At 73.8% G+C, this 41837-nt stretch carries 33 protein-coding genes and 1 tRNA gene (1 of these 34 only partly in view); 11 read left to right on the top strand and 23 right to left on the bottom strand.

What is annotated here, in order from left to right; all coding sequences use genetic code 11:
* Nucleotides 1–538 carry the end of a type III PLP-dependent enzyme domain-containing protein gene (locus tag POF43_RS21365; RefSeq protein ID WP_271323756.1) on the top strand. 833 nt of this gene lie to the left of the window's left edge, so the window shows 538 of its 1371 coding nt (coding positions 834–1371); its start codon lies off the left edge, out of view; its stop codon occupies nucleotides 536–538.
* Between the two features lie 61 nt (nucleotides 539–599).
* Here the strand turns inward: POF43_RS21365 and POF43_RS21370 are convergent, their stop codons facing one another.
* The 3 genes from POF43_RS21370 to POF43_RS21380 form a co-directional block, all read right to left on the bottom strand.
* Nucleotides 600–1172 (bottom strand): hypothetical protein, encoded by a 573-nt coding sequence (locus tag POF43_RS21370; protein WP_271323757.1) that lies wholly within the window; start codon nucleotides 1170–1172, stop codon nucleotides 600–602.
* Between the two features lie 276 nt (nucleotides 1173–1448).
* Nucleotides 1449–1994: a hypothetical protein gene (locus tag POF43_RS21375; RefSeq protein ID WP_271323884.1), complete on the bottom strand. Its 546-nt coding sequence runs from the start codon at nucleotides 1992–1994 to the stop codon at nucleotides 1449–1451.
* A 265-nt stretch (nucleotides 1995–2259) separates the two neighbouring features.
* Nucleotides 2260–2904: a MarR family winged helix-turn-helix transcriptional regulator gene (locus tag POF43_RS21380; protein ID WP_271323885.1), complete on the bottom strand. Its 645-nt coding sequence runs from the start codon at nucleotides 2902–2904 to the stop codon at nucleotides 2260–2262.
* A gap of 120 nt (nucleotides 2905–3024) precedes the next feature.
* Here POF43_RS21380 and POF43_RS21385 point away from each other — a divergent pair, with 120 nt between their 5' ends.
* Nucleotides 3025–6297 (top strand): carboxypeptidase regulatory-like domain-containing protein, encoded by a 3273-nt coding sequence (locus POF43_RS21385; RefSeq protein ID WP_271323886.1) that lies wholly within the window; start codon nucleotides 3025–3027, stop codon nucleotides 6295–6297.
* A 305-nt stretch (nucleotides 6298–6602) separates the two neighbouring features.
* Here POF43_RS21385 and POF43_RS21390 read toward each other — a convergent pair whose 3' ends face one another.
* The 3 genes from POF43_RS21390 to POF43_RS21400 form a co-directional block, all read right to left on the bottom strand.
* The gene (locus tag POF43_RS21390; protein ID WP_271315345.1) at nucleotides 6603–7448 is read right to left on the bottom strand and encodes a MurR/RpiR family transcriptional regulator; all 846 of its coding nucleotides are present in this window, start codon (nucleotides 7446–7448) and stop codon (nucleotides 6603–6605) included.
* A 245-nt stretch (nucleotides 7449–7693) separates the two neighbouring features.
* A complete protein-coding gene (locus tag POF43_RS21395) occupies nucleotides 7694–9838 on the bottom strand; it encodes an MMPL family transporter (protein WP_271323887.1) in 2145 nt (714 codons plus the stop codon).
* Nucleotides 9839–10046: 208 nt separating this feature from the next.
* A complete protein-coding gene (locus tag POF43_RS21400) occupies nucleotides 10047–11489 on the bottom strand; it encodes an acyl-CoA synthetase (RefSeq protein ID WP_271323888.1) in 1443 nt (480 codons plus the stop codon).
* Between the two features lie 272 nt (nucleotides 11490–11761).
* Between POF43_RS21400 and POF43_RS21405 the strand changes: the two genes are divergently transcribed.
* Both POF43_RS21405 and POF43_RS21410 read left to right on the top strand, forming a co-directional pair.
* A complete protein-coding gene (locus tag POF43_RS21405; protein ID WP_271317804.1) occupies nucleotides 11762–12220 on the top strand; it encodes a hypothetical protein in 459 nt (152 codons plus the stop codon).
* Nucleotides 12221–13103: 883 nt separating this feature from the next.
* Complete coding sequence (locus POF43_RS21410; protein WP_271317803.1) at nucleotides 13104–13886, top strand: G1 family glutamic endopeptidase; 783 nt, start codon at nucleotides 13104–13106, stop codon at nucleotides 13884–13886.
* 210 nt (nucleotides 13887–14096) lie between these two features.
* Here POF43_RS21410 and POF43_RS21415 read toward each other — a convergent pair whose 3' ends face one another.
* Nucleotides 14097–15482: a cystathionine beta-synthase gene (locus POF43_RS21415; RefSeq protein WP_271317802.1), complete on the bottom strand. Its 1386-nt coding sequence runs from the start codon at nucleotides 15480–15482 to the stop codon at nucleotides 14097–14099.
* Nucleotides 15483–15895: 413 nt separating this feature from the next.
* Between POF43_RS21415 and POF43_RS21420 the strand changes: the two genes are divergently transcribed.
* The 4 genes from POF43_RS21420 to POF43_RS21435 all read left to right on the top strand — a co-directional run bounded on the left by POF43_RS21420 (nucleotide 15896) and on the right by POF43_RS21435 (nucleotide 20168).
* Nucleotides 15896–16093, top strand: a complete 198-nt coding sequence (locus tag POF43_RS21420) for a hypothetical protein (RefSeq protein ID WP_271322425.1) — start codon at nucleotides 15896–15898, stop codon at nucleotides 16091–16093.
* 149 nt (nucleotides 16094–16242) lie between these two features.
* Nucleotides 16243–17349 carry an SGNH/GDSL hydrolase family protein gene (locus POF43_RS21425; RefSeq protein WP_271322424.1) on the top strand — a complete coding sequence of 369 codons (1107 nt, stop codon included), beginning with the start codon at nucleotides 16243–16245 and terminating at the stop codon, nucleotides 17347–17349.
* A gap of 469 nt (nucleotides 17350–17818) precedes the next feature.
* Nucleotides 17819–19039 carry an acetyl-CoA C-acetyltransferase gene (locus POF43_RS21430; protein WP_271312757.1) on the top strand — a complete coding sequence of 407 codons (1221 nt, stop codon included), beginning with the start codon at nucleotides 17819–17821 and terminating at the stop codon, nucleotides 19037–19039.
* Nucleotides 19040–19313: 274 nt separating this feature from the next.
* Nucleotides 19314–20168 (top strand): hypothetical protein, encoded by an 855-nt coding sequence (locus POF43_RS21435; RefSeq protein ID WP_271312766.1) that lies wholly within the window; start codon nucleotides 19314–19316, stop codon nucleotides 20166–20168.
* A gap of 101 nt (nucleotides 20169–20269) precedes the next feature.
* Here POF43_RS21435 and POF43_RS21440 read toward each other — a convergent pair whose 3' ends face one another.
* Nucleotides 20270–20584 (bottom strand): hypothetical protein, encoded by a 315-nt coding sequence (locus POF43_RS21440; protein WP_271312756.1) that lies wholly within the window; start codon nucleotides 20582–20584, stop codon nucleotides 20270–20272.
* Between the two features lie 109 nt (nucleotides 20585–20693).
* Between POF43_RS21440 and POF43_RS21445 the strand changes: the two genes are divergently transcribed.
* A complete protein-coding gene (locus tag POF43_RS21445) occupies nucleotides 20694–20930 on the top strand; it encodes a DUF4287 domain-containing protein (RefSeq protein WP_271312755.1) in 237 nt (78 codons plus the stop codon).
* Nucleotides 20931–21155: 225 nt separating this feature from the next.
* Here POF43_RS21445 and POF43_RS21450 read toward each other — a convergent pair.
* From POF43_RS21450 to POF43_RS21495, 10 genes are all read right to left on the bottom strand, one after another.
* Nucleotides 21156–21237, bottom strand: a tRNA-Leu gene (locus POF43_RS21450).
* A gap of 314 nt (nucleotides 21238–21551) precedes the next feature.
* Nucleotides 21552–22916 (bottom strand): class I SAM-dependent methyltransferase, encoded by a 1365-nt coding sequence (locus POF43_RS21455; RefSeq protein ID WP_271322423.1) that lies wholly within the window; start codon nucleotides 22914–22916, stop codon nucleotides 21552–21554.
* A gap of 236 nt (nucleotides 22917–23152) precedes the next feature.
* Nucleotides 23153–24550: an NAD(P)/FAD-dependent oxidoreductase gene (locus tag POF43_RS21460; RefSeq protein WP_271312753.1), complete on the bottom strand. Its 1398-nt coding sequence runs from the start codon at nucleotides 24548–24550 to the stop codon at nucleotides 23153–23155.
* A gap of 534 nt (nucleotides 24551–25084) precedes the next feature.
* Entirely contained in the window at nucleotides 25085–26038 is a 954-nt protein-coding gene (locus POF43_RS21465; RefSeq protein WP_271312752.1) for a Ppx/GppA phosphatase family protein, read from the bottom strand.
* Nucleotides 26035–26583, bottom strand: a complete 549-nt coding sequence (locus tag POF43_RS21470) for a DUF501 domain-containing protein (protein WP_271322422.1) — start codon at nucleotides 26581–26583, stop codon at nucleotides 26035–26037. Before POF43_RS21470 ends, POF43_RS21465 begins: the two co-directional genes overlap by 4 nt.
* A 74-nt stretch (nucleotides 26584–26657) precedes the next feature.
* Nucleotides 26658–27125 (bottom strand): FtsB family cell division protein, encoded by a 468-nt coding sequence (locus POF43_RS21475; RefSeq protein ID WP_271312750.1) that lies wholly within the window; start codon nucleotides 27123–27125, stop codon nucleotides 26658–26660.
* A gap of 131 nt (nucleotides 27126–27256) precedes the next feature.
* Entirely contained in the window at nucleotides 27257–28537 is a 1281-nt protein-coding gene (gene eno / locus POF43_RS21480) for a phosphopyruvate hydratase (protein WP_271322421.1), read from the bottom strand.
* Between the two features lie 210 nt (nucleotides 28538–28747).
* A complete protein-coding gene (locus POF43_RS21485) occupies nucleotides 28748–29404 on the bottom strand; it encodes a transglycosylase family protein (protein ID WP_271312749.1) in 657 nt (218 codons plus the stop codon).
* 459 nt (nucleotides 29405–29863) lie between these two features.
* Nucleotides 29864–31045, bottom strand: coding sequence for a transglycosylase family protein (locus POF43_RS21490; RefSeq protein ID WP_271322420.1), 1182 nt, complete (start codon nucleotides 31043–31045; stop codon nucleotides 29864–29866).
* Between the two features lie 135 nt (nucleotides 31046–31180).
* The gene (locus tag POF43_RS21495; RefSeq protein ID WP_271312764.1) at nucleotides 31181–32386 is read right to left on the bottom strand and encodes a cytochrome P450 family protein; all 1206 of its coding nucleotides are present in this window, start codon (nucleotides 32384–32386) and stop codon (nucleotides 31181–31183) included.
* 203 nt (nucleotides 32387–32589) lie between these two features.
* Between POF43_RS21495 and POF43_RS21500 the strand changes: the two genes are divergently transcribed.
* Complete coding sequence (locus POF43_RS21500; RefSeq protein WP_271322419.1) at nucleotides 32590–32817, top strand: hypothetical protein; 228 nt, start codon at nucleotides 32590–32592, stop codon at nucleotides 32815–32817.
* A 191-nt stretch (nucleotides 32818–33008) separates the two neighbouring features.
* On the opposite strand, the gene POF43_RS21505 is transcribed toward POF43_RS21500, so the two are convergent.
* From POF43_RS21505 to POF43_RS21520, 4 genes are all read right to left on the bottom strand, one after another.
* A complete protein-coding gene (locus POF43_RS21505; RefSeq protein WP_271322418.1) occupies nucleotides 33009–33707 on the bottom strand; it encodes an endonuclease V in 699 nt (232 codons plus the stop codon).
* A 438-nt stretch (nucleotides 33708–34145) separates the two neighbouring features.
* Nucleotides 34146–34682 carry a hypothetical protein gene (locus POF43_RS21510; protein ID WP_271312745.1) on the bottom strand — a complete coding sequence of 179 codons (537 nt, stop codon included), beginning with the start codon at nucleotides 34680–34682 and terminating at the stop codon, nucleotides 34146–34148.
* A gap of 182 nt (nucleotides 34683–34864) precedes the next feature.
* Nucleotides 34865–35860: a nucleoside triphosphate pyrophosphohydrolase gene (locus tag POF43_RS21515; RefSeq protein ID WP_271322417.1), complete on the bottom strand. Its 996-nt coding sequence runs from the start codon at nucleotides 35858–35860 to the stop codon at nucleotides 34865–34867.
* Nucleotides 35861–35987: 127 nt separating this feature from the next.
* Nucleotides 35988–36647 carry a SurA N-terminal domain-containing protein gene (locus POF43_RS21520; RefSeq protein ID WP_271322416.1) on the bottom strand — a complete coding sequence of 220 codons (660 nt, stop codon included), beginning with the start codon at nucleotides 36645–36647 and terminating at the stop codon, nucleotides 35988–35990.
* 648 nt (nucleotides 36648–37295) lie between these two features.
* Here POF43_RS21520 and POF43_RS21525 point away from each other — a divergent pair.
* Complete coding sequence (locus POF43_RS21525; RefSeq protein ID WP_271322415.1) at nucleotides 37296–38147, top strand: transglycosylase SLT domain-containing protein; 852 nt, start codon at nucleotides 37296–37298, stop codon at nucleotides 38145–38147.
* A 29-nt stretch (nucleotides 38148–38176) separates the two neighbouring features.
* Here POF43_RS21525 and mfd read toward each other — a convergent pair whose 3' ends face one another.
* Complete coding sequence (mfd, locus tag POF43_RS21530; protein WP_271322414.1) at nucleotides 38177–41710, bottom strand: transcription-repair coupling factor; 3534 nt, start codon at nucleotides 41708–41710, stop codon at nucleotides 38177–38179.
* Nucleotides 41711–41837 lie beyond the last annotated feature (127 nt).

Consider the following 41837-nt stretch of genomic DNA (forward strand, 5'->3'; position numbering starts at 1 on the left):
GCACGTGCCGGGACTGTTCGACGGGCGGTACGGCATCGTCACCGAGTTCGGCCGGTCGCTGCTGGCGAAGAACGGCAGCCTGCTCGCCCGGGTGGAGTACGCCAAGTCGGCCGGCGGCCGGCGGATCGCGGTCACCCACGCGGGCGCCCAGGTGGCCACCCGGACCGTCTTCGCGCCGGACGCCTGGCCGCTGCGGGTCGTCGCGCTGGACGGCACCGGGCACCCGAAGGACGGCGACCCGGTCGAGCAGGACGTCGCCGGCCCGTGCTGCTTCGCCGGCGACGTCGTCGCCCACGCCCGCCCGCTGCCGCCACTGGACCGCGGCGACCTGGTCGCCCTGCTGGACACCGGCGCGTACTACTTCTCCACGCACTTCTCCTACAACGCGCTGCCGCGCCCCGGCGTCCACGGCTACACCGTCGACCCGGACGGGGCGGTCCGCTTCGCCACCGTCCGCGCCCCGCAGACCCCGCGCGAGCTGACCGCCGAGTGCGGGGGCGGCTGGGCGGACTCCCTCAGCGCGCTGACCGGCGGCTGACCGGCGTACGGGGACGCGGCCGGGCCGGACGGCCGCGGCGCCCCGGGCCCGGCCGCTTGGGTCAGACGCGGGCCAGGGCCCGGCGGCGCGCTCCGCCCGGGCGGGCGTCACCGGCGGCGGGACCGGTCGTCAGCCAGCCGGGGACGGCGGCGGCGGCCGGTGAGCGGCGGGCGAACTCGGGGCGCACCCACAGCAGGACACCGTGGGCGCGTTCCCAGCGGCCCAGGCCGACCGCCTTCAGCCACAGCCCGGCGCCGACACCGGCCAGCAGCAGGCCCGCGGTGGCGGGCGCGCCGGCCGACGAGCCGATCGCCAGCACCAGCGCCACCGGGAACCACCAGCGCCGGTCGCGCCGCCAGACCCGCACGGTGACGGCCCGGTCCTGGAGGATCACCGACTTCCCGGCCCGGGAGGCGGCCGCGGCCAGCCGCCCGTAACGCTTGCGGCGGACGAGGAAGGCCACCGCCGCCGCGACCAGGAAGGCCGCCGCGCCGGCCAGCAGCCCGATCCGGCGCCCGGTGAATCCGGGCACGAAGACCCCCACCGCCGCCGACAGCACCCCCAGCCACCACCAGACGCGTCCGGCGGCCCGTACCGGCACAGCCACCCTGACCAGTGCGAACGACCTTGCCACGGCAGTCCTCCTCAGGTCGGCGCCGGCCACCGGGACCAACGCGATTCGCGAGGGAGGGTACGACCCCAGTCTCAGAATTGCCTGAGCGCCGCATGAGAGCGACGAACAACGCTCCGGTCACCCGTTCGGCGTAACCGGTGCGGTGCAGGCGACGGGGCGGTGTCGGGGGCGCCGGAGGTGGGGGCCGCGGCTTCAGCGGGGCGGCGTCGGCGTGGACAGCGGGGCAGCGGCTTCAGCGGCGGCGGCGCGGGCAGCGCGGGACGCGGGCCGGACGCCTCAGCGCGGCGGCGTCGGGCGGCGGCGGGTGAGGAGCACGGCCGCGCCGCCGAGCAGTACGGCGCCGCCGGCCAGCGAGAGCGGGCCGGCGTCCGGGCCGGCGCCGGTGTCGGCGAGGGCGGGGGCGGCGGACCCGGTGACGTGGACGGTGCACAGCTGGCCGGCGGTGGCGATGGTGGCGGTCGGGGCGTCGGTGCCGGGGGTGGCGTTGACGTAGAGGTAGTACTGGCCGTCCGGCAGCCATTCGACGTGGAAGGTGTGGACCGTGCCGGGCGCGGTGCCGGGCGGGAAGCGGTACGCGCCCAGCCGCGGGCCGGGCATGCCGGTGGCGAACCGCACGGTGAGCACGACGGCGTCCGGTGTGCCGCCGGCGCCGGTGTCGGTCACGGTGATGCGCGCGGTCCCGGTGGCGGCGTCACACGCGGCGGTCGGGGTGGCGGTCACGCTGCCGTCGCCGCGTTCGGCGGCCGACGCGCCGCCTGCCGCGAGCAGGGCGCCGGCGGCACCGAACGCGGCGGCCGTGGCCAGCCGGTGCTTGCACAACACGCAGTCTCCTCCAAGGTCGAGCCGGGGCGGCGGTCCCCACGCCCCGGGCCGGTGCCGCCCTGCGGTTCCACGTGCGACGGGGGAGGGACCCGGCACGGCGAAGATCACGGGGCAGCGGCGGACACAGCGTCATCATCCGACTTGATCATGTCAACTTCACCGGAGGTTTACGGAGTGCGACCCGCCAGTAACAACTGGCGACCGGGGCGCGGCGGGAGACGGTGGGCACTCCGCGCGGGCGGCAGCCGCCGAGTGCGGCCGGCGCTCAGCGCGGGCGGCACCCGCCGATGACGGCCCACCCGTCGTCAACTCCGCTCGCCGTCCGGCCCGTTGACCACGCGTCCCCGTCCGGCGAGGCGTCCGCACCGGCCGACCGCGCGTCCCCGTCCGGCGAGACGCCCGCACCGGCCGACCGCACGCCCCCGCCCGGCGACGCACCCGCGCCACCCCGTTCGACGGGTTCCGGCTCCTGCGGGTCGTCGGGGGTGGCCGCGGTGAGGTGGCGGGCGGCGACGGCGCGGTTGTAGCGGCCGAACATCGTGCCGAGGGTGCGCAGGTCCTCCGGCGTCCAGCCGGCGAGCAGGTCGGCGATGCTGTCGGTGCGCAGCCGGCGGACCGCCGCCATGCGGTCCAGGCCGTCGTCGGTGGGCGCCACGACGCTGCGCCGGCGGTCGGCGGGGTCCGGGGAGCAGGCGGCCAGGCCCGCGTTGCGCATGACGGCGACCTGGCGGCCGGCGGTGGAGGGGTCCACGCCGAGGGCGGCGGCGAGGGTGTTGATGTCCATCGGGCCGGCCGAGGCCAGGGTGCGCAGCGCCAGGTATTCGGCCCGATCGAGGGTGTCGCGGCTCTCGTCGCGCCGGTTCAGCAGCTCGAAGTGCCGTACCAGTACGGCCGTCTGATGCTCAATCACATCCAAGGCGCACTTTTCGGCCCGTGGCCGCCCGTCCTCGGCAGTCATCTGTCACTCACCAGATTATCGGTACGATACATTTGATTATCGGTATCTTACATCTATCTGGAAGGGGGCTGGATGGCCGACGGTTCGCGTGGCTGGACACGGGAGGTCTGGGACCGGGTGGTGGCGTCCGACCCGGGACTGAACCGGCTGCGGATGGCGCTCTCCGCGGCGCTCGCGATGGCGAGCACGATGGCGCTGGAATACGGCTTCGCCCGGGCGACGCACGCGGGGGCGCAGGGCACCCTCGTCGCGATGCTGCTGGGCACGATCATGGCCATGATGGGCTCGATGGCGCTGGCCGGCGCCGAGACCTGGCCCAAGGTACGCACCGCGGTGTTCTTCCCGGTGGCGATCGGCGCCGGCATGCTGATCGGCGTCAGCGTGACCGGACGCACCGACCTCATGCTCTGCGTCTTCGTGGCGGTCATGTTCGTGGCGGTCTACGTCCGCCGCTTCGGCATGCCGTTCTTCTTCTACGGCTTCATGCTGTGGATGGGTTACTTCTTCGCCGCCTTCCTCGGCGCGACGGTCTCCGCGGTGCCGTCCATGCTGGAGGCGGTCTGCGTCGCCACCGCGTGGGTGCTGCTGCTGGCGTGCACGGTGCTGCGCACCAACACCCGGCGCACGCTGGGCCGGGTGCGGCGGGCGTTCGGCGCGCGGGCCCGGGCGGTGGCCCGGGCGTGCGCCGACCTGCTGGAGGCCGACCGGGCCGACGCCCGGCGCCAGGAGCGGTTGCGCCGCACCCTGCATGCTCGCCAACTGCGCCTCGCCGAGGCCGCGTTGATGATCGAGGGCTGGTCCGCCGAGCCCGGCGCGCTGCCGGCCGGCGCCGGTCCCGCGCTGCGCCGCAGGCTGCTCGACGCGCACCTGGCGGTGGACGCGCTGGCGGTCTCCGCCGAGGCGCTGGCCACCGAGGGCGGCCCGATGGTGGCCCCCGCCGCCCGAATAGCCGGGCTGGTCGCCCGCCGCGAGTACGCGGCCGCCGAGGCGCTGGCCCGCCCGCTGCTGACCGCACCGGGCAGCGACACCCCCGGTCGGCCCGCCGGCCCGTCCTTCGACGCCGCCGGCCACCTGGACGACGCGGCCTTCGACGCCCCCGGCGCCCCGCAGCCCGGCGAGCCCGGCGACAACACCGGCACCGCGGGGGACGGGCACTGGCCGGCGCATCATCTGGCCGCCGCCGTGGTGGAGTTCACCACGCTGTCCGCCGAACCCCCGCTCACCCGGACCGCGCCGGCCGCACGCAGCGGGCCCGGGGCCGGCGACAGCGCGGAGGACGCGGTGCTGGTCGCGGAGTCGGTGGGCGAGTACGAGCCCACCCTCACCCTGATCCAGGGCATGCTGCCCGGGTCCGCCTCGGTGGCCGGCGACGTCAAGGCCCGCGGCCACCACTGGAACCCGCTCAGCCGCAGCTCGCTGGTCACCCGGCAGGCGATCCAGGTCGCGGTGGCCGGCACCCTGGCGATCATCGCCGGGCGCGAGCTGTCCGAAGCGCGTTACTACTGGGCCGTGCTGGCCGCCTTCATCGCGTTCGCGGGCACCGCGACGCGTTCGGAGACCACCATCAAGGCGGCCAACCGGGTCGGCGGCACCCTGGTCGGGCTCGGCGCCGGCATCGGCCTGGCCCACCTGACCGCCGGGCACACCTACTGGGTGCTGGCGGTCATCGTGGCCAGCATGTCGTGCGGCTTCTACCTGGTGAACATCTCGTACGGCTCGATGATCTTCTTCGTCACGATCATGGTCTCGCAGCTGTACAGCGTGCTGCACGAGTTCTCCGCCGGACTGCTGGTGCTGCGCCTGGAGGAGACCTCGATCGGCGCGGCGATCGGCATCGGGGTGGCGATCGTGGTGCTGCCCACCAGCACCCGCGACACCGTCTCCACCGCGCGGCAGCGGTACTTCGCCGCGCTCAGCGACGTGCTGCGCGCCTGCGCCCGCCGGCTGGAGCCGGCCACCGCGACCGCGAACGGCCCGGTCGGCGAGGACGGGACGGTCCGCGTCGGAGCGCCGGTCCGCGACCAGGCGGGCGCCGACGCCGAACTGGAGGCGCTGACCCGGACCCTGGACCACCGGTTGCAGCAACTGGCGCTGGTGGCAAGGCCGTTGACCCGCCCGTTGGTCTGGCGCAACGATCCGCGGCAGGTACGGCACCGGCTGACGCTGTTCGCCTCGGTGACCCGGCACACCCGGGCGCTGGCGCTGGCGCCGCGGCGGCTGCCGGAGGCGGCGCACGACGACTCGCTCGCGGTGGCCACCCGGTCGCTGGCGGAGGCGGCCGGCGTGCTGGCCGGCGAACCGCCGGCCCAGGGCCGGCCCGCGCCGGACGTGGCGAGCCGGCTGACCGCCGCCGACGCCGCGTTGTTCGCCCACCGGCCGCGCTGCGCACCCGCCGCGCTGCCGCCGGTGAGCCGTCCGCTCCACCACCTGCGGCAACTGCTGCACGAACTCGCCCTGGTCCCGGGCACGCTGGCGGTCCCGCCGGCCCCCGCGCCGGCGCCGGCCGCCGGGGCGGTCCGCCGGGCGGGCACCGCGGACCTGGCCGTCCTCGGCCTGGTGCGCGGCAGCGCGGGCCTGCCGGTCGCGGGCGCCGCGATCGCGGTGACCGAGGACGACGGCCGGCAGTCCGGGCGGACGGTGACCGGCGAGGACGGCCGGTTCGCGCTGGACGTGCCGGGTCCGGGGACGTACCTGCTGATCGGTTCCGCCGAGGGCCACGCGCCGCAGGCGGTCACCGTGGTGGTCCGGACCCGCAGCGCCGACGTCAGCCTGCTGCTGGCCAGCCGCGGCGGCGTGGCCGGCACGGTGCTGGACGCGGCGGCCGGCACCCCGGTGGCCGGTGCGGAGCTGACGGTGGACGGTGAGCGGGACCGCCCGGCGCGGACCGCGGTGACCGGCGCGGACGGCGGCTACCACGTCGACGGTCTGCCGCCCGGCCGCCACACGCTGACGGTACGGGCCGGCGGCCGCCGGGTGACGGCGCTGCCGGTGGACGTGCCGCGTCCGGCGGACGGTACGGCGGCCGACGGGGTGCCGCCGGTGCGGTGCGACGTGCGGCTGGCGCCGGGCGCCCGGGTCGGCGGCACGGTACGCGGCCGGTCCGGCGCACCGGTGCCGCAGGCCCGCGTCACGCTGATCGACGGCGCCGGGGCGATGATCGGCTCGGCGACGACCGACGGTCAGGGCCGGTTCGCGCTGGCCGACGTGGCCCCGGGCGACTACACGATGATCACCCGCACCCACACCTGCGGCACGCACCCGCCGGCGGCCGAGCCGCTGTCGGTGCGCGAGGACGGTGCCGAGGGGCTCGACCTGCGGCTCGGCGGAACGCGGTCGAAGGACTGACGGTCCGAGGGCCGGCGGGCGCGGGACTCACCCTCCGAGGACCGACGGCCGAGGAACCGACCGGTCAAGGACCGGCGCACCACACCGTACGACCGTCCCACCGGGTTCGACGGTCGGTCGGCCCCCGGCATCCCCGCCGGCCGGCCCCCGACCGTCGAACCCGGCCGGCCCCGCACCCGTACCGCGGGCCCCGGGCAACGCGGGCCCCGGTCGGCCCCGCGCCCGCCGCGCCTGCCACCGCCGGCCCCGCACCCGTACCGCCGCCGTACGCGGCCCCTGCGACGCCATCCCGCCCCGGTCCCCGTTCACTCCACGAACAGGGCGCGTTCCGACGCGCGGGCGTCGAACTCCTCCAGCCGGGCCTGGGCGTCCGGCAGGTCGTCGCACATCGACTCCAGCAGCACCCGGCCCAGCATCATCGCGGCGCACGGGGTGTCGAAGACCAGCGCGGTGCCCACCGCGGCCGGCAGCAGCAGGTCGGAGTGGGCGGCGACCGGCGCGAACGAGCTGTCGGCGACCGTCACCACCGTCAGCCCCCGCTCCTTGGCGTACCGCAGCGCCTCGACCACCTCGCGCGGGTGCCGGGGCAGCGCGAAGCACAGCAGCACGCCGGCGCCGGCCCGCACCGCCGCGTCGATCCGGTCGGTCAGCATGGTGCCGCTCTCGTCGAGCAGCCGGACGTCGGGGTGGACCTTGGCGGCGAAGTAGGCGAAGCCGCGGGCCTGGGCGGCGGCGGCCCGCAGGCCCAGCACCGGCAGCGGGCGGGAGGCGGCCAGCAGCTTGCCGGCCCGCTCGACCGGCTCGGGGTCGGCCAGCAGCGCGGCCAGGTGCTGGAGGTTGTCGATCTCGGCCCGCACCGCCTGCTGGTACTCGTTGTACGTCTCCTCGCGCACCGGGAGGCCGGCCGCCGGGGCGACGTCGCGCAGGTGGCGGCGGAGCGCCGGGTAGCCGTCGAAGCCCAGCGCGACCGCGAACCGGGTGACGGAGGGCTGGCTGACGCCGGCGAGTTCGGCGACCTCCACGCTCGACAGGAACGGCGCGTCGGCGGCCCGCCGGACCAGGCAGTGCGCGATCCGGCGCTGGGTCGGCGTGAGCCGGTGCCCGTCGAACAGCTGCATCAACCGGGCCGCTCCCCCGTCCTGTGTCGCCATCGTTCCTCCTGGCCGGCGTCCGCTTCGTGGCGCATTCAGCGTGCCACGATTGTGCATGACTCCATACAGCCGGGCCAGGGGCCGCCGTGCGGCCGGGCCGGGGACGACGAAGGGCCGGACCCCGCCGACTGGCGGTGTCCGGCCCTCGCCGTCGCGGCGGTACCCCGCGGGGGCCGTCGCGTCACTATGTCGTGCCCCGGGACGGACCGCTCACGCCGTCCGTTCCGGGGCCGGCCCGGGACCCGTTACGGGACCCGCACCTCGGTCGCGACGTCCGCCACGGGGGCGGCCTTCACCTGGTCGGCGCGGCCGGGCCACCAGGCGGCGTGCCCGATGAGCGCGGTGAGCGACGGGGTGAAGAACATCGCCATCACGAACGCGGACACCAGGATGCCGAAGGAGACCGCGAAGCCCATCTCGGTCAGCAGCGAGTTGCCCGACAGCGTCAAGGTGGCGAAGGTCGCGGCCAGGATGAAGCCGGCGGCGGCCACCGTGGGACCGGCGTGCCGCAGCGCCTCGGCCGCGGCCTCGCGTGGTTCGCGGCCCTCCCGGGCCTCTTCGCGCAGCCGGGCGATCATCAGGATGTTGTAGTCCGTTCCGATCGCCACCACGAACAGGTACATGATCATCGGCAGCAGGAACATCAGGCCGCCGGAGTTGGAACCGCGCTGGAAGAGCAGCGTGGTGGCGCCCAGCGTCGCGGCGAAGCCGAGACCCACCGACGCCATCAGGTACCAGGGCGCGACGATGCTGCGCAGCAGCAGGCCCAGGATGAGCATGATGAGGATCGCGGCGACCGGGAAGACGACCTTGTAGTCGTGGTCCTGGGCGGTCTGGATGTCGGCGAAGACCGAGGTCTCACCGCCGACCAGCGCCTTGGTCCCGGCCGGCGCGGCGTGGTGGGCCGAGTCGCGCAGCCCGCTCATCGCGTCGATCGCCTGCCCGGAGGAGGCCGCGTACTTCAGCGACAGGTTGACCTCGGCGGTCCTGCCGTCCTTGCTGAACTGGGTCGGACCCTGGAGGCCGGCGACGCCGGCGTCCTTGGTCAGGCCCTGGGCGAACGCGTCGGCCGCGGCGTGGTCCACCGGCGCGGAACTGGTGGAGGTCAGCAGCACCTGGGTGGGGTCGGCGGCGCCGGCCGAGTAGGCCTTCACCATCTCGTTCTGCACGACCATCGACTCGACGGTCTTCGGCATGGAGCCGGACGACAGGTCGAAGGAGGCCTTGAAGCCGAACGCGCCGATGGCCAGCGCCACCATGATCACACCGGAGACCGCGGCCATCACGGCCGGCCGGCGGCGGACCGCCTGGCCGAACGAGGCGAAGCGGGTGCCGGTCGGTTCGGACTGCCACGCCTTCGACGGCCAGAACAGCTTGCGGGGCTTCATGGTGGCCAGCAGCGCCGGGAAGAGCGTCAGGCCGGCGACCAGCGTGACGGCCACCAGGATGGCCAGCGCCGGGCCGAGCTGGGTGAAGAAGCCCAGCGAGCACAACGTGAGCGCGAGGAACGCGATGATGACCGCGCCGGCCGCGGAGGCGATGGCCTCGCCGACCCGCCCGACCGCGTGGATCATCGCCTCCTCGTGGTCGTCGCCGGCCCGCAGCCGTTCCCGGTAGCGGAACATCAAGAACAGGAAGTAGTCGGTGCCGACCCCCAGCAGCACCACCACCAGCAGGGCCGACAGCGAGTTGTTGGCCTGGAGCCCGAAGACCTTGGTGGCGTCGGCTATCAGCCCGCTCGCGGTGGTGTAGTCGAGCGCCATCAGCAGCACCAGCGGCAGGATCGCGATCAGTGGCGACCGGAAGATGATCAGCAGCGTGATGATGATCAGACCGAGAGAGGCCGCCAGTGACAAGGCGGTCGAGGTCTGCGACGCGTCCTGCGCGTCCAGCGCCTGCGCCGCCTGGCCACCGATCTTGGCGGTCAGGCCGTGCGCGGACGCCAGCGGCTTGATGTCGGTGCGCAGCGTCTTGGCGGCGGTGCTCTGCGAGGGTTGTCCGACGCTCTTGGCGTTCATCTGGACCAGGCCGAGCGTGTACTTCAGGTCCTTCGACGGCCCGCCGGGCAGCACCTTCTCCACCTGCGAGATGTGCTTGGCGGCCAGCTGCTGGTCGACCTGCGCGGTCGCGGCGAGGTCGGCCTTGGTCAGCGCGGCGCCGTCGGAACGCGAGTAGAGGATCAGCGCCGACGGCGTGAACGCGGCCGGGAACGCCCTGCCCTGGAGAGTGCCCGCCTGGATGGACTCATAGCTCTTGGGCAGGAAGCTCGACTCGTCGCTGCTGGACGGGAGGCTGGGTGCGGTCATCGAGATGGCGACGGCGGCTATGACCCACGCCACGATCGTCCAGTATTTGTGGCGCACGACGAAGCGCCCGATGGAATAGAACATTTCCGGGACTGCCCTCCAAGGCAGGACGTGTCATCGCCACCCTTCGGAGCGGACCCGGGTATCGGCGACGCCGGTACTGCCGCTTAAGGGGAACGACGACCGGCTGACTGGGCGGATTTCCTGAACATCGTAGGAAGCTTAATTGACGACCGGCAAGTTTGGATCGCCGCCCCGAAAAACTCTAGGGCGATCCGGCCATCCGGCCAGGTCAGCCCCGGCCGCCGGAGCCCTCGCCGGACGGCCCCTCCAGCGGCGGCAGCAGCTTCTTCAGCGGCTTTCCCATGGCGTTTCGGGGCAGTTCGGGCAGGAAACGCACGATACGCGGGCGTTTGTGGGCGGACAGGTGGTCGGAGACGAAGCCGATCAGGTCCTGCTCGCTCACCCCGTCGGCCACCACGTACGCCATGATCTGCTGGCCCAGGTCCGGGTGCGGGGCGCCGACCACCGCGGCCTCGCGCACCGCGGGATGGTCCAGCAGCGCGTTCTCCACCTCGCCGGCGCCGATCCGGTAACCGCCCGACTTGATCAGGTCGGTGGAGGCGCGGCCGACGATGCGGTGGACACCGTCCGGTTCGATCACCGCCATGTCGCCGGTGCGGAACCAGCCGTCGGCGGTGGCCGACGCGGCGGTGGCCTCCGGGCGGTTGAGGTAGCCGTCGAACAGCGTGGCGCCGCTGACGTGCAGTTCGCCGACGCTCACGCCGTCGTGCGGCACCGGCGAGCCGTCCTCGCCGGCCAGCCGGGTGCGCACCCCGGTGATCGGCAGGCCCACCGCGCCGGGCCGGCGGTCGCCGGCCGCCCGGGTGCTGACCGTGATGAGCGTCTCGGTCATGCCGTACCGCTCCACCGGCGACTGCCCGGTCAGCGCGGCCAGGTCACGGAAGACCGGCGCCGGCAAGGGGGCGCTGCCGGACACCAGCAGACGTGCCCCGGCCAGTTCGCGCGCCGCGGCCGGGTCGGCGGCCACCCGGGACCACACCGTGGGCACGCCGAAGTACAGGCTGCCGCCGGCCGCCGCGTACGCCTGCGGCGTCGGCCGCCCGGTGTGCACCACCCGGCTGCCGGTCCGCAGTGCGCCCAGCAGGCCGAGCACCAGGCCGTGCACGTGGAACAGCGGCAGCCCGTGCACCAGCGTGTCGTCCGCCGTCCACTCCCACGCCTCGGCCAGCCCGTCCAGGCAGGCGGCGATCGCCCGCCGCGACATCAGCGCGCCCTTCGGCGGCCCGGTCGTGCCGGAGGTGTACAGCACCAGCGCGGTCGCGTCCGCGGCCGGCTCCTTCCCGCCGAACTCGCCGCGCTCCGCCGGGTCGACGGCCAGCGTCGCCACCCCGCCGAAGACGTCGTCCGGCTCGCCCACCCCGTGCAGGACGAGGGCCGCGCCGCTGTCGGACAGCACGTGGCCGCGTTCGGCCGGACCGGAGTCCGGCGCCAGCGGCACCACCGGCACGCCCGCCAGCAGCCCGGCCACCACCGCCACCGCGGTGTGCGGCGCCGCGGTCGCGTTCACCGCCACCGCCGGCGCCCCCGCGATCCGCGCCGCCACCGCCCGCGCCGCGCCCAGCAGTTGCTCGTACGACATCGCGTACCCGTCGATCACCACGGCGTCCGCCCGGTCGGCGTCCCTCGCACCCAACGCGGTCAGCGGTTCCATTCGGGATTCCCTCCGGGGGTCGGTCTTCGTCAACGGGTCGCGCGGGCCCGGGACTTCGGGGTTACGTCAGGTCCGGTACGGCAGGTCCGGTACGGCAGGTCGCGGGTCTTCCGCGTTGTTCCGGGCCTTCCGCGTCACGGGTCCGGCACGACGGTACCGGCAGGGCGGGTGGCATTCGGCGCGAACCCGCGGGCGGGGCGGGGGCGGGCGCCCGGGTGAAGGCGGGGGTTAGCCCTACTGCCCCCGCGGCGGCGGGGACATAGCGTGGCCGTATGAGTACGCCGTCGGACCATGAGCTGGGCAAGGAGCTCCACGCGACCCTGCGGGCCCGCAAGGAGTTGGGACCGGAGTACGAGAGCGAGTTGATCGAGTCGTTCCTGGAGAAGGCGGCGGCCCGGCTCGACAGCCAGGTCCAGAGCCGGGTGCGCCGCGAGCTGGCGCAGCAGCAGACCTCGACCGCCCGGGTGGCCACCCGTTCCGGCCCCCGCGGCTTCGGCGACGGCGACGGGGGCCGCGACCGGCGGTTCGGCCTCGCCGCGGTGTCGCTGGTGCTGGCCGTCCCGCTCTCCGCGATCGGCGCGACCAACGACCACCTGGCGGGCCTGCTCGTCACCTGGGCCGGCATCGTCGCCGTCAACGTCGCCCACGCGCTGGGCACCGCGCTCCCCGCCAGGCTGGCCCGCGACCGCGACCGCGGTGAGTCCGGCGGGCAGAGCTCCGACTGGGACTGACCCCCGCGGGGGTCGGGGCGGGGGCGCGTGCGCGGCGGCAACGGCGGCTTCCGCATGAACGGCGGCTTCCGCCTGAGGTGGCTCGCCCGTGGAGCGGCTTCCGCCTGAGGTGACTCGGGGCGGGCGGACCTCACCGGGGGTGCCGCCGACGGGACTTGACGAGGTGTGACCCGTCCGGGAAAGGACCCGCTCCGGCGCCGTCCGTGCGGCGGGCCGTCGTTCGGTCGGTCCCGGAGCACCACCCGGCCGTGATCGTCAGCGCGCCGTCCGTACGCGAGTGGGCCCCCGGCGCTCCGTGGACTTCGCACGCGCGCCCACGTCTGTCGGTGGACGACGACGCGTCAATAGGGTGGGGACCGCCGCACCACGGCGCGAGCGCCGGGGCGGGACGACGGCGGTCCCCACCGGGGACGCGGGGGCCGGGTCAGGGCCGGCCGGGCGCGTCCGGGGCAGCGATGGAGGTCCGGGAGCCGCTCCGTCTGTCCTCGCTGCCGACAACCACCAATCTGCCGGATCCGTGTTAAGCGCGTGCTGCGTATGCGTGACGCTCTCGTTTTCTGTGCGGGAATCCGGGCCGGCGCCCGTTTTCCGTGCGGGAATCCAGGCCGTCGGCGCCCGCGCGGGACGCGGGCCGCCCGGTGTCGCCGGGGTCGACCGGGCCGCGCGGCCGGTGAGCCGACCCGCCGGCAAGTCGCCCAACGCTGAAGCCGCCGTTCAGAACGGTAAGGCGGGGATTCACACCTGATGGGCGCGGATGTCATGTTCTCGCCATGACGGATTCCGGGTGGCCGACCCCCTTGAGGTGCGGCGGAGCGCGAACACACGATGTTCCCGACCCGGCCGGGCCCCCACTCCATCCCTCCGCACCCCGCAGGAGACACGCATGGGCATGAACTCAGGCGTCAGAGGCAAGCTCGCCAAGGGCAAGGTCGCGGCCGCGGGCCTGCTGCTCGCCGCCGCACTCGTCCCGGCGAGCGCCGGCACCTCCGTCGCCGCGGCCACCTTCGGTCCGCAGAGCCACGGCACCCACTACGCCGACAGCATCTGGGGCGGCTACGCCGTCTCCGGCTCCGACGGCGAGTTCACCAAGATCAGCGGTTCGTGGACCGAGCCCAGCGTCACCTGCAACTCCACCAACGACCTGTTCGCTCCCTGGGTCGGCATCGACGGCTACGGCACCGAGACCGTCGAGCAGACCGGCGTGCAGACCGACTGCTCCAGCGGCAAGCCGGTGCTGTCGGCCTGGTACGAGATGTACCCGGCCAGCCCGGTGTACTGGAGCAACGCGGTCTCGCAGGGCGACAAGATCACCGCGTCGGTGGTGGCCAGCGGCAAGAGCTACACGCTGACGCTGAGCGACACCACCAAGAGCTGGACGAAGACGGTCACCAAGTCCCTCAGCAGCGCGGAGAACGCCACCGCCGAGGCCGTCATCGAGTCGCCGACCGGCAGCTACCCGTCGTTCAGCAAGCTGAGCTTCACGGGCATCACGGTCAACGGCAACTCGTTCTCCACCTACGACCCGGACGCCCTGGTCTCCGGCGGCTACGGCCCGAGCACGCTGAGCGGCGGGTCGTTCAACATGACCCCGGGCTTCAACGGCGTCAAGGCCGGCGCGACCCACGCCACCGAGCCGGCCGCGGCCCCGGGCACGATCCGCTACTGAGGCGCCCGCACGGCGGCACGCCACCGCTGACGCCACCGCGCCGGCGCTGACAGCGCCACACCGCCGCCGGCGTCACCGCATCAGCGCCGAGGCGGTCCGGTTCATCCCTGGCGGGGACCGGACCGCCCCGGCGCGTTCGCGTGCGGGGCCGGGCGGCGGGGCACCGGTGCCGTACGGACCGGTGCCCGGCGACGGGCGGGCGGCGCGGGGTTACCGGGCTTCCTGGGCCAGGTACGCCAGCAGGTCCTGGCGGCTGACGACGCCGCGGGGCTTGCCCTCGACGAGGACGACCGCGGCGTCGGCGTCCTGCAGGACCGCCATCAGGTCGGCGACCGGTTCACCGGAGCCGACCAGCGGCAGCGGCGCGGACATGTGCTTGCCGAGCGGGTCGCCGAGGTCGGCGCGCTTGGTGAACAGCGCGTCGAGCAGCTCGCGTTCGACGACCGAGCCGACGACCTCGGCGGCCATGACGTCCGGGTGGCCGGCGCCGGGCTTGACGATCGGCATCTGGGAGACGCCGTACTCGCGCAGCACCTCGATGGCCTGGCCGACCGTCTCGTCCGGGTGCATGTGCACCAGTTCGGGGATGTGGCCGCCGCGGTTGAGCAGGACGTCGGAGACCCGGGAGGCGTGGCTGTCGTCCTCCAGGAAGCCGTAGTCGGCCATCCACTCGTCGTTGAAGATCTTGCTGAGGTAGCCGCGGCCGCTGTCCGGCAGCAGTACCACGACGACGTCGTCCGGGCCGAGGCCCTCGGCGACCCGCAGCGCGGCGACCACCGCCATCCCGCAGGAGCCGCCGACCAGCAGGCCCTCCTCCTTGGCGAGGCGGCGGGTCATCTGGAAGGAGTCCTTGTCGGAGACCGCCACCACGCCGTCGGCGATGTCCGGGTCGTAGGCGGACGGCCAGAAGTCCTCACCGACGCCCTCGACCAGGTACGGGCGCCCGGAACCGCCCGAGTAGACCGAGCCCTCCGGGTCGGCGCCGACGACCTGGACGCGGCCGTCGGAGACCTCCTTGAGGTAGCGGCCGGTGCCGCTGATCGTGCCGCCGGTGCCGACGCCCGCCACGAAGTGCGTGATGCGCCCCGCGGTCTGCTCCCACAGCTCAGGACCGGTGGTCTCGTAGTGCGAGCGCGGGTTGTTGGGGTTGCTGTACTGGTCCGGCTTCCAGGCGCCCGGCGTCTCGCGGACCAGCCGGTCGGAGACGTTGTAGTACGAGTCGGGGTGCTCGGGGTCGACGGCGGTCGGGCAGACCACCACCTCGGCGCCGTAGGCCCGCATGACGTTGATCTTGTCGGACGAGACCTTGTCCGGGCAGACGAAGACGCAGCGGTAGCCCTTCTGCTGCGCGACGATGGCCAGGCCGACGCCGGTGTTGCCCGAGGTGGGCTCCACGATGGTGCCGCCGGGCTGGAGCTCGCCGGACTTCTCGGCCGCCTCGATCATGCGCACGGCGATGCGGTCCTTGGCGGATCCGCCCGGGTTGAAGTACTCGACCTTGGCCAGCACCGTGGCCTGGATCCCGGCCGTGACGCTGTTGAGCCTCAGCAGCGGGGTGTTGCCGATGAGACTGATCATCGAGTCGTGATACTGCACGACATCCTCCGGATGTTTCCCTGTGTGTGGTGCGAAGCCTAGGTGGTTTCTCCCGGAGCATCGCGCGGATCGCGGTTTGTAGCGGAACGCGATCACACCGCCGGGCGTTCCCCGGACCTCCCCCCGGACCGGCCCGACCCCCGCGAAGGCCCCCGCACCGGGCCGCTCCCGGACTCCCCCGGGCCGGCCCCGCCCCCGCGGTCGGCCCGCCAGCAGCGGCACCGCGAGGAGGCAGGTGACCGCCGCGGTGCCGCCGTGGATGCCGAGCACCGCGTACCGGGGGCCGCCGGCACCAGCAGGAGCAGCACCCCGGTGGCGAGGTCGCGGACCGCCTCGACGTACAGCCCCGACCGGAGGGCCGGGTCGCCGGCGACGAGACGCCGTCGCCGCTGCGGGCGGCGTTCGGGGAGTCCGTGGCGGCGCTGGGCGCCGGCCGGGAGCGGGTGGAGGCGCTCGCGGAGGTGACGTGGGGGGCGCTGCACGGGATGGCCGTCCTGACCCAGGACGGCCGCATTCCGGCGGCCGGCCGGGCGGAACGGCTGGACCTGCTGGTCACCCGGTTCGCCGACCCCGATCAGCCCGGTTCACCGGCGGGTCCGCAGCCCGGATGACCGGCGCGTTCGCCGCCCGGGCCGCCCCATCCGTCACCCGGTTCACCGGCATCCCTCGGCCCGGGAAGCCGTCCGAAGGGTGTCTGATGCGTTCATGACGGGCGCCAGCGGGCAACAAGCTCACTAGAGGCTTGAGAGGACGGGGTGCCATGTCGAGGGCAAGGGTGGCACGGCGGATCGCGGCAGCCGCAGCGTACGGCGGCGGCGGGATCGGCCTGCTGGGCGGAGCCGCGGTGGGGCTGCTGCTGACGGAGGCGCGCTGGGCGCGCAGCACGATCGGTACCTGCAACGAGGACCCGCCGGTGGCGGACGGCCGCTACGGCGCGTTCCTGGCCGGCGCGGACCCCGGCGCGGCCGACGGCGAGCCGATGACGGACACGGCCGGGGACCCGGGCGGCGTCCCGCTGCGGATGGCGTTCCTCGGCGACTCGACGGCCGCCGGGTTCGGCGTGCACCGCGCCGGTGAGACGCCGAGCGCCCTGCTGGCCTCCGGGCTGGCCGCGGTCGCCGAACGGCCGGTGGAGCTGGCCAACGTCGCGCTGTCCGGCGCGACCTCCGAGGACCTGCCCCGGCAGACCGCGCTGCTGGCGGACCGGATGCCGTCGCCGGACGTCTGCGTGATCATGATCGGCGCCAACGACGTGACGGAACGGATGCCGCCGGCGGTCTCGGTGCGGCACCTGGCGGCGGCGGTGAGCACGCTGCGGGCGACCGGGGCGCAGGTGGTCGTCGGCACGTGCCCGGACCTGGGCACCATCGAACCGGTCCGGCAGCCGCTGCGCTGGATCGCCCGGCGGCTGAGCCGCCAGCTGGCCGCCGCGCAGACCATCGCGGTGGTGGGCCTGGGCGGCCGGACGGTGTCGCTGGGACAACTGCTGGGCCCGGAGTTCGCCGCCCGGCCGCGCGAGATGTTCGGCCCGGACAGCTACCACCCGTCGGCGGCCGGTTACGCCACCGCCGCGATGGCGGTGCTGCCGACGCTGTGCGCGTCGCTGGGCCTGTGGCCGGACGACGCCCGCCCGGCCGGGGCGCTCGACGCCGCCGACACGGTCACCACGATGACGGTGGAACGGGCGGCGGCCGCCGCGGCGGCGGAGAGCGGCACCGAGGTCGTCGCGGCCGCCCACGCCACCGGGGACGCCGTCCCGCCCGCGACAACCCCCGACAGCGCCCGCCGCGCCCCCTGGGCACTCCTGCGGGTCCGCCGCGGCCGCGGCGTCGCCACCTCCCCGGAAGGCTCCCTCACCGCGGGGTGAGAGGGCCGGGTCGGGGGGCGGTATTGCTTCGGCGCCCGGTGCGATGGCTGGGGTCGGCGTTGCTTCGGCGCCCGGTGCGGTGGCCGGCGCTGCGATCCTCCGCGCCCGGTGCGATGGCCGGCGTGAGCGTTGCTTCGGCGCCCGGTGCGATGGCCGGCGCTGCGATCCTCCGCGCCCGGTGCGATGGCCGGCGTGAGCGTTGCTTCGGCGCCCGGTGCGATGGCCGGCGCTGCGATCCTCCGCGCCCGATGCGATGGCTGGGGTCGGCGTGGCTTCGGTGCCCGGTGCGATGGACGGCGCTGCGATCCGTGGCCGGCGTCAACCCCACCGCCCCCGCCGAAGCCCCGCAGGGGTGACGTGCGGCACGCGGACGGGAGCTGGCCGGAGGGGAGGCGCTAAGCGTACGCTTAGTAACCACGGTGCCGAGGGGTGCCGTGACCCGCCGGACAGCCGACCCACGGAGTGCGCGATGCCCGAAGCCGTAATCGTCTCAACCGCCCGGTCCCCGATCGGGCGGGCGTTCAAGGGATCGCTGAAGGACCTGCGCCCGGACGACCTGACGGCCACGATCATCCGGACCGCGCTGGCCAAGATCCCCGAGCTGGACCCGAAGGACATCGACGACCTGATGCTGGGCTGCGGTCTGCCCGGCGGCGAGCAGGGCCACAACCTGGGCCGGATCGTCGCGGTGGAGATGGGCATGGACCACCTGCCCGGTTGCACGGTCACCCGGTACTGCTCGTCGTCGTTGCAGACCACCCGCATGGCGATGCACGCGATCAAGGCCGGCGAGGGCGATGTGTTCATCTCGGCCGGTGTCGAGATGGTCTCGCGCAGCGTCAAGGGCACCTCCGACGGCATGCCGGAGACCCACAACCCGCTGTTCGCCGACGCCGAGGCCAGGACCGCGGCCCGCGCGCAGACCGGCGGCGCCGACTGGCACGACCCGCGCGAGGACGACCAGGTCCCGGACCCGTACATCGCGATGGGCCAGACCGCGGAGAACCTCGCCCGGCTCAAGGGCGTCACCCGCCAGGACATGGACGAGTTCGGCGTGCGGTCGCAGAACCTCGCGGAGAAGGCGCTCGCCGACGGCTTCTGGCAGCGCGAGATCACCCCCGTGACGCTGCCGGACGGCACCGTGGTGTCGAAGGACGACGGTCCGCGGGCCGGCGTCACGCTGGAGGGCGTGCAGGGCCTCAAGCCGGTCTTCCGCCCCGACGGCCTGGTCACCGCCGGCAACTGCTGCCCGCTCAACGACGGCGCCGCCGCCCTGGTCGTCATGTCCGACACCAAGGCGCGCGAGCTGGGCCTGACCCCGCTGGCCCGGGTGGTCTCCACCGGGGTGTCCGGGCTGTCGCCGGAGATCATGGGCCTGGGCCCGGTCGAGGCCAGCAAGCAGGCGCTGCGCCGCGCCGGGCTGACCATCGGCGACATCGACCTGGTCGAGATCAACGAGGCGTTCGCCGCGCAGGTCATCCCGTCCTACCGGGACCTGGGCGTCGACCTGGACAAGCTCAACGTCAACGGCGGCGCGATCGCGGTCGGCCACCCGTTCGGCATGACCGGCGCCCGGATCACCGGCACGCTGATCAACTCCCTCCAGTGGCACGACAAGCAGTTCGGCCTGGAGACGATGTGCGTCGGCGGCGGTCAGGGTATGGCCATGGTGATCGAGCGCCTGAGCTGATCGGCGAAAGCCCCATAACGATCCCCCGGACCGGGAAACCGGCCGGGGGATCGCTGTCTTCGCAGGTCACAGCGGAGGCGTACGGTATGGGGCGGCGGGTCGCAGCGGACCGGGGTGTCCCTTTCGTGACATCCCGCACTGCGAAGGCCAAGGGTTTCACGGCAGAGTGTGCCCTGGGAGCGAAGTTCCACCGTCCACAGGAGCCGGCCAGCCGTCGGAGCCGCGGCCCCCGCCGCCGCCGGCCCCCACCTCCAGGAGAACGCCCGTGAGCGCCATCAGCTCTTACCCCTTCGTCATGCTGCTGGTAGCGGCCGCCGCCCTCGTGGTGGCGTACGTCGCGCTGCTGGCCGTGCGGCGGCTGCACCGCGAGCTGGTCGCCGTCCGTGCCGAGCTGGCCGGCCACCGCGCGGAGGTGGCCGACACCGTCAGCTCGGCGACCGCCGGCCTGGTGCCGGCCGCCCGGTCCGCCGAACGGACCGAGGAGATACGCGTCGCCGTCGCCGAGGCGCTGGCCTACGAGCGGGAACGGGAACTGGCCGAGGCCCGCGCCTTCTGGGCGGCGCAGGAGGCCCGCGAGGCGGCCGAGACCCCGCTGCTGGACGGGCTCAACCTGGACGGCATGCGCAGCCCGGAGGGGATCGACGGCTACGACCGGCTGGACGGCGGCGACAGCCCCGGCAGCGCCGCGTACCTGGACCTGCCGGAGTTCGAGGTGCTGCCGCTGCTGCCGCGCCAGCACGACCAGCTGGGCGGCGCCGACCCGGACGCCCCGGTCGTACCGCACCGCCGCCACCCGTCCGACCCGGACTTCACCCCGTCACCGGTGGTCGCCGACCCCGAGCAGACGGTGGCCCGGCTGACCGAGCTGGCCGAGGCCCGCATACCGCTGGCGGACGTGCGGCCGGGCCCGCTGGGCACGCTCGACCTGTACGTCTTCACCGACGGCACCACGCTGTGCCTGACCCCCGGCCACAGCGAGACCGCCGACCGGCTGGCCGCCGCGCTGGAACGCGGTGAGGCCCCCGTCCTGCTCGGCGGCTCGGGCATCTCCGGCGCGTACGCGCTGACGTTCACCTACGGCGGCGAGTCCGTCTTCATCCTCGCCGACCGCGTCGTCGCCTCGCTGTAACCGGCCCCGGGCCGCACACCGCGCCCGCAGCGTGCCTCGGACCGGACCGCCGCACCCGCGCCGGGCTTCGGACCGGCCGCGCACCGCGCCCGCGGCCGGCCTCAGAGCAGGCCGCGCACCGCGCTCACCCGGTCGAGCACCGCGTCGTACGCGCTCTGCGGCACGCCGGCCGCCTCCAGCGCGGCCACCAGGTCGTGCCCGGCCACCGCCAGCTGGTCGCCGACCGCGTAGACACCCTCGTCGGGTATCAACAGCGGTTCGCGCTGCGGGAGTTCGAGCCGCTGGGCGGACACCGAAAGTTCCCGGGCCAGCTCCAGCCCGGCGCCGGCCACCCGCCGCAGCCTGCTGTACGGCAGCGAACGGAACCGGTCGGCCAGGGCGTCGACGGCCGCGCGCAATGTCAGGCTCCCGTGCATGACCGGGACTTTATACGGCCTGATCGGCTCTTCCGCACGCCCGGGACGGTTGCCAACGCCAGACGCCTAAGGCACGGTGGGGTAACGGAACGCACCACCGGAGGCGCCGATGTCCCAGATGATCTTCTCCGAGGAAACCCACCGGAACCTGCTCTCCCGCATCCCCCAGCACACCGGCCGCGAGGTCGGGGAGTGGCTGCACACCCTTGACGAAGGCCCCGCGCTGCCACGCTTCGACGAGAAGGTGAACTGGCTGCGCCACGAGCACGAGGGCCTCAGCTACGGCTACGCGAAGGCGATCGTCCACGAGTACGACCTGCGGCGCGCCGCCCGCAAGCTCCAGTAGCCGTATCCACCCGCCCCTCAAGGTTCCGGCGGGCCCCTGCGGCACGGTGTTCGGACCGCCCGGGGGTCCGCGGGACCGCGCCCGCGGCTCGCGCGGGACGGCCGGGGCCGGGGCATAACGGCGGACTATTGACCGCTATAAAGCGCGGACGCTTTCCGGCACGACGAATCCGGGCGTCTTGTCGCCCGTCGCGCCCGCCACCCCGGCAAACCAGGAGAGAACGAGTGCCCGGAGCCGGACTTGAACCGGCACGACCGTCAGGTCAGTGAGGTTTAAGCTCACCGTGTCTGCATTCCACCACCCGGGCATGGCGAACTCCCCATGAGACAACGGCAGATCGTTCACAGGGCAGTAAAATCCTAGCCGCATCCTGCCTCCGAACAGGTGAAACTCAGCTCCATGTTGTCTGATTTTAGGGGCGGGTGAGGGGTCGTCAGAACCGACCGAGCGCCCTGGTACTCAGTGCGACCGGCCACTATTCGGCTGTTTCCCGTCATCAACGGCACCCCGCGCGCCACGTCATGAATGACGAGAATTTACCGACGGCGCAGGCACCGAACGCGGGAAACGCTCCCGCAAATCACCGCGTTCGGTTTTGGCATATGCCAATTGCGCCTGCCGTCAGCCGCCTTCCGGCGCCGCGAGCCAGGCGGCCCGGGTGGCCGGCAGACCGGAACCACCGTCCCGCTCAGGGCGTACCGCGAGAATCTGGTTGACGCCGATGCGGTTGTGTTCGAAGGCCAATGCCGAGGCCGCCATGTAAAGCCGCCACACCCGCGCCCGGCCCGGGGTGGTGAGCCGGATCGCCTCGGCCCAGTGGTCCTCCAGATTCGCCACCCAGGCGCGCAGGGTCAACGCGTAGTGCTCGCGCAGCGCTTCGACGTCCCGGGCCTCGAACCCGGCGCGCTCCAGCAGCGAGACGGTCGTGCCGACCGGGGCCAGCTCGCCGTCCGGGAAGACGTAGGCGTCGATGAAGGCGTCCACCTCGTAGCCGCTCTCGTCGTCCATCGGGCGGCGGGCGATCTGGTGGTTGAGCAGCCGGCCGCCGGGCACCAGCAGCCCGTACAGCGTGCCGGCGTAGGCCAGGTACTGCGCGGAGCCGACGTGTTCGGCCATGCCGATCGAGGAGATCGCGTCGAACGGGCCGTCCGCAACCTCGCGGTAGTCCTGCACCCGGATCTCGATCCGGTCGGCCAGCCCCTCGCGCGCGATCCGCTCGCGGGCGAACGCGGCCTGCTCGGTGGACAGCGTGACGCCGACCGCCGTGACGCCGTGGTGCCGGGCGGCGTGCAGCACCATCGAGCCCCAGCCGCAGCCGACGTCCAGCAGCCGCATGCCCTCGCGCAGGCCCAGCTTGCGGCAGATCAGGTCCAGCTTGGACGCCTGGGCGTCCTCCAGCGTGCCGCCGGGCTTCTCCCAGTAGGCGCACGAGTAGACCATCGACGGGCCCAGCACCCGCTCGTAGAAGGCGTTGCCGACGTCGTAGTGGTGGCTGATGGCCCTGCGGTCCCGCGACAGGGTGTGCCGGGGCCCGGCGGTCCTGCGGACCTCCTCGGCGGGCGGCGGGGGCGGCAGCCCGGGGCCGGCCAGCGCGACGGCCTCGCGCAGCATCGCGCGGACCGACGCGTCGCCCAGCGAGCGGGCCGCCGACAGGCCGCGCAGCGCCTTGCCGACCACCCCGTCGCGCCCGGCGCCGCCGGCCGGGTCGTCGCGCTCCCAGATGGAGCCGGCCAGCGCGTCCAGCGCCGCGTACAGGTCGCCCTCTATGTCGATCTCGCCCGCCACCCAGGCGCGGGCCAGACCCAGCTCACCGGGCTTGTACAGCACCCGGCGCAGCGCGCGGCGGTCGCGGATGACCACCAGGGGCGCGCCGGGCGCGGGCGGCGGGCCGGCCTCGCTGCCGTCCCACGCGCGCACCCGCAGCGGGAGGGGCGAGCCGGTGGCCCGCTCGACGAGGGCGGCCAGTCTTCCGGCTGCGTCTGCCATGGTGCGAACCTCCAGAAGGACACGTCATCCGATGAACCCGATAACTCCTTGCATGATGAAACAACCTCGGCCCCCGTCCTAGTCCCGGTCGGGGGCGGCCTGTTCGGCGCGGGGCCCGGCCCCGGCCGCAACGGTCACCACCCGCGCGGTTACCACGGTCGCGGACACGCGAAAACGCCGAAGGCGTCCGCCCCACGGATGGCGGACGCCTTCGGCGTTACGAACGGACCGGTGGATCAGGCGCTGGCGGCCGTCTCCACCTCGGGGGCCTTCGCGGCGGCCTCGGCCTTGGCCTTGGCTGCGGCGGCCGCGGCGGCGGTCACCGGGGCGGCGGCGGAGTAGAACTCGCCGCGCGGGTTCTCCAGCGCGCCGAGGGCGACCACGTCACGCTTGAGGACCGCCGCGAGCGTCCAGTCGGCCAGCACGCGGAACTTGCGGTTGAAGGTCGGCACCGCCATGCCGTGGTAGCCGCGGTGGCAGTACCAGGCCAGCCGGCCCTTGAGCTTGATCTTGCCGAAGAGCAGGGCGACGCCCTTGTGCAGGCCGAGGCCGGCCACGGCGCCCATGTTCTTGTGCCGGTACTCGTGCTGCGGGAAGCCGCGCATGCCCGAGACCACGTTGTCGCCGAGCACCTTGGCCTGGCGCAGCGCGTGCTGGGCGTTCGGCGGGCACCAGGCGCCCTCGCCGGTGGCCAGGTCGGGGACCTGGGCGTTGTCGCCGGCCGACCAGACGTAGTCCAGGCCCTTGACCTGAAGGGTCGGCTGGGTGTCCACGTGGCCGCGCGGGCCGAGCGGCAGGCCGAAGTTGGCCAGCGCCGGGTTCGGCTTGACGCCGGCGGTCCACACGATGGTGGAGGCGTCCACCTCCAGGCCGTTGGCGAGCACCACGTGCTTGTCCACCGCGGAGGTCATCGAGGTCTCCAGGTGCACCTCGATGCCGCGCTCGCGCAGGTGCTCCAGGCCCCACTTGCCCAGCTCCGGCCCGACCTCGGGCAGGATGCGGTTGGCGGCCTCGACCAGCACGAAGCGCATGTCCTCGCGCTTGACGTTGGTGTAGTAGCGGCACGCGTCGCGGGCCATGTCCTCCACCTCGCCGATGGTCTCCGCTCCCGCGAAGCCACCGCCGACGAAGACGAAGGTGAGCGCCTTGCGGCGGAGGTCCTCGTCGGTGGTGGAGTCGGCCAGGTCGAGCTGCTCCAGCACGTGGTTGCGCAGGTCGACCGCCTCCTCCACACCCTTCATCCCGATGCCGTTCTCGGCCAGGCCGGGGATCGGGAAGGTGCGCGAGACCGCGCCGAGCGCCACGACCAGGTAGTCGAAGGGCAGCTCGTACGCCTCGCCGACGATCGGTTCGATCGTGGCGACCTTGCGGTCCTGGTCGACGGTGGTGACGCGGCCGGTGAGCACCTCAGCCTTCGGCAGCACGCGTCGCAGGGGCACGACGACGTGGCGCGGTGAGATGCTGCCGGCGGCGGCTTCGGGGAGGAAGGGCTGGTACGTCATGTACGAGCGCGGGTCGACGACCGTGACGGTCGCCTCGCCGAACCGCATCTTCTTCAGGATGCGGCGCGCCGCGTACAGGCCGACGTAACCGCCGCCTACAACGAGGATTCGTGGACGCTCCGTGGTGCTCATGGAATCGAGTATCCAGCACACCCCGGGACCCCCCTCGTGCGCCCCTTCACCAGGTAGGTCGCCCACTGTGCTACCCTGCGCGATTTCGTGATCGATCCCACAGTCCGGAACGGGAACGGAAGATCACCCGCGACCGTTGAGTGATCTTCGTCCAGCGCCGTGAACAGCGCCGATTCGATGTCGCCCGGCCGCCTCGCCGCCTCGCGCGCCGCCGCGCGGCCGCCCGGAATCCGTACGGCTGTTGGACCGCTTCCGGCCCCCGGCCGTCACCCTCAGGCCAGAAACCGACTCTCCCGGCGGGAACTTCATGTGAAGAAATTCACGAGACTGCTTCCGACGGCCGTCCACCGACCCCCCACGGGCCCGCTCAGCTGATCAACCGCCTGCTCAACAGCGTAGTCCGGGCGATATTTTCTACGGCCGCCGCCCCCCGTTCTCCCCCGGTCGTTCCCTTCCCCTGAGCGGGAGTTGGGGGTCCGTTGGGAGTGCGGGGGGACGGCTTTGGGGTGCCGGGGCCGCCGGGCGCGACCGCGGTCAGCCGCGCGCCGTTCCGAAGGCGATCCCGTCGAGGATGTCGTGCTCGGAGACGACGACCTCGGCGGCGCCGGTGCGTTCCATGACGGACTGAAGGATGAGCGCCCCGGTGGCGATGACGTCGACGCGGCCGGGGTGCAGGGTGGGGATGGCGGCGCGTTCGGCGTGGGTGGACGACAGCAGGCGCCGGGTGATGGCGCGGACGGTGTCGAGGGGGATCCGGCTGTGGTGGACGGCCTCGGAGTCGTAGGCGGGCAGGTCCAGCGCGATGGCGGCGATCGTGGTGACCGAGCCGGCGAGGCCGACGAGGGCGCCGGCCCCGGTGAGCGGGACGTGCCCGGCGGCCAGGTCGAGGGCGGCCTCGATGTCGGCGCGGATCGCGGTGACCGCCTCGGGGGTGGGCGGGTCGACGATCTCACCGTCGCGCACCAGGTGGCGTTCCGTCAGGCGGACGCAGCCGATGTCGACGCTGCGGGCGGCGGCCACCTCGTGGTCGCCGACGACGAACTCGGTGGAGCCGCCGCCGATGTCGATGACCAGGAACGGCCGGGGCAGGTCGCCGCCGGTCAACTCCGCGGTGGCGCCGGTGAACGACAGGTTCGCCTCCTCCGCGCCGGTGACGACCTCCGGTTCGACGCCGAGGATGTCCCGCACGCCGCGCACGAACTCGTCGCGGTTGTCGGCGTCGCGGGAGGCGGAGGTGGCGACGAACCGGACCCGTTCGGCACCGAGGCGGGTGATGACGGCGGCGTACTCGCGGCAGGCGGCGAAGGTGCGCTCCAGCGCCTGCGGGGCGAGCCGGCCGGTCCGGTCGACGTCCTGGCCGAGCCGGACGATGGTCATCCGCCGGTCGAGGTCGGTCAGGGTGCCGGCCACCGGGTCGACGTCGGCCACCAGCAGGCGGATCGAGTTGGTGCCGCAGTCGATGGCGGCCACCCGCGTCGTGGCGGTCACGCGTCCTCCTTCACGGTCTCGCCGGCCGCCGCGCAGCCGCCGGCGCACGGGCCCTTGCCCCACCACGGCGGCAGCAGGCCGATCGCCTCGTCGCCCAGCGGGTTGACGCCGGGGCCGGCCGCCAGCGCGTGGCCGACCAGCACGTGCAGGCACTTGACGCGGTCGGGCATGCCGCCGGCGCTGGGGAAGTTCTCCAGTACCGCGACCGCGTCGCGGCGGGCGAGGTAGTCCTCGTGCGCGGCGCGGTAGGCGGCGGCGAGCTCGTCGTCGGTGGCGAGCCGGGCGGTCATCTCCCGCATCACGCCGTTCGCCTCCAGGGTGCCGATGGCGGACGCGGCACGCGGGCACGTCAGGTAGTACAGCGTGGGGAACGGCGTGCCGTCCTCCAGGCGGGGCGCGGTCTCCACCACGTCGGGCAGCCCGCACGGGCAGCGGTGGGCGACGGCGCGCAGTCCCCGGGGCACCCGGCCGAGCTGTTCGCCGACGGCGGCGATGTCGGCGTCGGTGGGCGGGGCGGCGGCGGTGTGCGGCGGAGGTGTTTCCATGACGTCATTGTCCCAGCAGCGGGCGACCGCCCGGTGCTGCCCCCGGCCGCGCCGCGGACCGCCGGCGGCGCGGTTCAGTGCCGGGCGTCGGCGGCGTTCACGCCGTCCCACAGGTTGTCGTACCAGGGCCGGTTCGCCGCAGAGCCGGCCGCGTCGGCGCTGCCGGAGCCGTCGGCCGAGGTGCCGGTCATGACGTAACCGGTCTCGCCGGGCATGACGTAGTGCAACTGCTCGCGGGCGCGGGCCCGGACGTAGAGCGGGTCGGCCCAGCGGGCCTTCTCCTCGCGCAGCTGCTCGACCTTCTGCCGGGCCTGCTGGGCCTGGCCGCGCTGCTGGGCGATCTGCGAACGCTGCGCGATGTACTGCCGGGTGGGGTACGCCAGCGCCACGACCAGCGCGCAGACGGTGAGGGCCAGCACGGCGGCGCGGCCGGTCAGCCGGCCCCGGCGGGTGGTGCGGCCGGCCGTGCGGTACACCCGGGCCTGCGCCTGCTGGCCCAGGGCCCTGAGCCGGACCGCGGTGGGGAACCGGTCGGGCGCCACGTCAGTCTCCCTCCGTCCGGGCCTGCTCCCGTAACACGCCCGCGTCCCCGCACACGGTACGGGACCGGGTGCGGGGACGGCGGTATCAGCGGTGCCGAACGGGGGGCTTCAGGCGGATGCCCCCGCGCGGGTCAGGCCTTGAAGCGCGGGAAGGCGCTGCGGCCGGCGTAGACCGCGGCGTCGTCGAGGATCTCCTCGATGCGCAGCAGCTGGTTGTACTTCGCGACGCGGTCCGAGCGGGCCGGGGCACCGGTCTTGATCTGGCCGCAGTTGGTGGCGACGGCCAGGTCGGCGATGGTGACGTCCTCGGTCTCGCCGGAGCGGTGCGACATCATGCACTTGTAGCCGCTGCGCTGGGCCAGCTCGACCGCGTCGAGGGTCTCCGACAGCGAGCCGATCTGGTTGACCTTCACCAGCAGCGCGTTGGCGGTGTCGTTGTCGATGCCGCGCTGGAGCCGCTCGGGGTTGGTGACGAACAGGTCGTCGCCGACGATCTGGACCTTCGCGCCGAGTTCGGCGGTGATGGTCTTCCAGCCGTCCCAGTCCTCTTCGTACAGCGGGTCCTCGATGGACACCAGCGGGTAGGCGTCGACCAGTTCGCCGTAGTAGGCGCTCATCTCCACCGCCGAGCGGGACTTGCCCTCGAACGCGTAGCTGCCGTCCTGGTAGAACTCCGAGGCGGCGACGTCCAGGGCGAGCGCGATGTCGGTGCCGGGCTGGAAGCCGGCCTTCTTGATGGCCTCGACGATCAGGTCGAGCGCCTCGCGGTTGGAGTCGAGGTTCGGCGCGAAGCCGCCCTCGTCGCCCAGGCCGGTGGACAGCCCGCGCTCCTTCAGCACGCCCTTGAGGGTGTGGTAGACCTCCGCACCCCAGCGCAGCGCCTCGGAGAACGACTCGGCGCCGACCGGCGCGATCATGAACTCCTGGATGTCGACGTTGGAGTCGGCGTGGCTGCCGCCGTTGAGGATGTTCATCATCGGCACCGGCAGCACGTGCGCGTTGGGGCCGCCGATGTAGCGGAACAGCGGGAGGTCGGAGGCCTCGGAGGCGGCGTGCGCGACGGCGAGCGAGACGCCGAGGATGGCGTTGGCGCCGAGCGAGGACTTGTCCGGGGTGGCGTCCAGGTCCAGCATCGCCTGGTCGATCAGCCGCTGCTCGGTGGCGTCGTAGCCGACCAGCTCCGGGCCGATCTGCTCGATGACGGCGAGGACGGCCTTCTCCACTCCCTTGCCGCCGTAACGGGACTTGTCGCCGTCCCGCAGTTCGAGAGCCTCGAAGGCTCCGGTGGAGGCACCCGAGGGGACCGCGGCACGGCCGGTGCTGCCGTCGTCGAGGCCGACCTCGACCTCGACGGTGGGGTTGCCTCGCGAGTCGAGGATTTCCCGGGCTACGACGACGTCGATCGACGGCACGAGCATCTCCTTCAGGAACACTGGATTCTGAACTTCGGGTCTTCGCGGGATGAGCCTAACCGGCGCGGGCGCCCGCACGGGCGATGGTGTCAGGACTCATGGCGCAAAGCCGCACAATGGCCCCGGCCGGACACGCTCGGGGGAAGGAAGACGTGTCCGGCCGGGAGGCGGTCCCGGGCCGGCCCCTCTCGGAGGCCGGCCCGGCAGGGGTCAGCTCAGGTGCAGGTGCTGGCCGGGGAAGATCAGGTCGGCCTGCTGGACGACGCTCTTGTTGAGGTCGAACAGCTTGTGCCAGCCGCCGGCCACGTGGTGGGCGGTGGCGATCTTCGCCAGGGTGTCGCCGTGCTGGACGACGTAGGAGCCGGTGCCGCGCGGGGCGGCGGCCGCGGCGGTGTGGTGCACGGCCGGGGCCTGCTGGGTCGTGCTGCTCGCGGCGGTACCGGAACCGGTGGAGGCGCTGGCGGAGGAGCCGGTGTCGACGTCGGGGGCCGGGCCGCCGGAGGTCAGGTCGCCGGCCGAGGCGCACGACCAGGCGCCGGGGCCCTGGAGGGCGAGCAGCTTCTGCGCGACGGCTATCTGCTGGTCCTTGGTGGCCAGGTCGGCGCGGGAGGCGTACTGGGTGCCGCCGGCCGCGTCCCAGCTGGACTGGGAGAACTGCAGGCCGCCGTAGTAGCCGTTGCCGGTGTTGATCTGCCAGTTGCCGCCGGACTCGCACTGGGCGACGGCGTCCCACTGGGAGACGGTGGCGGCGGAGGCGTTGGTGGCGCCGAGCAGCGGGACCGCGATGGCGGCACCGGCGACGGCGGTCAGCGTGGCGATGCGGGCGGTGCGGGAAGAACGCGTGGAAGTACGACCGTGCTTGGGCATGGATGTGTGTCCTCACCGACGCCTACGAGGTCAGCTGTCGGGTTCGGGCGTGAGCTGCCCGGCCGTTCGCGCCTTCGCGCCCTACGGCTTCACCCCGAGCCGGTCCCGTGTGCCGCGGTGCGGGGTCCTCGTGAGGACCCGGTGCACCGGGTGGGCCCGGCGGAGAACTCGTGGTTCCCCCGCTCCTGCCTGCGGCGCTTTCGCGTCGGTTCATCCCGCCGGCCGGCGGCAGGACTCGGCGTTCCTGGCCGGCGGGGCTCGCGGTGGCGAGCGGTGACGACCATAAGCACACGCCCCGGGAGCCCGACAAGCTGCGGCTTTCCGGGGCGACCCGGGCGCCCCACCCCGCCGCGCACCCCCGGAAGTTGACAGACGCGCAGGTCGGAGCGGGATAAAGAGATCGAACTGGACCTTTGTCATGGAACATGCCGAGAGAGGTATGTCACAGCATCGGCGCGGTCAACCGAGGGTGAGGTGCTGCCCCGGGCGAATCAGCCCGGGGTCGTGGCCGACGGTGGCGTGGTTGGCGTCGAACAGCGCGGGCCAACCCCCGGGCAGCGAGTGCTTCGTGGCGATTTCATAGAGATTGTCACCGGGTTGAACGGTGTACGCGCTCAGCGCGACCTCCCCCGCCTCCGCCATCCCCGGCCGGGCGTGCGCACCGCGGCCCGCGCCGCCGGCGCCGCCCTGCTCACCGTCGGTAGCCGCACCCGGCTTCGCGTGCCGCCCGGACGGCGTGCCGCCGGAATCCGCCACCCCCGGAACGGACGAATCACCCGAAGAGCACGAATCACCCGAAGTCGCCGAGGAGTTCGGCGACCCCGGGACGGTCGAGGCACCGGAAGGGCTCACGCCGCCGCCCAGGACGCCGCCCAGGACGCCCGAGGTCCCCGCGACTCCGGCGGACCCCGAAGCCCCGGCGGAGCCCGCGGTGCTCGTCCCCGGCGCGGTGGCCGGTGCGGTGGTTGACGGGTCGGTCGGCGCGGTGGCCGGTGCGGTGGCCGGCGCCGTGGTCGACGTCCCCGGGTCGGTGGCCGTCGCGCTCGAACCGGTGGCCGCTCTCCCCGATCCGGTCGCCGATCCGGTCACCGGTCGCTTCGACGGGGCGGCGCCGGACGCGGTGTGGGCCGGCGCGGCGGAGGCGGGCCCCGAAGCGGCCGGCGCGGACGTGGGCGGCGGGCCGCCGAGGAGGCCGCCGAGCAGTCCGGTGCCGGGGTCGGGGGTGGCCGGGCCGGAACCAGGGTCGACGTCGGGCGCGGCGCCGCCCCGGGCGAGGCCGGCGGTGATCGCGCACTCGCCCCAGTAGCCGGGCCCTTCGGCGTCTAGGATCCTCTGCGCCACCGCGATCTGCTCCTGGCGGCTGGCGAGGTCGGGGCTCGCGGCGTACGCGGCGCCGCCGTTGGCCTGCCAGACCGACCGGGTCAGCGCCAGGCCGCCGGCGAACCCGTCGGAGGCGGCGCTCCAGGTACCGCCGGTCTCGCAGGCGGCGACCCGGTCCCAGGTGGAGGTGGTGGCCGCGTGGGCCGCGCCGGCCGACGTCAGCAGCGGCAGGGCGATCCCGGCCCCCGTCGCGCCGACGGTCACCACGAACCTCGGTGCCTGGCGCGGGCGGCGGTGGGCGCCGTTCCCCGACGTGCGCATGCGTTGCCTCTCGTAGACGGCTGGTTGGCGGCAGAGCGTAGCCGGGCGCGGGCCGAAGTCACAGACGGATGTAGCGCACATCACGTAAAGGTCACACACCTGACGCAGCGTCAGAACCGGGCCGTGCGGCGGCGGTCAGCGCAACGCCACCGGAAGTTCCCGCAGGCCGCGCATGATCAGCCCGCCGCGCCACCGCAGGTCGGCCGGATCGGCGTCGAGCCGCAGGTCCGGAAAACGGGTCAGCAGTCGCTCGAAGGCGATCCGGCCCTCCATGCGGGCCAGCGGGGCGCCGACGCAGTAGTGGATGCCGTGGCCGAAACCCAGGTGCGGGTTGTCGCGCCGGGCCAGGTCGAGGGTGTCGGGGTCGGCGAACCGGCGCGGATCGCGGTCCGCGGCGGCCAGCACCACCAGGACCGGCTCACCGGTGCCGATCCGCTGCCCGCCGATGTCCAGCTCCTCGCGCGCGAACCGCCAGGTCGCCAGCTCCACCGGCCCGTCCCAGCGCAGCAGTTCCTCCACCGCGACGCCGAGCGCCTCCCGGTCGCCGCGCTCGACCGCGCCGCGCATGACGGCCATCCGGACCGGGTCGCGCAGCAGCGCGTACAGCCCGTTGCCCACCAGGTTGATGGTGGTCTCGAAGCCGGCGAACAGCAGGATGAACGCCATGGCGGCCGCCTCGTTCTCCGTCAGCTGCTCGCCGTGGTCGGAGGCGCGGATCAGGCCGGAGATGAGGTCGTCGCCGAGGTCGGCGCGCTTGCGGTGGATCAGCTCCAGCAGGTAGCCGCGCATCTTCTTCACCGCCCGCGCCACCCCGCCGCGCGGTCCGCCGCTGTGCCGGATCATCGCGCCGGCCCAGTCGCGGAAGTCGTCCTGGTCGGCGCCGGGCACGCCCAGCAGGTCGCAGATGGCGTAGATGGGCAGCGGGAAGGCGAACTCGTGGATGAGGTCGGCCCGTTCGGCCCCGGCGAAGGCGTCGACGAGCCGGTCGGCCAGTTCGGTGACCCGGGGTTCGAAGGCGGCGATCCGGCGCGGGGTGAACGCGGCGGAGACCAGGCGGCGCAGCCGGGTGTGGTCGGGCGGGTCGATGTTGAGCAGATGCGTCATCAGCTCGGCGTTGCGCTCGCCGGGGATGCCGACCTTGCCGCGGGCGTGGGCGCCCTCGCCGTGGTGGGCGGGGTTCTTGCTCAGCCGGGGGTCGGCCAGCGCCTGCCGGGCGTCGGCGTACCGGGTCACCAGCCAGGCGTCCACGCCGCTGGGCAGCGTGGTGCGGCGCACCGGCGCGTGCTCGCGCAGCCAGGCGTAGGCCGGGTAGGGGTCGGCGGCGAACTCCCAGGTGAACATCTGCGGCGGTGAGGACTCGTGCACGCCCCGACGGTATCCGCCCGGTGTGCGCGTGCGGGCCGCAACCGTCGGCGGCCCGGTGCGCGTCTCCCCCTATGATCGGGCCCGGTCCCGTCAACCGCCTTTCGCAGGTGGGGGGTTGGGGCCGGATCATTCCGCGGCCGCCGACGGCCGGCGGGGGCGACAAGTGATGAGGAGTGACGTTGCGCGAGTACATCGAGCGCGAGGAGATCGTCGAGCGGGGCGGCTTCTTCGGCGGTGATGAGATCATCGAGCGCGAGACGATCGTCGAGGAGCGCGGCGGCTTCTTCGGCGGTCGCGAGGAGATCATCGAGCGCGAGACCGTCGTGGAGCGCGGCGGCTTCTTCGGTGGCCGCGAGGAGATCATCGAGCGCGAGGAGATCATCGAGGAGCGCGGCGGCTTCTTCTAAGCCGCACCGTCGGCCGGACCGCGCCCAGCGGTCCCGGCCCGCTCGCTCAGCGCGACGGCCCGTCCCCCGGTCCCACGGGGGGCGGGCCGTTCCGCGTGCGCCGCCGGTCCGGCGCGGGTGGGCCGTTCCGCGTGCGACCCCGGCGCCACGGGGGTGGGCCGGTCCGCGTGCGGTGACGCGCCGACGAGGGGTCAGCCGGTCGCCGCCTTCAGCGCGTCGCGGCTGAGCCGGTCGGCGAGCCGGGTGGTCTGCGGCAGCCGGTAGGCGGGCGCGGCGGCGAGGGTGAGGCGGCAGGCGGTGTCGAGGTCGATGGCGTGGCCGGTGGAGACATAGACCGGTTTGACGCCGTCCTGGGTGCGCAGCGCCCGGCCGACCCGCTCGCCGCCGTCGGTCAGGTCGGCGCTCGCGCCGCGCCGCGTGCCGAGCGCGGCCGGGTCGTAGCCGCCGGTGAACGGGGTCTTGGCGACCCCGGCGGTCGGCAGGCCGGTGAGGACGCCGAGGTGGCAGGCGAGCCCGAAGCGCCGCGGGTGCGCGAACCCCTGCCCGTCGCAGAGCATGACGTCCGGGGTGTGCTCCAGGCTCTTCAACGCCTCGATGAGCACCGGGAGTTCACGGAACGCGAAGAGCCCGGGGACGTAGGGGAAGGTGGCCCGGCCGACGGCGGTGGCCTGCTCGACGACCTCCAGGGTCCGGGCGTCGAGCACCACGACCGCGGCGGCCAGCAGGTCGTCGGTGCCGCCGTCGCCCGCGTAGGCCACGTCGAGGCCGGCGAGCAGGGCCGGCGCGGCCGGTCCGGGTCCGGTGTGGTCGGCCAGCGGGCGCAGGCGGTCCTGGATCGCGACCGCCTCGGCGGCGTCCGCGGGCCAGGCGTGCGGGAGTTGGATGCGCATCGGGCCAGGATCGCAGGGGCGGCGGCACCCGGCGCACGGCCACGTCGCGGGGGCGCCGGCAGGCGTGGGCGCGGAGCGGCGGCAGGCGTGGGCGCGGCCCGGGTGCGGTGGGAGCCGTCGCCGGGGCCGGTCGTGGCCGCGAGGGCCGGTCGCCGCCGCCGGGGTCAACCCCCTTGGCCACGCCTCGGGTTCGGCGGGCTCCGGCCGGCTCACGGCCGCGTTGCGGGGACCGTGACCGCCGCCGCCGGAATCAACACCCCTGGCCACGGCTCAGGTTGGACGGGCTCCGGCCGGCTCACGGTCGCGTTGCGAGGCCCGTGACCGCCGCCGCCGGGGTCAACACCCCTGGCCACGACTCGGGTTCGGCGGGCACCGGCCGGCTCACCGCCGCGTTGCAAGGCCCGTGATCGCTGCGGGGGCGACCCCCGTGGGCCGGGTTCAGCCGACGACGAGCTTGAGCATGGTCGGGGTGGCGTTCTGGGTGACGGGGGTGCCGGGGGCGCAGGGGGTGAAGCCGAGCAGGAACAGCTGGGCGAGGCCGTCGGTGACGGACAGCTTCTCGTCGCCCTTGGTGGCCTGGGCGGTCTTCACGCTGCCGTCGGCCTTCAGCGCGCTGGTCTTCCAACCGTGCGCGGTCAGGTAGGACAGCAGTCCCGGAGCCTTGGCGTCCAGTTCCTTCGCCTGGGTGATGGCGACTGTGACCGACAGCTGGTCGGCGTTGCGGCCGGTTCCCTTGGCGGTGCACCTGGCCACCGTCGAGCCGGTGGGCACCGGTGCGGCGCCGTCGAGCCCCTGGGCGCCGTGCGGCCATTTCAGGGCGAGCAGGGCGCCGCGCAGTTCGCCGTCGAGGTGGTCGGTGCGGCCGGCCAGCGTCTGCGCCTTCGGCACCGCGGGGGCCGTCGCGGAACCGCCGCAGCCGGCCACCGCCAGCAGCGTGAGCCCGGTCGCGGCCAGGGCGAGAACGCGTCGAGTCATGGCCCAATCCCCTTGTCGCGGCGCTGCGTCGGCGACGGCAGCCTAGCGTGCCTGTCGCGTACAGGTCAGTACTTCCGCCGCTCCCCCGGGCTCGCACCGCCGGCGCCCTTGCCGCACCGGCTCCCCCGCGCGGGCCCCGCACCGGCGACCCCGCACCCGGCTCCCCCGCGGCAGCCGTCTCCCTACCCCCGCGGGCGCCGCGCGTCCTCCGCCGCGCGCAGTGCCGCGCGGTAGCGGCGGGCGGCGGCGCGCAGAGCGGCCTCGGGGTCCGTGCCGGCGGCCTCGGCCGCGGCGGCCAGGGCGAGCAGGCGGTCACCGGGGTCGGTGGCGGTGGGTGCGGGCAGCGGCACGTCGAGGCCGGCGGTGCGGGCGCGGGCGGTGAGGGCGGCGGCGAGCGCGAGGGCCGGCTGGTCGAGGGGGACGCCGTCGGTGGCCGACTCGCGCTGCTTCTCGGCCGCCTTGGTGCGCAGCCAGTGCGCCTTGACCTCCTCCGGGGTCTCGGCGCTCTCGTCGCCGAAGACGTGCGGATGGCGGCGGATGAGCTTGTCGACGATGCCGGCCGCGACGTCGTCGATGGAGAACGGCTCGTCCGGGTCGTCCTGCGCGATGCGGGCGTGGAAGACCACCTGGAGCAGGACGTCGCCCAGTTCCTCGCGGTACGCGGCACGGTCGTCCTGCTCGATCGCCTCGACCAGCTCGTACGCCTCCTCGATGAGGTACTTCACCAGGCTCTGCCCGGTGCGTTCACGCGTCCACGGGCACTCGCGGCGCAGCCGGTCCAGCACCGTGACGAGGTCCAGCAGCCGGGCGCCGGGCACGTCGTAGGAGGCGGGGAGCAGTTCGAGGTCGGGCATCGCGACCCGGCCGGAGCCGGCCAGCGCCGCCAGCTCGTCGGTGAGCGCCGGGTCGCCGTCGCCGGGCGGGATGACGACGACCGTGCGGCCGCCCGCGGTGCGTTCCAGCAGGGCACGTCCGCCGGGCGCCGCCGCCTCCACGGTGATCCCGGCCTCCCGCAGGTAGGGCAGCTGGGGATGCGCGGGGTCGGCGCACAGCACGGCGTCGGCGGTGCGCAGCGCCTGCCAGGCCGGCCAGGACAGCAGTCCGGGCGCGACCCGGTGGCTCGTGGTCAGCAGGATCAGGCGGCCGGGCCGCTCGGCGGCGGCGGGGTTGGCGTTCACCCGTCGAACGTACCCCGCGGGCCGCCCGCGTGGGGCCGGCGCGGGCACCGGCGCACGGCGGGCCGGCCGGGCGCGTCGTGCGGCGGGACCGGCCGGGGCGCGGCGGCGGGCCGCGTCCCGGGGCGGGTCACCCGGTGACCGCGGCCGGCTGCTGCTGTTCGGCTTCGGTGGCCGGGCGCAGCCAGCCGGAGGTGGCGTTGCCGATGGACCCGCTGGCGGCGCTCCAGGTGCCGTAGCGCGGGTTGACGTCGACATGGAGGGCCTGGGCGGCCTTGCCGAGTTCGGTGTTGAGCGCGGCGACGCCCTGCGGGGTGGTCGGGTCGACGCCGATGGCCTTGGCGACGCCCGCCTTCTGGATCATGGACCGGGCGAAGGCGTCGGTGGGCTGCCCGGGGGCCACCTGGATCTGCATGAGGGCGGCGCGCAGGGCCGCGGCGCTGCCGTAGCGCTGGAGGTAGAGCGCCTCCAGCGCCTTGGTCTGCCGGCGGGTGACGGTGACGTGGTGGTCGGCGGCGGCCCGGTCGAGGACCTGGTAGTCCAGCAGGCCGGTGAGCACCGCGCGGCTGAGGCCGCCCTTGGCGCCGCTGAGGTCGACGTCCTGGCCTGCCTTGGCCTGGGCGGAGCGCAGCTGGGTGACGCGGTTCTGCAGTTCGGTGACGGTGATCGCCCGGCCGCCCACGACCGCGGCGGAGCCGGGGTGTTCGGCGGCGCACGAGGTGATCAGCGGGGCGGCGAGGACGAGGGCTGCGGCGGTCAAGGAGAGCGTGGCGGTACGGCGGCGGACCATGGGGCCTCCTGGCGGTTGATCGTGCGGCGATGCGGCGATCTGCGCGGATCGAGGATAAGGACTTGCGGCGGGCTATATCCACTACCGCGCGCAACGAGATCGACCCCGGTGAGGTGTCGGCCTGCGCTGCGGCTTCGCCGGGCGGGCCGGTCGCGAGCGGGGGCCGGCCTGCGAAGCGGCTTCGTAGTGCGGGCCCGGTCGCGGCCGGTACCGGGCGGTCCGGGCGGCCTTGAGCTGCACCGAACGCCGCACATCACACCAGGTCGCCACGAATCAGACATGTCCTAATTACTCGGTTCTGTAGGGGATTTGAGGGGACGCGGACTGTGACGCTGGCCACATGCCGCAGGTCACATACGGCCGTGGCTAGTTGACGGTTCAAACCCGCCGGGCCGGGTATCGGAGGCGATTCCATGGAGTTTCCTGTGCGCCACTCTTACTCCCGTCTTATGCCGTACGACGATGCCCATTAGTAGGAAGGCATATTGCCAGGCGATTTTCCGGCGGCTAGACATTGCCCAGCCGCAGGGTCCGCGGATCGAAACGCGGGCCTTTCGTCGCACCACTTCCCCCGCCATTACGGCGATCACTGACCGGTGCAACACCGGGCGACGACTGCGACCCAGCAGACCGGAAGGCCGCTCACCCATGCCCAGACATGCCCGCATTCGCTTCACCCTGGCCCGCAAGATCGCCGTGGCGAGCATTGCCGCTGCCGGAGCCGCAGCTCTCGCGATCACTGTCGTCCCGGGAACCGCGATCGCCCATGACGCACCGCACTCGACGTTCGCCAACACCGCGCCGGCGTCGTTCACCACCTCCGCCTGGCAGTCCGCCGCCGCGCAGCACGACGGCGTCGCCGCCCAGTACCGGCAGGCGCACCACCAGTGGTGGCTGAAGCAGCAGTCCGCCGAGAACCGCGCCGCGGCGGAGGCGAAGGCCAAGGCCGAGGCCAAGGCCCGCTGGGCCGCGCACGTCAAGGCCGAGGCCGCGCAGAAGGCCGCGGCGCAGAAGGCCGCCGCCAAGGCCGCCGCCGCGAAGAAGGCCGCTGCCGCGAAGGCCGCCGCCGCCAAGGCCGCCGCGGCGAAGAAGGCCGCCGCCGCCAAGCCGGTCGCCGCCAAGCCCGCCGCGTCGACCGCCGCCCCCGCCGCCAAGCCCGCGGCCGCCACCACGACCTACGCGAACAACCTCAACGGCTGGATCGACCAGGCGCTGGCGATCATGAAGGCCAACGGAATACCCGGCACCTACGACGGCATTTACCGCAATGTCATCCGGGAATCCGGCGGAAATCCCAACGCGATCAACCTGTGGGACAGCAACGCCGCCGCCGGAACTCCTTCCAAGGGTCTGCTCCAGACGATCGACCCGACGTTCAACACCTATCACGTCGCGGGTACGTCGACGAACATCTACGACCCGGTCGCCAACATTGTCGCCGCGTGCAACTACGCGTACCACGTGTACGGTTCGATCGACAATGTGAACGGCCCGTACTAAAAAAACCGAACGCCTCGGGACCGAACGCGTTACAGCACAACGGAGTTCAGGAACTCCGCGGTCCACACGAGCAGTTCCCGACCGACCACCGGCTTGCCTCCTATGGTGCCGGTGGTCGGTCGCGGTACCAGGATCTGCCGGGTGGCCGCCTTCAGGACGCTGCGCGGATGCAGGCGCTGAAGGCGCAACTCCTGCGACTCGCGCAACTCCACCGGGCCGAAGCGCACGTTGGCGCCCTGAAGGGTGATGTCGGCGACCCCGGCCCGCCGGGCCAGCAGCCGCAGTCCCGCCACCAGCAGCAGGTTCTCCACCGGCTCCGGCAGCTTGCCGTAGCGGTCGAGGAGTTCGTCGCGGACCGCCTTGATGTCGTCCTCGGAGTCGACCGCGGCGATCGCCCGGTACGCCTGGAGGCGCAGCCGCTCGCCCGGCGCGTAGTCGTGCGGGACGTGGGCGTCGACCGGCAGCTCGATCTTGACCTCCAGCGGCGCCTCCTCCTGCGCGCCGCCGGTCTCCAGCGCCGCCCGGTAGTCGGCCACCGCCTCGCCGACCATGCGGACGTACAGGTCGAAGCCGACGCCGGCGATGTGGCCGGACTGCTCGCCGCCCAGCAGGTTTCCGGCGCCGCGGATCTCCAGGTCCTTCATCGCCACGTACATGCCCGCGCCCATCTCGGTGTGCTGGGCGATGGTCGCCAGCCGCTCGTGCGCGGTCTCGGTCAGCGGCTTCTCCGGCGGGTACAGGAAGTAGGCGTAACCGCGCTCGCGGCTGCGGCCGACCCGGCCGCGCAGCTGGTGCAGCTGGCTCAGGCCGAAGTTGTCGCCGCGCTCGACGATGAGGGTGTTGGCGTTGGCGATGTCGATGCCGGACTCCACGATCGTGGTGGAGACCAGCACGTCGAACCGCTTCTCCCAGAAGTCGACGACCACCTGCTCCAGCTGGTGTTCGCCCATCTGCCCGTGCGCGGTGGCGATCCGCGCCTCGGGGACGAGTTCGCGCAGCCGGGCCGCGGCCCGGTCGATCGACTCCACCCGGTTGTGGATGTAGAAGACCTGGCCCTCGCGCAGCAGCTCCCGGCGCACGGCGGCGGCGATCTGCCGGCTCTCGTACGGGCCGACGAAGGTCAGCACCGGGTGCCGCTCCTCCGGCGGGGTGGTGATCGTCGACATCTCCCGGATGCCGGTGACCGCCATCTCCAGGGTGCGCGGGATGGGCGTCGCCGACATCGTCAGCACGTCCACGTTGGCCCGCAGCTTCTTCAGCTGCTCCTTGTGCTCCACGCCGAAGCGCTGCTCCTCGTCGACGATGACCAGGCCCAGGTTCTTGAACCGGGTCTCGGAGCCGAACAGCCGGTGGGTGCCGATGACGAGGTCCACCGAGCCGTCGCGCAGTCCCTCCAGCACCGCCTTGGCCTCGGTGTCGCTCTGGAACCGCGACAGCGCCCGCACGGTGACCGGGAACTGCCCGTAGCGCTCGGTGAACGTGCCGAAGTGCTGCTGGACCAGCAGCGTCGTCGGCACCAGCACCGCGACCTGCTTGCCGTCCTGCACGGCCTTGAACGCCGCCCGCACCGCGATCTCGGTCTTGCCGTAGCCGACGTCGCCGCAGATCAGCCGGTCCATCGGGACCGACTTCTCCATGTCGTCCTTGACCTCGGCGATCGTGGTGAGCTGGTCGGCGGTCTCCACGTAGGGGAACGCGTCCTCCAGCTCCCGCTGCCAGGGGGTGTCGGGGCCGAAGGCGTGGCCGGGGGCGGCCATCCGCGCCGAGTACAGCTTGATCAGGTCCGCGGCGATCTCCTTGACCGCCTTCTTCGCCCGCGCCTTGGTCTTCGTCCAGTCCGCGCCGCCCAGCCGGTGCAAGGTGGGCGCCTCGCCGCCGACGTACTTGGTAATCTGCTCCAGCTGGTCGGTCGGCACGAACAGCCGGTCACCGGGCTGGCCGCGCTTGGCCGGCGCGTACTCCACCAGCAGGTACTCGCGGGTCGCGCCCTGCACGGTGCGCTGCACCATCTCCACGTAGCGGCCGACACCGTGGCTCTCGTGCACGATGTAGTCGCCGGGTTGCAGCGTCAGCGGGTCGATGCTCTTGCGGCGCCGCGACGGCATCCGGCCCATGTCCTTGCTGGCCGACCGCTGGCCGGACAGGTCGGTCTCGGTGAGCACCGCCAGCTTCAGCCCCGGGTGCACGAAGCCGTGCTCCAGGCTGGCGCAGCTGACGTGCACCAGCCCCGGCTCCGGGACGGCCGGCAGGTCGGCGTCGAGCCGGGCGGCGATGCCCTCGTTGCCCAGCACCTCCACCGTGCGCGACGCCGGGCCGTGGCCCTCGGTGAGGTAGACCGCCTGCCAGCCCTGCGACAGCCAGCCCTTGGTGTCGGCCAGCGCGCGGGCGCTGTCACCGCGGTACGTCTCCGGGGCGCGCATGCCCAACTGGAGGGTGTCGGCGTCCAGTTCCTCGTCCTGCGCGAACTGGCTCACCGACCACCACGGCATGCCGGTGTCCTGCGCGTGCGCGCGCACCTGCGCCAGCGGCCACAGGCTGGCGGCGCCCAGGTCGATCGGCGCCTCCCCGCCGCCGGCCGTCGCCGCCCACGACGCCTCCAGGAACTCCCGGCTGGTCGCCACCAGGTCGGCGGCCCGGGTCCGTACCCGCTCCGGATCGCAGGCCACCACCATCGACCCGGCGGGCATCACGTCCATCAGCAGTTCCATGTCGTCGACCAGCACCGGCGCCAGCGACTCCATGCCCTCGACCGCGATGCCCTCGGCGATCCGGCCCAGCAGATCGCCCAGCTCCGGGTGCGCCTCGGCCAGCCGGGCCGCCCTGGCGCGCACCTCGCCGGTCAGCAGCAGCTCCCGGCACGGCGGCGCCCACAGCCCGTGCTCGGCCACCTCCAGGCTGCGCTGGTCGGCGACCTTGAAGTACCGGATCTCCTCGACGTCGTCGCCCCAGAACTCCACCCGCAACGGGTGCTCCTCGGTCGGCGGGAAGACGTCCAGGATGCCGCCGCGCACCGCGAACTCGCCGCGCTTCTCCACCAGTTCGACCCGTGCGTAGGCGGCCGCCGCCAGGCGCTCCACCACGTCGCCCAGGTCCGCGCTGCCCCCGGCGCGCAACGCCACCGGCACCAGGTCGCCCAGCCCGGCGACCTGCGGCTGCAACACCGACCTGACCGGCGCGACCACCACGCGGACCGGTCCGGCCGCCGGGTCGTCGGCGCTGGGGTGCGCCAGCCGCCGCAGCACCGACAGCCGCCGCCCGACGGTGTCGCTGCGCGGGCTGAGCCGCTCGTGCGGCAGCGTCTCCCACGCCGGGTACTCCACCACCGTGTCCGGCGGCAGCAGCGACCGCAGCGCGGCGGCCAGGTCCTCCGCCTCCCGGCCGGTCGCGGTCACCGCCAGCAACGGCCGGTGCGCCCGGTCGGCCAGCGCCGCCAGCGCGAACGGACGGGCCCCGGGCGGCCCCACCAGGTCCAGCGACGGCCGGTTGCCGTCCGCGGCGGCCTTGACCGCCTCTGCGAGGGCGGAATCCTTGATGACGACGTCCAGCAGACCGTTGAGGCTCATACGGGCCAGCCTATGCCTCCGGCGGTACCCCGGTGACGCGGCGCCGCCCCCCGCACACGCAGGGTACGGAGGTGGTCGCGGCGGGTGCGGGGGGCCTCCGGCGGCGGGGCGGGGGCTTGGGTGGGGG

The sequence above is a fragment of the Streptantibioticus silvisoli genome (assembly GCF_027947535.2).
In the GTDB taxonomy this organism is placed as follows: domain Bacteria; phylum Actinomycetota; class Actinomycetes; order Streptomycetales; family Streptomycetaceae; genus Streptantibioticus_C; species Streptantibioticus_C silvisoli.

Excerpts from the sequence above, each read along its gene's own strand:
- POF43_RS21470 (WP_271322422.1), bottom strand. The coding sequence starts at position 26,583 with ATGGAAACACCTCCGCCGCACACCGCCGCCGCCCCGCCCACCGACGCC.
- POF43_RS21460 (WP_271312753.1), bottom strand. The coding sequence starts at position 24,550 with ATGAGCACCACGGAGCGTCCACGAATCCTCGTTGTAGGCGGCGGTTAC.
- POF43_RS21445 (WP_271312755.1), top strand. The coding sequence starts at position 20,694 with ATGTCCCAGATGATCTTCTCCGAGGAAACCCACCGGAACCTGCTCTCC.
- POF43_RS21395 (WP_271323887.1), bottom strand. The coding sequence starts at position 9,838 with ATGTTCTATTCCATCGGGCGCTTCGTCGTGCGCCACAAATACTGGACG.
- POF43_RS21520 (WP_271322416.1), bottom strand. The coding sequence starts at position 36,647 with ATGGTCCGCCGCCGTACCGCCACGCTCTCCTTGACCGCCGCAGCCCTC.
- POF43_RS21485 (WP_271312749.1), bottom strand. The coding sequence starts at position 29,404 with ATGCCCAAGCACGGTCGTACTTCCACGCGTTCTTCCCGCACCGCCCGC.
- POF43_RS21405 (WP_271317804.1), top strand. The coding sequence starts at position 11,762 with ATGAGTACGCCGTCGGACCATGAGCTGGGCAAGGAGCTCCACGCGACC.
- POF43_RS21495 (WP_271312764.1), bottom strand. The coding sequence starts at position 32,386 with ATGTTCACCTGGGAGTTCGCCGCCGACCCCTACCCGGCCTACGCCTGG.
- POF43_RS21390 (WP_271315345.1), bottom strand. The coding sequence starts at position 7,448 with ATGGCGACACAGGACGGGGGAGCGGCCCGGTTGATGCAGCTGTTCGAC.
- POF43_RS21525 (WP_271322415.1), top strand. The coding sequence starts at position 37,296 with ATGCCCAGACATGCCCGCATTCGCTTCACCCTGGCCCGCAAGATCGCC.
- POF43_RS21400 (WP_271323888.1), bottom strand. The coding sequence starts at position 11,489 with ATGGAACCGCTGACCGCGTTGGGTGCGAGGGACGCCGACCGGGCGGAC.
- POF43_RS21505 (WP_271322418.1), bottom strand. The coding sequence starts at position 33,707 with ATGCGCATCCAACTCCCGCACGCCTGGCCCGCGGACGCCGCCGAGGCG.
- POF43_RS21490 (WP_271322420.1), bottom strand. The coding sequence starts at position 31,045 with ATGCGCACGTCGGGGAACGGCGCCCACCGCCGCCCGCGCCAGGCACCG.
- POF43_RS21440 (WP_271312756.1), bottom strand. The coding sequence starts at position 20,584 with ATGCACGGGAGCCTGACATTGCGCGCGGCCGTCGACGCCCTGGCCGAC.
- POF43_RS21385 (WP_271323886.1), top strand. The coding sequence starts at position 3,025 with ATGGCCGACGGTTCGCGTGGCTGGACACGGGAGGTCTGGGACCGGGTG.
- POF43_RS21430 (WP_271312757.1), top strand. The coding sequence starts at position 17,819 with ATGCCCGAAGCCGTAATCGTCTCAACCGCCCGGTCCCCGATCGGGCGG.
- POF43_RS21410 (WP_271317803.1), top strand. The coding sequence starts at position 13,104 with ATGGGCATGAACTCAGGCGTCAGAGGCAAGCTCGCCAAGGGCAAGGTC.
- mfd (WP_271322414.1), bottom strand. The coding sequence starts at position 41,710 with ATGAGCCTCAACGGTCTGCTGGACGTCGTCATCAAGGATTCCGCCCTC.
- POF43_RS21510 (WP_271312745.1), bottom strand. The coding sequence starts at position 34,682 with ATGACTCGACGCGTTCTCGCCCTGGCCGCGACCGGGCTCACGCTGCTG.
- POF43_RS21455 (WP_271322423.1), bottom strand. The coding sequence starts at position 22,916 with ATGGCAGACGCAGCCGGAAGACTGGCCGCCCTCGTCGAGCGGGCCACC.
- POF43_RS21425 (WP_271322424.1), top strand. The coding sequence starts at position 16,243 with ATGTCGAGGGCAAGGGTGGCACGGCGGATCGCGGCAGCCGCAGCGTAC.